This window comes from Herbaspirillum lusitanum, assembly GCF_026127345.1.
Classification (GTDB): domain Bacteria; phylum Pseudomonadota; class Gammaproteobacteria; order Burkholderiales; family Burkholderiaceae_D; genus Herbaspirillum; species Herbaspirillum lusitanum.
In genome coordinates this window covers 69,851-126,996 of sequence record NZ_QXFG01000003.1, presented here as the reverse complement: position 1 = coordinate 126,996, position 57,146 = coordinate 69,851, and the positions used below count along the sequence as shown (strand labels likewise).

The window sequence follows — 57,146 nt, the reverse complement described above, 5'->3', positions numbered from 1 at the left end:
TTTCACAGATATCACCGAGCTCGATCGCCTTATTGAACAGCATCTGACACAAAAAAATGATTACACTCATTCTTTTGGCATGATGCCGCTTGGAATCGGTGCAGAAATAATGACAGTTGATGCACTCCAAACCAGCGCTGTTGAAGGCATGGCGCCACATCACCGCGAGCACGTCAACGAATTCATCCAAGAAAATCCTGAACGTTTTCGTATTGGTGTTTTAGACGTTCCCGCCTCGAAGAAGGCTCCAGAGTTGCGCATGACTGTCGACACAATTGCCGATTTTGATCACGCGTGCCGTCTGGCCGATATCTGCGCACCGGAATGGTTAAGTACGGAACGAGCAATTTCTGCATGCTAGCGCTTTGCATTGAAAGTTCGCACGCTCGAGGAATGGGACATCTGTTTCGTGCTCTGGCATTGGCCGATGGCCTGCGAGAGCACAACGTCGACTTGATTTTTCTTCTTAATCAGCACCAACCTGCTTTGAAATTGATTGCTTCACGTGGGTACGACAGTGAGATCGTACCGCTCGAGCGCCCGGGAGAGTGGGAAAAAGACATTGTCAGAAAGAGAAATATTCGCCTGTGGGTCAATGATCGGCTTAATACGGACGCGCGCCATGCAGCATGTGTCACGGAAGCCGGAATTCCATTGGTTACCTTTGATGATCGTGGAAGTGGCGCCCCGTATGCAGACATTAATGTCGCCGCGTTGATTTTTGATGAAGCGGGCGCGCTTAAGGGAAAGCGGGTATTGCAGGGACCGGACTATCTGGTCATCAATCCGGAAATCCGAGATTTTCAACGTGTTCGCACCAATCAAACCTCGTTGCTGGTGACCTTAGGTGGAAGCGATACTTATGGCGTGACGCTATCAGTGATCCGTCACCTGGTGAAGATCGGAAAGGCAGCTACCGTTGTAGTCGGCCCCGGATTTGCACATATGGATGAATTGAAAGAGCTGCTCACTCCTGAGTTTCCCTTAAAACAAGGGGTTCCCTCTTTAATTAAAGAGTTCAGCCTCCATGATCTTGCTGTCACAGGAGGTGGTGTGACACCTTTTGAAGCTGCAGCATCCGGGCTTCCGACAATTGTTATCGCAAACGAAAGATTTGAAGTAGCCGTCGGGCAAGCACTGGAAAATTTTGGGGTATCACGCTATGCAGGCCATCATGACGACATCGATTGGTCATTGTTCGACATCATATTGCCAATAGAAACGATGAGCCGACGGGGTATAGAGAAAATTGGCCTCCATGGCCGTCAGCGCGTTATCACGGCAATTATGGAGCTGCGTTGCCAATCATGAACAAGACCGTCGTTATCCATCAGCCGGACTTTATTCCTTATCTCGGCTTCTTCCATCGATTCCTATCTAGTGAACTGTATTTGGTTCTGGATCATGTGCAGTTCGTCAACGGCACCTCCAGAGCATGGACTCATCGCGATAAGATCAAGACGCCCAAAGGAGCACAATGGCTGAGTGTCAGCGTACAAAAGGCACCGCGAGACACGCCTATAAATCAAATCGAAATCTCGACTGTCGTTAACTGGCGTGCAGAAAATCTCAGATTGCTTGAAGCAAACTATCGGACGGCGCCATATTACGAAGAGATCATGCCTTATCTTCGCGAACTGTACGGCACCTCTGATACCATGCTTGCAGATTTCAACCTGCGTTCGATTCAGATGCTGATGTCGCTGCTCGACGTCGTTCGCCCGATGATTTTTTCCAGCGCGCTATCCCCCCAAGGTACAAAAAATGAACTGCTGATCGACTTGCTGAAGAAAGTTGATGCAACTCGTTATCTGTCCGGAGTTGGAGCACGCGATTACATGGACGAAACACTGTTTCATCAGGCGGGTATCGAAGTTGTTTGGCAGAACTTTCAACATCCTGTCTATCCTCAGCTGCATGGTGACTTCGAACCCTATCTCAGTTCGGTGGATGCGCTGTTTAATTGCGGAATAGATGGTTCCCGCCGGCTCCTAAGAGGAAAACAATGAATATTTTGGCGATTGGCGCGCATTTCGATGATGTCGAATTGGGCTGCGGAGGAGCACTGGCTCGTCATGTGGCGCAGGGCGATGATGTTTACGTCTTTGTAGCTACCGTATCGGGATTCACCAATCAATACGACCAATCGGTTCGTAGCAATGAAGTAGCCCGTGTAGAAGCCGAAGCAGCCATGAAAATTATTGGCGTCAAAGAAATGATTTGCGGTGATTTCAAAACGCTGGAAGTTGAGTTCGTCGACAGCTTGAATATACAAATACTTAAACTGGTTGAATCACTAAAAATAGATACGGTGTACGCACACTGGACAGGCGATATTCACCACGACCATCAGGCAGTGGCGCGCGCTACGCTCCATAGTTGCCGCCATGTCCCGCGTCTCGTCATGTACCGAAGCAATTGGTATCATTCAACAACAGATTTTCGCGGAAATTTTTACAGCGATATTACTGATTTCTGGGATGTCAAAGAACAGGCGATACGAGCACATGTATCTGAGATGGATCGTACAGGAGCCAAGTGGATCAATTTTTTCCGCAATGAGGCGGAAAATGCCGGCCAACGTATTGGCGTGAAATACGCAGAAGTTTTTGAGGTTGTTAAATGGCTTCAGCCTTAAGCAAAGTGCGCCGTTTCGTTTCGTGGTTTATTCCATATGGAGTGGTGTTACTCCGAAAGAAACTTGGCTCGACCAATAAATTGGCGCTGCCGCCCTATGAGCTGCTGGCATCAAACAAGGCATTGCAAGGCAAACATGAAGGCCGGCGTTGCGTTATTTTAGCAAACGGCCCCAGCGCTAAAAATTTGGAATTGATCCATTTGAAGGGAGAAATCGTGCTCTCAGTTTCAAACGGATATCTTCACCCGAACTTTGCAGAATTCGCGCCCAAATACCACTGCGTCCCACAAATTACATACGGTCGCATGTCCGTTGATGATGTGGTTCGCTGGTTTTCCGAGATGCACGAGCAACTGGGAGATGCCGAGCTCTTCTTGAATGAAACGGAAGCGGACTTAGTACGCGATCACAACCTATTCCCTGGTCGTAAACTGCATTTCCTAGCGATGCGAGAAAATTTTGATGACATGACCGCCGATGATCGCATCGATCTAGCAACCATTGTCCCGCGCGTGCAGTCGGTCCCCGTCATGGCAATCATGATCGCCATGTACATGGGCTTTTCGGAAATCGTACTATTAGGCGCAGATCATGATCATTTCAAAGATGGGAAGTATGTCTATGCCTTTGATTTAGGCGTACAAAAGGACAAAGACTTCTCTGTTGCGCAAGATGGGCAGGTCACGACCGCTTGGTATGACGATTTTCATTCTTTGGCTCGCCTATGGCGGCAATATCGTGTACTGGGTGATATGGCCAAAACGCAAGATGTGAAAATCGTTAATGCCACTCCCGGCGGTGAATTAGACGAATTTCCGCGAGTCCCATACGGGAGCCTGTTTCCAAGGTCCTCCCAATGAAATCCATTGTTCGCAGGATCGGTGCAAAACTGGCCCGCCTAGTCGCGAAGGATACCCCAGTGAAATACGGTTATTCCGGAAGCTTCGACAGCTGGGCTGAAGCGAAATCTCACTATGATGGCTACCAAGATCCGCTGATAGCGGAAAAAGTCGCGGCAGGGGCTCGCGCAGTTCAGCAGGGAACGGCTGCCTATGAACGCGACTCGATTACCTTCTCAAGCCGGCAGTATGCCCTGCCTATCGCAGCTGCCCTTATGTGGGCAGGCTTAAAAAATGAAAATAAACTCAAGGTGCTGGATTTTGGCGGCGGACTTGGGACCAGTTTCATACAAAATCAGCCCTTCGTTCGAACCCTGCAGGATATAAACTGGACTATTGTCGAACAACCGAGCTTCGTAGAACAAGGGAAACGCCTATTTAAAGATTCTATCCTGGAATTTGACGACGACATCGGCGCCTGTCTGCAACGATGCACGCCTGACCTGGTATTGATATCAAGCTCACTGCAGTACGTCGAAAAACCTTTCGAAATTCTGCAGCTTGTGGCCGATGCCCGGGTAGAAATGATCGTTTTTGATCGCACACTGTTTTCTACTGCTACAAATGATTTTGCGACCCGACAAACGGTCCCTGACAACATATTCCCCGCTACAATACCGGCCTGGATATTCAGCGAAAAAAAATTCTGTTCTTTCATGGAGAGCAGCTACAAGCTGGTATCCCGTTTTACTTCTTCACAAACTACTGTGGACTGGGACAGCGAGGACCGTAAGCTTGAAGAACTGGGCTTTATATTTGTGCTGAAGGGATCGACTTACGACTTGCTAGTTGAATCGCCCTCATCTTTGCTTGAGAAAAAAAATGACTACATTGCCCCCATGCCCTGACGCTTGCTCTCTTTGCAACTCCCCACGTCTGGTTCTTCATCGCTGGTTCGACGTCAGGGAACTTGAGCAAGATTGGAAAACCGGCTTAGGCTTCAATCCTTTTGAGAAACTCGATGCTGGCGAAACGCTATATCAGTATCGTTGTCTTGACTGCGATCTGCGATTTTATTCTCCAGCGATATGTGGTGACGGAAAATTTTATGAAGAGTTATCCGGTCGTTTCGCGTGGTACTACGAAAAAGACAAATGGGAGTTTGATACCGCGATCGATCTGCTTGGCGATTTGCCAGGAGTTGTTGATGTATTGGAGGTCGGGTGCGGACAAGGACACTTTCTCAAGCGGATTCGCCACGCCTTCAATGCGGAAGGCGTTGAACTCAATCAGGGAGCAGTCGCTGAGTGCCGGCAACAGGGTCTTAACGTCTCCGGCGTGGCTCTGGGCGAATTAGACAAGGAATTTGACATGGTCGTTGCGTTCGAGGTACTCGAACATGTTGATGTACCGAGCACGTTTATGCTGCAAGCAATTGAAAAACTCAGACCAGGTGGCTACCTGATGATCGCCGTACCCGATCCTGACGGCTACTTTTCCGAAACAGAGAAGGTATTGCTCGATATGCCACCACACCATGTACTGTCTTTTTCCAAAAGGACGCTTGAGAAAATGGCCGAAGTCTTGAATCTGACGCATATAGTCACGAAGCAGGAACCTCTGCGATTTGCTCATTATCGTTCCTATGCAAGCAATTTTATCAGTGCTAAACGTATTGAATCTGCTCACGAAACGTTCGTGCAAAAGCTGATCCGAAAAACTATCGGACGGCCTTTGCACGCGTTGACTCGCGCAGTTGATCGGCGTCTTGACAATCTTGACGACCGATTGGCCGAGCTCGCATTAGCTGTCACGTATCAGTCAGCAAAAGATAAGATGCTTGGGCAAACGCATCTCGCGCTCTATCGAAAATTTTAGGCCAAGGCAGCTATCTCCGATGATCTTTGTGCTTATACCGGTTTTCAACCGATTGCCTCATACCAAACGCGTCGTGGAGGCACTGCGCCATCAAACTCTCGCTGACGAAATTCGTATTGTCATTATTGACGATGGCTCTACCGATGGCACCGCAAGCTATCTGGAGCAACAACATGACGTCATTGGACTGCGCGGAAATGGAAATCTGTGGTGGGGAGGAGCTATCCAGAAGGGCCTTAAATATGCAATGGCTCATCATCAATCTGGCGACTATGTCCTGTTTCTCAATAACGATACATGGTTTGATAGCGATTATGTCGAAACTTTGATTCAAGTTAGCCGCGATGCGGGAGGCGCCGCTGTCGGCAGCGTCATTCATGAAGACGATAAAGATCCACCATTGACCAGTATTGGCCCCCGCGTCAACTTAAATCGTATTGCGGTGTGGGATCTGTTCAACGAACTTTCGCCTGAACAAATCCGGAATCCCGATCCGACATATCAGGTAGATGCGTTGTCCGGCCGTGGCACCTTGTATCCAATTGAAATGTTCGAACGTTACGGACACATGCGCACTTTTTGGCTTCCACACTATTTGGCCGACTACGAGATCGCAATGCGATTCAAACGCGCTGGTGTTCCGTTACTTGTGAGCAGCCATGCAGCAGTTCACTCGCCGCCAGTGTATGGCAACGACGTATCCAACATGACTTGGCGAGCACGACTGTTTAGCCGTCGTTCGTCCAGCAATATCGTACGCCGCTTGGCATTTTATATGCTTGTAGGTTCTCCGCTACAGCGCATTACCGCGCCAGCCCGCATGGCCTGCTTTGCGTTTTTACGCTCGATTCACCAACTTAAAATCAGCATAAAAGGGAATTCTTTAAAATGAATGCAGCCGCCTCCTCCATTTGTATCGTCTGCGGTAGCGGCATGAGCGTCTTCATTGACAAAATCTGGGACGATCGCTATGGATGTCCTGGTATGTTTTCAATCCAGCGTTGCCCCGTATGCACGCAAATGGCAACGACTCCGCCGTTGAAAGAATCAGATCTCCCCGCGCTGTATAGCACTTATTACCCGCGCCGCAGCGTCGAATTTGAAAATCTCGAGAAAGAGGCTTCGAAAGTCCTTGAGCCTTATGCCAAGACACGACGCTGGCTTGCGGGAACAGACAATCAAGGCCATTACCTAGCGAAGCCTGGTCAAAAAGTTTTGGACATTGGTAGCGGCTCTTGCCTCTCTCTTCTGGAACAACGCAATCTCGGTGTAGAAGGATATGGCGTCGAAGCCGATCCGAATGTTCGTCGAATAGCCGATCATTTTAATTTGCGGGTGCATGTCGGAAGCATTCACAATCAACCGTTCCCCGGAGAGACTTTCGATATGATCGTATTGAATCAGGTGATCGAACATGTACCGGACCCTGAGGCATTGATGCTGAACATCCGTGATCGTTTGAAACCTGGTGGCCGGGCAGTGATGTCCTTTCCGAATGCAGCGTCGCTGCAACGCAAGCTATCTGGACACAAATGGATCAATTGGCATGTACCGTACCATCAGCACCACTTTAATCGACAGTCGTTCCGTAAACTCGCAGAAAAGGCCGGCTACGAAGTGGTCAGAGCTCGGACTATTACACCCAATCTTTGGTCGGTTCTTCAACTCCGTGCGATGGCGGAAAACACAACAGAAGGCCAGGCCTCCGGCGGATGGTCGTCCGGAAGTGTTGCGGCACAGCGCATCAGTTTCGTTACACGCGTCAAAAAAGGCCTGGCGCGCCGTATGAGTAAGCTACTCACGTTTGCAATGATCGTCGTCAATCGTACAGTGGATATGCTGGGACAAGGTGATAGTCTGCTGATTGAATTGCGTGCACGCCGGGATACCAATAGATAACACATTATGCGTATCGCTATATTAGACACCTATTACGCCAAGTTTCTGAAGGCGCACTATCAGCGCAATAAAGGCCTCAAATATCAAAGTGCAGACGCCCAGAGAGCCTCACTGCTAGAGGCCGCTTTCGGCACTTCGGATTTTTATTCTCGGCACCTTAACGAGATGGGGCATGAAGTAATCGATGTAATCGCAAATTGCGTACCTCTGCAAGATACCTGGGCCCGGGAGAACGCGGTGCCATTTAGCGCTTTCGCCCTTAAGCTGCCACACCGCACTTTTCGGCTGCCGGTCATTGGCAGGCGATTGGCAGCACTCCCGGGTCTGATGGAAGTCGCGATTGCTCAAATACGGGCATTCAAACCTGACGTTCTATACTGTCAGGATCTGAGTTTTTTTCCCGGCGACGTTTTACGTGAATTGAAAAAAGACGTCGGTCTCATCGTGGGCCAGATTGCCTGCCCGCTTCCTCCCCAATCATTTCTCGATGGCTACGATCTGATTCTGACCTCATTCCCTCATTTTGTAGACCGGCTCAAGGGCTTGGGAATTGACTCAGAATATTTCAAGATCGGTTTCGATACACGCGTACTTGATTTGTTGGGTAATGTAGACAAAGACGTGGATATAAGTTTTGTTGGCGGCATCAGTCGACATCATGGGAAAGCAATCCCTCTGCTGGAACATCTTGCAGAAACAACGCCGATCGAGTTTTTTGGCTACGGTGCAAAAACGTTGCCCCGCAATTCGCTAATTCGCAAACGTCACAACGGTGAAGTCTGGGGTCTGAACATGTATAAGGCTTTGGCACGCAGCAGAATCACGTTGAACCGCCATATCAATGTCGCCGAAAACAATGCCAATAATATGCGGCTGTTTGAAGCAACAGGGGTAGGTACGCTGCTCCTTACTGACCGCAAGGACAATTTGAGCGAGCTGTTCGAAGTCGGGAAAGAAGTTGTCGCCTACTCTAGTCAAGAAGAGGCTGCAGAATTAATTCGTTATTACATCGACCATCCTGCCGAAGCCAAGGCTATCGCCCTTGCAGGTCAGAAACGTACACTGTCCGAGCATACCTACACCCATCGAATGAAAGAGCTGGCCCCCATTCTCGAGCGCCACTACCGGAGTAAACGATGACGGCATCGCTTCGAAAAATACTTAGCCGCTTCCCTCGGCTAAAGCAATTTTTGCGTAAAGTGCATCAGCGTTTCTTTTCTAGGAGTTCAGTATCTTCGTCGTATGAACAGATTCAAGTGAGTCGCGTCGACGAGGAAACCAGTCGCTTACGTTCTTCTTGGCAGTCTGAATTATTGCCAGCGCGGCAACGAGAACTGGTGGAGCGACAGCTAGCGGAATATCGCCGGGGTAAGTCCATCGACGTATTCGACGTGATGGTTTTTGCCCTACAGAAAATCACTACGCAATCCGGCCGCAGAAGCCTACTGGAGGTTGGATGTTCGAGTGCTTTTTATTCAGAAGTACTCAAAATCAAGCAACTACCCTTCGTGTATAGTGGATGCGATTATTCTCCTGCGTTTATTGATCTCGGGAGAAAATACCATCCCGATATTCCGCTGTCGGTACAGGATGCGACAGCCTTGAATTTCGGCGACGAGGTCTTTGACGTTGTAGTTTCAGGTTGCTGCCTGCTTCATATTCCAGAATTTGAAAAAGCAATCGCGGAAACCGCACGGGTAGCAAAAGAATTTGCGATATTTCACCGAACACCTGTAGTCGAAGGCCTTCCCCATCAATATTTTCGAAAACAAGCTTATGGGGTGGAGACAGTGGAGATACATTTTAACGAGATGGAGTTGTTAGATATGTTCCGGCGTTATAGCTTGGAATGCATCGACACATTTACACTCTCTCGTGAGCCAGATCCTGCCACTGCCGGCGCATGGCACGCCAACCGAACCTATGTCTGTAGGAAAACGAATAATGCAAGTTAAGCCTCATTATTTTTGCACTTTGTTTGACAGTGGCTATCTGTTCAAAGGGGTTGCGATGTTGCGCAGCCTAGCTCAGCATTGCCCGAATGCCAATGTCTTTGTGCTGTGCATGGACGAACAAACCCAGCGCATTTTGGAACGGCTTAACCTAACATTCATTACATGTATCCCGCTGCGAGACATCGAAAACGATGACCTCCGCAAAGCAAAGGCCGACCGGGGCGTGGCCGAGTATTGCTGGACGCTCTCGCCTTGTCTGCCACACTATGTGTTGGAAAAGAATCCAGATATTGACTTCATTACTTATCTTGATGCAGATCTTCTTTTTTATTCTTCCATTGCACCTCTTTTCGAAGAAATAGGCAGTGCATCGATCGCCATCATCGAGCATCGTTTTTCGCCTCGTTTGCAGGACCGGGAAGTCAATGGTCGCTTTTGTGTCGAATGGGTTAGTTTCCGCCGAGACGAACAAGGTATGGCGTGCTTAAACCGCTGGCGCGAGCAGTGTATCGAATGGTGTTATTACCGCCTCGAAGAAGGCAGGATGGGAGATCAAAAGTATCTTGATGAGTGGCCTGAACGCTATTCATCGTGCCATATCTTACTGCACCCAGGCGCAGGAATAGCTCCTTGGAATTATTCGCAATATTATTTTGATCTCGACGGAGCCGGGCATATCACCGTAGATGGCAGCCCACTGATTTTTTATCACTTTCACCAATTTCAGTTGCTGGAGAGTCATAAGTTTGACCGGCTGTCGAGCTTCTACACCTCAGAGTGCAAAGAACCTGAGTTGATCTACGATGCCTACGAACAAGAGCTTACAACCATCATTGGCGAAGTAACTATGCTGTTTCCCTCCTTCAAGGCTGGCCTAAAACCTATATCGACAGTTACCACCCGCCGCTGGATACAGCAATTCGTTCCGATGTGGTTCAAGGAAATCGCACGAAAATTCATCCGCTATTGAAAACGCCAATGACGCCAGTTGCACAAAAACCTCTCACCATCTCTGTCATCACGGTTTGCTTCAACAGCGCACAAACTCTTGAAACAGCTCTTCAGTCAGTCGTCGGCCAGACTTGGCCTCACATTGAACATATCGTCATCGACGGCGGCTCCAAGGATGGCACGCCAGAAATCCTTGAACGGTTTCGTCCTCATCTGGCGCAGATCGTCAGTGAACGGGACAAAGGGATCTACGATGCCATGAACAAGGGCCTTGCTCGCGCCAGCGGCGACGTCATTTGTTTTCTGAATGCAGACGATCAATACGCATCTCCGGAGGTATTGTCTGACGTGGTCCAACTGATGGGGCAGAGCTCATTGGACGCAGTGATGGGAGACGTTTCCTTCTTTCATGCCGAGAACCCCAATAAGATTGTCAGACGCTACAGATCGGATCGCTTCCATCCCGATCATCTCGCCTACGGCTGGATGCCGGCGCATCCAGCATTGTTCCTGCGACGCAGTGTGACTGAACGCGTCGGGAAATTTAAAGACGACTATAAAATCGCTGGTGATTTCGAGTTCATCGTACGCGCCTTCACGGGTACAAATCTATCCTATCGCCACGTTCCCGAAGTAATGGTGAAAATGCAGACAGGCGGAGTCAGCACCGCGGGCTTGCGAGCAAAAATTCAGTTAAATAAGGAAGTGCTGCGCGCATGTCGGGAAAATGGCATCCGCACTAATATGCTGAAGATTCTGTCCAAATATCCAGCCAAGCTTCTTGAACTTGTAATGAAGTAATCCAAGATGCGTCTATCGACGCTCTCCACCGCCTGCTCTCGCTTAAATGCAGCCGCCAGGCAACCAACGATCTGATGTCGTTGGTGCCATCAGATTCCTCCATTGCACTGCGTAGTTACTGCGGTTCGCAAACCATACCCTCACACAACCGGCATCCATTCAAGGCGCTCACAGCCGTCCTGAAAGGGCGTCGTCGTGTCGCGATGGAGCGTCGTACCAGCAAGCATTTGCTACCGGAACAGCGAGCGGGAAATTCCGAGGAAATAAATAACACGCGCGCGAAAAACCTTAGGCAAGCTGCGACGGCGTGGGGGTGTCAAGTTGCGGCCGTGGATTCGATGAAGAAGCCCGACTTCTTTCACGTGGATAATACGCCCGTGGATACATGCGTTAAGTGCAATCCAGACATCATGTGCGTCCATGGCTGCGGGAATCGGCAAGATATATCTTTTGAAATCGCTGCGAAACATGAAGGTGCAGCCAAAATAACGCACGCGCCCCAGGAAAACCAAAAACAGTTGCTTGAACATCCATGAAGGCGACGGCCCCATTGCATGTACGGGTCCGGTCAACTCGCCGGCGTTATTGATTTCCGCGAAATCACCGACGACGAGGGAGAACGTCGGCGATGCCTCCAGTGTTTCCACCATCCGGTTCAGTCGGTTCTCGACCCAGATGTCATCCTGATCGCTCAGGGCGATATATTTGCCGCGCGCCAAAGACATCAGCTTGGCGAAATTCTGCACATGTCCCAGCGTGGAAGGATTCCGGATAAACACGATCCGGTCGTCCGAATAGGACTCGATAATTCCGCAGGTCTCGTCCGTCGATCCGTCATCGGCTATGATGAGCTCATCGTTCGGGCCGATCTGCGCCAGAATCGAGTTAAGTTGCTCTTTGATATACAAGGCACCATTGTATGTTGCCATGCATACGCTAGTTCTGATCGCCATAGGTCAACATAAGTAGGTATTTGGTTTCAAGACAGACAAAGATAATAAAAAATGTCCCAAAGAAACTGAAAATGGAAGGATTGAAAAAATTAGCAGCGATAATCGCACAATAAAGTGCGTAGGGGCCGGCTGCAACCGCCATTCGGCGAGGTTCGAGCTTGACCGCCGCAGCGCGGACATATGAAAAAAGCAAATACGTTAGCGCAATCAGTCCGCCTACGCCCATTTTCATGATCAACGCGATGACAGCCAGTTCATAGGCAAACGGGGCCAACGGATCTCTGATATAGACAGCATGAGCTCCGAATCCGGTTCCCAAAAATGGAAACATACCAATATTTTGAAACAGTGATCGTAACTGATCCGCCCGGATATTATCGGTCTCGCCACGCGAAAAGACGTGCAAGAAGGAGCTATTCAGGTCGATCGTCGGCAAGAACACAAAAACCAATACAAACGGCGCGGCAATGAGCAGCCACAAATGAAAGTCATTCTTTATGCCGATCGGTTTATGTCGCTTGAACAGGTATGTTACGAAAAGAAATACGCCTGCCGCAATAAGCAGGCTGCGGGTCTGCGTAACGCCAATCGCAACGAGGCATACCAATAACAGTGCATTACGTAGGAATTTGTTCCATCCCGACAGGCAAAAGAGCGAGAGATACAAGCTTATCAGCATCAGAAACGAAGAGGCGAAATTCACTCTGGGTCCCCATGGCTTGGCGCCGATCAGAACAAACTTGTCGCCGAAAGTTGGCCAGGTCGGATCCCAGAAATTTCTGAGCCTGTTCGACTTGGTCCACAATGTTTCAGAATCCATCACTCCGTCGACATACAGAAAGATGTGAAACAGCGCACACAGCAGCAGCAGGAAAAACAAATACCCACGGATTCTTTTCCAGAATTCAAGAAGCACAGCGTCGTCGAACAACGCAACCACGAGAGCGGCGCCGATCAGTGGTCCCGCATCGCGTATGGCCAGACCGATTCCCTGCCCATAGAACAGAGGAATCAGGACTACCCAGCCGGCAACGATCAAGGCGCCAGTCAAGCTCGCCTTCCAGTTGCCAATCTTGAACTGGTATTCTTTCGCTGCCAGTCGTGCAACACCCAGCAACACGAACGACGCCACAGTCAGCAGGAACAGGAAACGGCGAATACCGACCCCTGAAATCATGATCATTTCCCCTGCACCACCTAGCATGATTTCGGTTGTAAACAGCAAAAAACATACTACAGACAGCCATTCCAGGCTGCGCCGCATAACCTTCATTTACCTTCCTCCACATACTTGCCCATGCGCCCCCGGATTGCGTGAGCACAACCTATTGCGATATTTTTAATACTGCTGATTTTTCGTTCATCCGAGACGATAGCCGATGCAGCTGAAAACAGGAATGATTTCACGAGAAAAGCTCTCTGCGCGCGGCTCCAATGCCTGTGAAACAGCAAATAGGTCGTGTTTCTGGCAATATAGAATCGTCGTATGGGGTCATACGTATTGAATCTGAACTTCCCCAAGAATATTTTCATGCCCTTCGACAAGCGATGCGCCATCACCGCATCCTTCGAAACGTAAACCTGATACTTTTTTGAACCAAGTCGCCAGCACCATTCTATGTCGACCAAGTCGATAAACAGCTTCTCGTCAAAACCTCCGGACTCTCGCCACGCAAGAACACTTGCCAGGCAACCTGAAGTGATGATGTACGAACGAGCCGTTCGCTCCGAACCGCCGGCGCCGCTCATATCTTGCATCGTCTCCTCGCCTTTCGTCGCCGCGCCTCTGGGGTCGTAGAACCGAGGTCCTATTGCGGCAAGCTTGATGCCGGCGTACTCCAGCACATTGAAGTCATTGATGAGGATCTCGAGTGTCTCCGCTTCAAGATTACTATCCTGATCAAAGCTGATCAAATGAGAGAACCCGGACTCTTCCGCCAGTTGAAAACTGAGATTCAGCGCCCTTGCCATTCCGACGTTGGCTTGAGGATTGACGATTCTTATCTTGTTGGAGAATGGTTTCAATTCTTCCGTATAGGCATCAAGCCCGCCATTATCGACGAGGATGACCATGCCGCACGTCCTCGCAAGAACTTGCAACAAGCGCGTCATTCCCGTGATGTCCGGAAAATAACAAATAATCACGGCAGCCAAATTCATGAATTGAGATTCTCAGTTATTCGATGATGCGCATCACATGGCTGTCAAACCAGCCGGGCATGTCACGGTTGAGACAGAACTCATCGTTCCGCACTACCGAGTCCATAAATTGATCTGGTATACCAATGCAACGCCAACGCATCAATCGTCACCCTGACAGTCCATGCAGCAGCAGCGCCGGCAATACCAAACATTTTGACGGACACCCATAGCAATGGCAGATAGACGATGACTTCAGCGAGGTGCAATTTCGCCGTAATATCGGAGCGTCCCCCTCCCTGCAGAAAGGCGAACGGTATTTGCGCAACGCCGTTGATCAAGACGCCGATAGTGAGAATCTGAAACACAAGCGTGCTCTCTGCCGAAAATTTTCCACCCAACCAGAGATGTAGTATGTCGCTCGCAAACAGTTCAAAAACAAGAACCGCAGGCAACATCAGGATGACGGCATATTTACAGCTGCGGCCATATAGATTGCTCGCCTCACCATGCGCCTGGCGCCCCAGCATATTGGCGACGGCAGGAAAACATACTCCGGCGATTGCGGCGGGAATGATCAGCAGTTTGGTGACCATCTCATAGGGCGTCGCGTAGTAGGCAACTGCTGCGACCGACATCATCGCGCCAATCAAAAACCGGTCCATCTGCACCATGATCGGACTCACGATGTTACTGACCGTCATCCAGCCGCCGAACCTGAGCAACTCCGGCAACACCGACTTTGAAAATGCAAACCGGGTAAAGCCGGGTACCGCGCGCCGGCAGAGCCAGAAGAACGCTATCGTCGTCAGCAGGCGCACCAGCAACAGCGAAAAAAAGACCATGCCGAGGTCCTGGCTGTAAGGCAATACACAGACCGGTGCGGCAAACATCAATACGCCCAGAGGAATGCGCACCAGATTGACCGCTTTGAACTCTTGTGTAGCTTCCAGCACGCCGCGCAGGCCCGAAGCGATCACAACCACAGGAATGGTCGGGGCCAGCACATAGAGCGCCTGCCGGGTTTCGAATTGCAAAGCGACCGGAATATTGAGTGCGACATCAACAATCCAGCGACTGGCGCCGACAATGAGCAGACTGGTGACAATTCCCAGTACCAGCATCACTAAAAGGCCGGTCCAGATAAACAAAGGGATGTCGCGACGCGCGCTAGAATCGGCAGACAGTTTTGCGGCGATGATCTGCGTCAGCGCGCGGCCGATACCCAGATCGAACAGACTGAAGTAACCGATCAGCATCCAGCCAATCGTCAATATGCCGAACCGATCAATCCCAAGTCCTTTGACAAGAAGCGGGATCGAAATCAATGCGGCCAACAACGGCGCGCCCTGACCTATCAAATTCCATCCGATATTACGAACAAACTTTTGATATGGCCAGTTATTCCATTTCAACTTAATTCTCTGCAATTGGTCACCGTTTTGCTCTAAATTCCACTTTATACCGAAGACACAGAGACATTTTCCGCCATGCGCACGTTCAAAGCTTATCTTCATCGAAAATCAATCGACAAATCTGGGTAAGATACGTTATCTCTCTGTTAAATAAGTGTTTTGATAACCATCGGGCATTTTATTCGCATTAAGATCTCATGCGCACTATGTTGTCATTAAAGACGCACTTTTTCTCTGACCGCATTGTCCATTGCTGCACCAAAACCTCATAAATACAAACAAATTTCAGCTCATGCCAACCTACGCAATAGGAGACATTCAGGGTTGCGACGGCCAATTGACGTCTCTTCTTTCACGGATTGATGCAAGTTCTGCGGACGCACAACTGCGCTTCGTCGGCGACCTCGTCAATCGCGGACCACAATCTCTGTCAACACTCCGCCACATCCGCTCCCTCGGAGACCGCGCCCAAGCCGTCCTCGGTAACCACGACCTTCATTTACTGGCAGTCTCACAAGGCATACGCCCGCTGCACGCCACCGATACCCTGCAAGACATCCTCATCGCGCCTGACCGCGACGAACTGATCGACTGGTTGCGCCATCGTCCTTTGGCCATATTAGAACAAGGCCACCTGCTATTTCATGCCGGCGTGCTGCCGGAATGGGATGCCGAAAAAGTCATGTCGCTGGCGCATGAAGTTGAAACCATGCTGCGCGGTCCCGCCTGGGTCGATTTCCTGCGTCAGATGTACGGCAATGAGCCTTCCGTGTGGAGTGACGACTTGCAAGGTCACGACCGGCTGCGTTGCATCATCAATACGCTCACGCGCATCCGTTTCTGCCGACCCGACGGCGGCATCGATTTCACGATCAAGGAAGGTGCCGGCGCTGCGCCTGAAGGTTACCTGCCGTGGTTCGATATGCCGGGTCGCAAGACCGCCGACGTCACTTGCGTGTTCGGACATTGGTCCGCATTGGGACTGACGCTGCGCCCCAACCTGATCGGCCTCGATACAGGCTGCGTCTGGGGCGGCAAGCTTACTGCGGTGCGGCTTGAGGATCGGGCGCTGTTCCAGGTTGACTGCCCGCGGGCGGAGCAGTTTGCATGAGGTCTTCGGGGACATAACCCAGTCCGTCGGCAACCACCTTGCGCGCCGTCACGGCGAGTTCGCGGCGATGCACGCCGTCGGTCGGAATGCTCGGCAACTGCGTCAGCTCCGCCGTGATCGCGCCGGCCTGCAACACCGCCAGGATGCTTTCCACAATGGTGGTGTCGCCGATGAAGTCGGCGGCGGCATGGTAATTCCCCTGTGCATCAAGGTAGCGCAACGCGTAAGGCTGCACCGGCACCCTGGCGTCCAGCGCCGCCTCAAACAGGTTGGCGTGGAACGGTAGCAGCTTGCCTTGTGCTGCAGTCGTACCCTCCGGGAAGAACGCCACGCGGTCGCCCGCTTCGATGCTTTCCACGATGCCCTTGAAGATGCGGCGCACGTCGCTGGCCTTGCCGCGTGAGATGAAGATCGTGCCGGTCTTGGCGCACAGCCAGCCGATGAAGGGCCAACTGCGGATGTCCGATTTCGCCACGAAACGACACGGCTGCATCGAATTCACCACGAAAATGTCGAGCCAGGAAATGTGGTTGGCGACGATCAGCGCGCGCGGCGGCGCCGGCGTGCCGGGCAACGCGCGCACCACCAGCTTGATGCCGCAAATCCCCAGCAGCTGATGCGACCAGCGCCGGATATGGCCTTCCCGGCGCGCCGGACCGACCAGGGGGAAGATGAAGGCGCAGATCGCCATGCCGACGAACAGATGCACCACCATGCGCAACACGCGGAAAACAAGCATGGGACTTCCGTGTTTAACGTTCGAACGCAACGTGACCCGACACGATGGTCGCCTTGACCTGTCCGCTCAGTTCATAGCCGAGGAAAGGCGTGTGCTTGCCCTGGCTGGCGAGTGCTTTGGCTTCGACGGTCCAGCGCGTCTTCGGATCGAAGATGCAGACGTCGGCGATGTCGCCCACCTTCAGGCTGCCGGCCGGCAAACCTGCTATGCGCGCAGCGTCGGTAGTGACTTTGGCGACTGCCTTGCTGATGGCGTCAAACGCGCCGGCGTCTTCCGCCCACTTGAGCGACAGCGACAGCAGCAATTCCAGGCCGGTTGCGCCCGGCGAAGCCTCACCGAACGGCAGCAGCTTCTCATCGTCGTCGACCGGCGTGTGGTCGGAGCAGATCGCATCGACCGTGCCGTCCAGCAGCGCTGCGCGGATCGCATCGCGATCGCGTTGCGAACGGAACGGCGGGTTGACGCGCGCATTGGAATCGAAGAAGCCGATGTCCATGTCGGACAAATGAATGTGATGAGCGCCGACGTCGCAGGTGACCGGCAGGCCTTCACGCTTGGCCGCGCGCACCAGCTCAAGTCCGGCCGCCGACGACATGCGGCACAGGTGGACGCGTGCGCCGGTGGCGCGCACCAGTTCGAAGATGGTGTAGAGCGCAATCGTTTCCGACATCACCGGCACACCCGACAAACCCAGGCGCGACGCCGCCGGACCGCTGTGCGCGATGCCGTGGCGACCGAGGTGCGGATCCTGCGGACGCAGCCACACGGTGTAGTCGAAGGTCTTGGCGTATTGCAGCGCGGACAGCAGCACCGTGGTGTCCAGCACCGGCTCATCGGCCTGCGAGAATCCGACGCAGCCGGCTTCGGTCAGCTCGGCCATTTCGGTCAGGGCCTTGCCCTTGAGGCCCATGGTCAATGCGCCCAGCGGATAGACATGCGCCTGGTTGAGCGACTTGGCGCGATGCTTGAGCATCTCGACCAGGCCGGGCTCATCGAGCACCGGATCCGTGTCGGGCGGGCATAGCAGGCTGGTCACGCCGCCTTGCATCGCCGCCTGCATTTCGGATTCCAGCGTGGCCTTGTATTCGTAACCTGGCTCGCGCAGGCGCGCGCTCAGGTCGACCAGGCCGGGAGCGACCACCAGGCCGCTCGCATCGATGGTCTTGTCGGCCGTGAAGCCGGCCGGCGCCTGGCCGATGCCGGCAACTTTACCGTCGGCCACGAAGACGTCCTGTTGCGCGTCGATGTTGTTGGCAGGATCGATCAGCCGGCCGTTCTTGATATGCAGTTTCATGCGCTCTGTTCCACTCTTGTCCGCGTTGAATTCGTTGTTGCTTAGTTGCCTGCGACGATGCTCATCACCGCCATGCGCACCGCGATGCCGAAGGTCACCTGCGGCAGGATCACGGCTTGCGATCCGTCCGCCACGGCGGAGTCGATCTCGACGCCGCGGTTCATCGGGCCCGGGTGCATCACGATGGCGTCCGGCTTGGCCAGCGCCAGGCGTTCCGGCGTGAGGCCGTAGCTCTTGAAGAACTCCTGCGCCGATGGCAGCAAGGCGCCGCTCATGCGTTCGTTCTGCAGGCGCAGCATGATGATGACGTCGACGTCCTTCAAGCCTTCTTCCATGTTGTGGAAGACGCGCACGCCCATCTGTTCGAGACCGCTCGGCAGCAGGGTGCGCGGGCCGATGGCGCGCACTTCCGGCACGCCCAGCGTGGTCAGGCCGTGGATGTCGGAACGCGCCACGCGGCTGTGCAGGATGTCGCCGACGATGGCCACGCGCAGGTTGGTGAAATCCTTCTTGTAGTGACGGATCGTGTACATGTCCAGCAAGCCCTGCGTCGGATGCGCATGGCGGCCGTCGCCGGCGTTGACCACGTGCACGTGCGACTGCTTTGTATCGATCAAGTGCTTGGCGATCAGGTAAGGCGCGCCCGATTGCGAATGGCGCACCACGAACATGTCGGCGTGCATCGCCGCCAGGTTGTCGATGGTGTCGAGCAGCGACTCGCCCTTGCTGGCGCTCGAAGCAGAAATGTTGAGGTTGATCACGTCAGCCGACAGGCGCTTGGAGGCGATCTCGAAGGTGGTGCGGGTGCGCGTGGAGTTTTCGAAGAACAGGTTGAACACGCTCTTGCCGCGCATCAGCGGCACCTTTTTCACTTCGCGGTCGCCGATACTGACGAAGGACGACGCAGTGTCGAGGATGTTGGTGATGATCGCTTTGGGCAGACCTTCGATGGTCAGCAGATGTTGCAGTTCGCCGTTCTTGTTCAGTTGTGGATTAAGCATGGACCACCGTCAGGGAAAATCGGCCGTCGTCGGCGCGTTGCAGTTGCAGGGATTGATCGTCGGCGAGCGCAATCGTCTCGGCCAGGAAGTCGGCGGCGATCGGCAGCTCGCGGCCGCCGCGGTCGACCAGCGCCGCCAGCAGGATGCGCGCCGGACGGCCGTAGTCGAACAGTTCATTGATCGCGGCGCGCGTGGTGCGGCCGGTGTAGAGCACGTCGTCGACCAGCACGATGGTGGCGCCTTCAACGTCGAAACCGATCTGGCTGGGCTTGACGTCGGCGCGCAGGCCCTTCTCGGCGAAGTCGTCGCGATAGAACGAAACGTCGATGAAGCCGAGCCGGTCGTCCAGTTGCAGCTCTTTGGCGAGGCGTTCTGCCAGCCAGGCGCCGCCGGAATGGATGCCGACGATGGCGACCTGTTCGGCGCCTTGCAAACCGGCTTTGACCTGCTGCGCCAGCCTGGCGTACAGCGCTTCCGCATCGAGCGGTAAGGAAAGGTTAGTTGTGCTCATGGGTATCGTCAAAATATTGCTGCAAAATGATGGCGGCGGCCTCGGCGTCGATATGCTCGCCGCGGCGCTGTTCGATGACGGCCGACGAATAGCGTTCGTCCACCAGCACCGTTTCGACGCCGAAGCGTCCGTGCAATTGATTGGCGAAGCGGCGGCAGCGTACCGTCATTTCATGCTCGGCGCCGTCCGGATGGCTGGGCAGGCCGACGATGCAGCGTGCCGGCGTCCACTCGCTGATCAGCTTGCCGAGCTCGGCGAACTTGGCGTCGTTGGTGGCGGCGCTGATGATGGTGAGCGGCTGGGCTTGCTTGATCAGGGTATTGCCGATTGCCACGCCGATGCGCTTTAAGCCGAAGTCGAAGGCCAGGAGCGTTTCCACGACGTCCCGTTCAGGCGCGGCCGAAATCGCCGCTGAGCATGACCGGGTCGATGCCCAGCAAGGCCAGCGCAGCAGTGAAGCGCTGCTCCACCGGCAAGTCGAAAATGATGGCGGGGTCGGCCTTGACCGTGAGCCAGCCGTTGCGACCGAGTTCTTCTTCCAGCTGGCCGGCGCTCCAGCCCGAACAACCGAGGCTGACCAGCACCTGTTCCGGGCCGTCGCCATGCGCGACCGCTTCCAGCACGTCCTTGGAGGTGGTCAGAGAAATGCCCTCGGTCACCTGCAGGGTCGACGAAAACTGGTCCATCGCGCTATGCAGCACGAAGCCGCGCTCGACCTGCACCGGGCCGCCGAACATGACCTGGCTGCGGTACAGCCCGGGCTTGGCTTCGGGCGTGTCGTGGATGATTTCCAGCTTGAGATTGATGCGGTCGAACAGGACATCCATGGTCATGTCGGTCGGCTTGTTGATGACCACGCCGAGCGCGCCGTTCTGGTTGTGTTCGCACAGATAGACGACGGTGCCGCCAAAAACCGGGTCCAGCATTGACGGCATTGCTATCAGGAAATGATCGGTCAGGTCGAGCTCGGCCTTGAGCGGTGCGGCTTTTTCCTGACTGGCAATGATATCGGAGGATTCCGGCGCCAGGGCTGCAGCGTCGGAAGGGGTGGCGGGAGGGGCATTGCGTCGCTTGATCATGCCCGCCATTTTAGCAGTTTTAGCGCTGCACCCCAAGGCGTCGGGTGGCGGCGCGCGCCTCGCGGCCCAGCGCCTCCAGATCGACGCCCGCGATGATGTCGTCCTCGACCACCGCCCTGCCGGCCACGTACAAGGCCTTCAGGAAGGGACGGCCGCCTGCCACCACGGGCCCCAGAGCCGGATCGTGCAAGCCGAAATAGCGCGGGTCGTCGAGGCGGTACAAGGCGATGTCGGCCTGTTGCCCCACCCGCAAGCCATCGAGGTCGCCAAGGCCGAGCACCCGCGCGCCGCCGGTGCTGCCCCAGCGCACCACGTCTTCCACCGTCGCCGCATCGGCGCCGCCTTCGAACTTGCCGCCCGCATACGACGGCGTCGCTTCCTGGCCGCGCCGCGCACGTTGCATCAGCCAGGCCGCATGGGTCTCCGACAGCATGTCGGCCGCCTCGTTGGAGGCCGCGCCGTCGACGCCGATGGAGACCGGCACGCCGGCCTCCTCGAGTTGTCGGATCGGCGCGATGCCGCTGCCAAGCCGGCCATTGCTTTGCGGGCAATGGGCGATACCGGTGCCGGTCTTGCCGAGCAAAGCGATTTCCGAGGCATCGAGTTTGACCAGATGAGCGAACCAGACATCGCTGCCGAGCCAGTCGCAGCGCTCGGCGAATTCCACCGGCGTGCATCCGTGCTTGCCGTGCGCGGTGTCCTGGTAACCCACGGTTTCCGAAAGATGGCTGTGCAGACGCACGCCGGCCCGGCGCGCGAATCCTGCCATGGTGCGCAGCTCTTCCGGCGTCGCCGAATACAGCGGCGTGGTCGGCGCCATCACGACGCGGCGCATCGCCGCCGGGGATGGATCGTGGTAGAGCTTGATCAGACGCTCCATGTCGCCCAGATAGCCGTCCAGCGTCTCGGGACGCAATGCCGCCGGCAATTCAGCCTCCAGCTGACGCGTCTGCGTCGCGCCGCCGCGGCACAGCACGAAGCGCAAGCCGAGCGCTTCAGCTTCTTCGAACAGAATCGCCGAGGTGTCGTAGGGCATGCCGGGGTAGTACAGGTAATTGTGATCGGCCACGGTGCCGCAACCGGAACGCATCAGCTCCACCAGCCCGATGCGCGCCGCCAGGCGGAACAGCTTCTCATCGAACCTGGCGCGATAGCGATACGGCGTTGCCGCCAGCCACGGCGTCAGTGAGGCGTTGATGCCCGCCGGGTCGCCCTTGAGCATGGACTGGAACAAATGGTGATGCGTATTCACCCACGACGGATACGCGATGCAATCCGTGGCGTCGACTATCGCCTCACCCGGCAGCGGCGACAGCTTGCCGATGGCGCCGATGACGCCGTCAACCACGCGGATGTCCGGTCCGGCATGACGGGCCGCCGCGCCGGGCAATCCGGTCATGATGGCGTCGATGTTGCTGATCAAGAAAGAAGTCGTCATTGTCTGCATATTCGTCTGCATATTCATTTAACCCATTTCGCTTTCATGCCATCCGGCCAGCGCCACGCGCGACAAAGCCATCATGGCGAGGAACAACACGATCCCGGTCACGGTAATCAGGAACAGCGCTGCAAACAAGCGCGGAATATTCAGCTGAAAACCCGCCTGCAGAATCTGATACGCCAACCCTGACCCGGTGCCGCCGGTGCCGGCGACGAACTCCGCCACTACCGCACCGATCAGCGCCAACCCGCTGGAAATCCGCAAGCCGCCGAAAAAGTACGGCAAAGCGCTCGGGATGCGCAGCCGGCGCAGGGTCTGCCAGCGCGACGCCTTGTTCAGCTTGAACAGGTTGAGCAATCCGGGATTGACGCTGCGCAGTCCCAGCGTGGTATTCGAGATGATCGGGAACAGCGCCATGATCGTCGCACAAATCACCAGTGCGAAGGTCGGTTCCTTGACCCAGATGATGATCAGCGGCGCGATGGCGACAATCGGCGTCACCTGCAGGATGATTGCATACGGGAAGAAACTGACCTCGATGAAACGGCTCTGCACGAACACAAATGCAATCGCCACGCCCAGCAGCACCGACAGCACGAAGGCCATGAAGGTGATCTTCAGCGTTACCAGCAGCGAGTCGGACAACAAACCCCAATCCGCCGCCAGCGTCTTGGCAATCACCAATGGCGTCGGCACCAGATAGACCGGCACCTCCAGCACCGTGCAGATCAGCTGCCACGCCAGCAGCAACACCACGCCGATCATCAACGGCGCAGCAACGCGCAAGAATCCGGGATTAGTGATGAGCGGAGTCATGCGCCCCTCCTTCTTGATTTTCTTGATTGGCCAGCGTCAGGTAATCGGACAGGATCTTGCAATAGCCCATGAATTCCGGCGAGATGCGAAAAGCATCGTCGCGCATGCCGCCGGCTCCCGGCGCCTCGATCGGTACATCGGCAATCACGCGTCCCGGCCGCGCCGCCATCACCACCACGCGGCTCGACAGATATACGGCCTCGTAAATGCTGTGCGTGACGAACACCACGGTCAGGTCTTGCTGGCTCCAGATCTTGCGCAGGTCGGCGTCGAGCTTGTTGCGCGTGAACTCGTCGAGCGCGCCGAAGGGTTCATCCATCAGCAACAGGTTCGGCCGCGTCGCCAGCGCGCGCGCAATCGAAGCACGCATCTGCATGCCGCCCGACAACTCGCGCGGATAAGCATCATGAAAACGATCCAGTCCCACTAGCTTGAGGGAATCCTGTACACGCACGTCGCTGTCGGCGCGCGGCATATGCTTGAGATCGAGCGGCAGTCGCACGTTCTGTTCCACCGATGCCCAAGGCATCAGCGTCGCTTCCTGGAACACCATCGCCAGCGTGCGATCCGGCGTGCCCACCGTCGCCAGATTCTTGCCCCACCAACGGATGTGGCCGTGCGAAGGCTCTTCCAGCCCGGCGAACATTTTCAGCAGCGTACTCTTGCCGCAGCCGGACGGACCCAGCAGCGAGACGAACTCGCCACGCCGGATGTCCAGCCTCACCTCGTCCAGCGCGCGGGTGCCGTTGCGATAAGTCTTCTCTACCCGCTGTGCGCTCAGCACCGCATCAGTGACAGCTGCCGAATCGGCAACGCCCTGCTCCCAGGCCGCCAGTTGCGGCATTGCGTGATCGTCTCGTTTCATCATTGCTCCCGGCCTCTAGTCTTTGCTGCGGAAAACTTCGGATTCGCCATGCTCTTCCAGCAACTGCAACAGCATGCGACGCATGATCAGACCCGGTCGGTCGGACGCCATGTGGAATTCCTGCTTGCGGCGCACGTCGATGCAGGCGTCGGGATCGGTGGCCTCCAGGATCTCGCGGTCTTCCACCAGAATCGGCGCGTCCCAGGCAATCAGGTCGGCCTCGGCGCAGTCCTCTTCCGTGTCGTTGCGGTACAGCCATTGCGCCAGCATGATGGACCCGTCGTCGATCGGCGTGGCGCAGTTGTAGATGATGTGGTGGCGGCCCGAGCTCGGATACTGGCAACCGAAGCGGCGCGAGAACGGCAGATACCAGCGGTTGAACATGTGGCGCATGGTGGTGTCGTCGGTGGTGCCGGTGACGCGGTAGCTGGCTGGTACGTTCTTGATCGGCACCAGGGTTTCCGCCTCGAAGCCGTAATCGGTTTCGTTGATCTCGTACTTCTCCGGCTTGGGCTGGTCGTACAGGCCGAAGGTGCCGCGATGCACGTAGCTGAAATGGGAATTGTCGAAGGAGTTTTCCATCATGCGCAGCGCGCTGGTTTCCCACCGTTCATAGAACTGGAAGATGCGGCGGTAACCCGGCGTGGTTTCTTCCGGAAAGAACGGAATGTCGCGCAGCGGTTTCTCCAGCGCCACCCACACGTAGCCGTAGCGCTCTTCGCAGTAATACGACTGCACCATCGCGCCGGCCGGCACCGAGCCGTCGGCGTTTTGCGGCACGCGCACGCAGGCGCCGGCGCAGTCGAAGGTCCAGCCGTGATAGCCGCAGACGATGTTGCCGTTGTCGACAAAACCTTTCGACAGTTTCGCGGTGCGGTGGCAGCAACGATCCTGCAAGGCTGCCGGCTTGCCCGGCGACTTGAGCCAGACGACGATATTCTCGCCCAGCAGCGTGAAAGGTTTCGGGCCATCTTCCAGCATGGCAATCGGCATGACTGCGTACCAAAACTTGCGCAAGACTTTTTGTTTCGTAACCAGCATGATGCAACTCCTTTAAAACCAGCCCTGTCTTGCTCCTGCTACTGCTCCAGCAGAGACATGGCCGAGCAGCCGGCGCGCCATCATGGTCGCCTTCGCCGCGAATCCAATCAAATCACGACGCCGCAGCCAGTACGCTGGCGGCGCCGAAAGTTTCCCGCACTTTCTGCGCGAGGTAGTCGCCGATGGTGCACGGCGCATGGCGCGCCGGATGCTCGTCGGAACAGCAGGACGGCAGGCACGACACCGTCACCGCGTGGTCGCCGTCCATGAAAAACGGCAGCGAATAGCGCGGCGCGGGGTTGTCGTTGCGCACGCGATGCGCGTTGCTGTGATAGATGTCGTTGCTCCAGCGCTGCAGCAAGTCGCCGATGTTGACCACGAAGCTGCCGGGTATCGGCGTCGCACGCACCCAAGCGCCGTCGGCATTGCGCACTTCGAGGCCGCCGATGTCGTCTTGCGCGAGGATGGTGACGAGTCCCCAATCGGTATGCGCACCGGCGCCGATCTGGTTGTGCTGGGCGTCGGCGGGCTGCGGCGGATAGTGCAGCATGCGCTGTGTCGCGATCGGCGTGCCGAGTGCGAAATTGAAGAAGTCCTCGGGCAGTTGCAGCGACAGCGCAATGATCGCCAGCAACCGCTGGGACAGCGTGCTCATGGCGGCATGATATTGCTGCGCATGCGCGCGCATGCCGGGCAACTCCTGCGGCCAGAGATTGTGACCGTAGCGCAGCACGCCTTGCTGCACATAGGGATGATCAGACGGCAGGTCGGTGCCGAATTGGAAGCCTTCCTTGAGATCGGTCGGGCCGTCGTCAAGCGCCTGCGTGCCGATACGTTCATAGCCGAAACCGGCCGGCGACAGGGACATGTCGACCCCGCGCTTCACCGCATCCGGCGCCGCGAAGAAACGGCGCGCCCAGTCGAACTGTCCATCGACCAGGCTTTGCGGCACGCCGTGATTGACCAGGTAAAAGAAACCGACATCGCGGGCGATCTTGTGGATCTCCCAGGCGACGGCTTCACGCTTGCCTGGATCGTTTGAAAACGCATCGGCGAAATCGATGACCGGCAGGCGCTGCGCGGTCTTGGGTGGTGTGTAGAGAATCATGGCGTCCTCACGCATGAACTTCGGACATCCGGTCTGCATCAACAAGCGATGCAGGCCGCCAGGCAATGATCAAATCATCGGGACATCAAGGCATCACATGCATGTCTTTGACGAACTGCGTGGTGTACGCCTTGTGCCAGTCGACATCGGCCTTCAGCAAACCGGTGGCGACCATGGTTTCGTAGGTCTTCTTCCAGCGTTCGTCGGTCATGATGCCGATGCCTTGCTTGGCGGCATCGCCACCGGTGACGACTTTCAGTTCCTTGAGCTTCCTGACCGCGTATGCCAGTTGCTCGTCGCCCATTTCCTTGTTGTCTTTTTTGATCAGCGCGTTACCCGCAGACGGATCTTCCAGATAGCTCTTCCAGCCTTCGGCGGTGGCCTTGACGAAGCGCTTCACCAGATCAGGCTTGGTCGCCACCATCTTTTGCAGCGTGATGATGGTGGTGCCGTAAGGCGGATAACCTTCTTGCGCGAACAGGAAGAAATTGGCCTTGGCGCCGGACTTTTCCGCCTGGAACAATTCCGACGATGGATAAGCCTGCTGTACGGTGTTCGGATCGGCGAAGAACGGTTGCAGGTTGAAGGTATAGGCCTTCGATTGGGCGTCGGTGTAGCCGTACCTGGCTTTCAACCACGGCCACCAGCTCGATTGTCCGGAGCCGGCCACGAGAATCGTCTTGTCCTTCAGCGCACCGAGATTAGCTACGTCGGCGTGGGTCATCATGCCTTGCAGATCGGACTGAAAAGAGGTGCCGACCGTCACCAGCGGCAAGCCCTGCTCGATGCCCTTCAGTACGGTGAAGTCGTAGCCCATGCTGAAGTCGGCCTGGCCGGCCACCAGGATTTGCATGTTGTTGACCTGCGGACCGCCCATCTTGATGGTGACGTCCATGCCGTACTTCTTGTAGATGCCTTTGGCGACGGCCTGATAGAAGCCGCCGTGTTCGGCCTGCGCGTACCAGTTGCTCAGGACGGTGACCTTTTCCTGCGCCTGCACGCCGGCTGCTGCCTGCAACGCCAGTGCGCCTGCCAGTGCTGCGGCAATGCGGATGAGGGATGTTCGCTTGCTCATGGCCTTCCTTTCAGGTGGGTTGTTGTACTTCAATCGAAAATCAGATATCCAGCACGAGGCGTTCGCTGCGGCAGCGCGATACGCAAGGCATCAGGCATTGGTTGGAGGCCCGTTCCTTTTCCGTCAGCACGCTGTCGCGGTGATCAGGAACGCCTGCCAGCACCGCGGTTTGACAGCTGCCGCAAAATCCCTCGCCGCACGAAGTGCCGATCTGCACACCGGCTGCCGCAGCAACGGCAACAATGCTTTGCCCCGGCTGCACCATGCAGCGCACGCCGGCGCGTTGCAGCACGAGTTCGAATACGCGGTCTTGCGTTGCGGGCGCATCGCTTGCCGGCGTCGCGGCGGCGAACAGTTCGAAGTGCACGTCGGCGTCGCGCCAGCCAAGTTGCGCAGCCTGCTCGCGCACCTGTGCAATGAACGGCGCCGGACCGCAGATATACAAAGGAGTTATGCGCGGCAACAGGGCCAGCCTGGCGGCAACGACGACACCGACATCGTCCGCATTCAGGCCAAAACGGAAGTGGCAGAGTCCGGCCATGGCCGGCTGCGACAAGGGGGAGAGGAAGGCGGCGTGCTCCACGCTGCGCGCGAAGTAGTGCAGTTGCGCGGCCCGTCCGCGATACAGCAAGTCGGCTGCCATGGCGTAAATCGGCGTGATGCCGATGCCGGCCGCAAACAGCGCGACGGGATGTTCGCTGTCGTGCAAAGGAAAGGCGTTGACCGGCGCGCCGACGAGCAGTTGCGTGCCGACGCCGGCTTGTTCGTGCAGCCAGGCCGAGCCGCCGCGCGATGCCGCCTCGCGCTTGACCGCGATGCGATAGAAGCTGTCCTCGCCGGGCATGTTGCACAGGGAATAGCAACGCTCCAGCCCACCGGGCAGCGACAGCTTGATATGCGCGCCGGGCGTCCACGCCGGCAGGCGGCGCGCATCCTCTGCAGCGAGGTCGAAGACGCGGATATCGCGGCCATCTTCACGGATGGCCGCCACGCGCAAGTTCAGCAGCGCAGCGGTTTGCGCCGCCGTCATGAAAGCGTCGCGCACGGTCGTCATCGCGAGCCCCCGTGAAGAAGCAACGGCGCAGCACGGCGTGGAGAATATTCAGGAGAAAAGGAACTGCCGCAGAGCGCGGCGGGGGAAATATGGCTTGAGCAGCATGAGTGCGGAGAGGGGCGCAGCATTTCTCGTGTCCTATAAATTCACAGGTGCCACCGGTTCATTCCGATGGCGTCACGAGCAATGCCCCACAGTCGATGGTATTTGGATCGACGGCTAGCCGCTTCTACTCAATCTTCAAACTAGCAATCTGCGTGCCATGTCCGGCAGATAAGAGATACACGCTTTTTGTTGCCGGACAAATAAAAAGAGGACGGAAAAATCCGTCCTCAGTGCAAGCAGTTGATCCAAATCAGTGCGGGCATCCCCAAAAACTGGCGCAGGCATGGCGTGAACCCGTCGGGCCGCCCCTACTCGCTCGCACTGGCTCGTACTGGCTATACATACATATTGGGATCAGACCACGCCGTGCGACTTGAACCATTCCACCGCACGCTTCCAGCCTTCCTTGGCATCCGCCTCGACATAGCTCGGACGATAGTCGGCGTTGAAGGCGTGACCCGAATTCGGGAACACCACGAACTCCGACTTGTTGCCGGTCTTGGCCAGCGCTTCCTTCATCTGCTCTACGGTCGCCACCGGAATGCCGCCGTCCTTGCCGCCGTACAAGCCGAGCACCGGCGCTTTCAGGGTCGGCGCGATGTCGATCGGATGCTGCGGCTGCAGCGCCGATTTCTCCCCGACGATGCGGCCGTACCATGCGGCGCCGGCCTTGATCTTCGGGTTACGCGCGCTGTAGAGCCAGACGATGCGGCCGCCCCAGCAAAAGCCGTTGATGCCGATCTTGTCCGGATTGCCGCCATTCTGGCCGGCCCATGCCACATAAGCGTCAAGGTCGCCGAACACTTGCTCGTCGGGCACCTTGGAGATGATTTCCTTGTTCAGTTCGGCAATGGTCGGATACGCCGCCGGATTGCCCTGACGCACGAAGAAGTCCGGTGCAATCGCCAGGTAGCCGAGTTTGGCGAAGCGGCGCGCGATGTCGGCGATGTGCTCATGCACGCCGAAGATTTCGGAAATCACCAGGATCACCGGCAGGTTGGTCTTGCCTTCCGGCTGCGCGCGATAGGCCGGCACTTTCTGGCCGTTGACGGTCACGCTGACTTCGCCGGCGGTCAGGCCGACCGTGTCGGTCTTGATCATGGTCTGCGCGCAGACCGGCAACACGGCGGCGGCGAAGCCGGTGCCCAGTGCGGTCTTGATGAAAGTGCGGCGATTGCCGGCGTCGAGCAGGCCGGTCGTGCCCGCCAGGCTGTCTACATCGTTCTTCAGATCGTTCATGAGATTCTCCAGGAGTCGGAAGTGCGCAAAAAAGGGATGAAACCGGCTGAGACAAAAAACGCGGCCTGCCTGGCAATGAAGGCAGGCAGGCCGTGTCGATGGCGTCTTGGCTAAAAGATCAACTGAACTACCGAAAGCATTCTACAAGAGACAAGACTTGCACTACTTGTTACGCCGTCACCGCACCCGGCAATTCCGGATGCATGGGCGTGATATCGATGGTTCGCTGCGTTGGCGGCGGCGCGTTCAGTTGACGAGCATCCAGCTTGAACACGCTGACCAGCGCGGTCAGGTTGGCGGCCTGGTCCTGCAGCGACTGCGCCGCAGCGGCGGCTTGCTCGACCAGCGCGGCGTTCTGCTGGGTCATGTCGTCGATCTGGATGATTGCTTCGTTGACTTGTTCGATGCCGCTGCTCTGCTCGCTGTTGGCGCTGGTGATTTCGGACATGACGTCGGTGACGCGGCGGATGCTGGTGACGATGTCGTGCATGGTCACGCCGGCCTGCTCGACCAGCTTGCTGCCGTTCTCGACCTTGCCGACGGAGTCGCCGATGAGCACCTTGATTTCCTTGGCGGCGCTGGCCGAACGCTGGGCCAGGCTGCGCACTTCCGACGCCACCACGGCAAAGCCGCGACCTTGCTCGCCGGCGCGGGCGGCTTCGACCGCTGCGTTCAGCGCGAGGATATTGGTCTGGAAGGCGATGCCGTCGATCACGCTGATGATGTCGACCACCTTTTGCGACGAGGCATTGATTGATTCCATGGTCTGCACCACCTGCGACACGATGCTGCCGCCCTGCACCGCGACGTCGGACGCGGCGACAGCGAGCTGGTTGGCCTGCTGTGCATTTTCGGCGTTTTGCTTGACGGTGGAATTAAGTTGTTCCATCGACGAGGCGGTTTCTTCGAGCGAGCCGGCCTGCTGTTCGGTGCGCGACGACAGGTCGAGATTGCCGCGCGCGATTTCAGTGGAAGCGGTGCTGATGGTTTCGGAACCGACGCGCACCTGCGTGACGATGGCGGCGAGCTTGTCGCGCATGCCTTTCATCGCCATCAGCAGGCTGTCCTTGTCGCCCGGTTTGGTTTCGATGTGCACGGCGAGGTCGCCGTCGGCGATCTGGCCGGCGATCGCCACCGCGTAGTCAGGCTCGCCACCGAGTTTCTTCAGCAGGTTGCGCGTGATCCACGCCGCCGCAATCAGCGCAGTGATGATGCCGACGGCGCTGGTGATCAGCATCAGCCAGCGTGCGGCGGTGTAGGCGCTGGTGCTGGCCTGCGAGGCGTCGGTGTTGAGGCGGTCTTCGACTGCCACCAGTGCGGACAACTCGGTCTGCCATTTCTTTTGCACCGGCAGGTAGTCGTCCTTGAGGAATTGCGCCAGCTCATAGGCTTCGCGCTTGAGGCCGAGATCGACGGCCTGGTCGATCAGCTTGTGCGCGATGTCGCCCTGCGCCTTGATCTTCTGGATGGCCGCCTTCTTCTCGGCAACCGCACCGGCGTCCTTGTCGAACATGCTGCGCAGCTTCTGCTCCGAGGCCTGGTATTTTTGTGTTTGCGCCTTGATGTAATTGGCTTCTTTTTCGATGTCGTCGGCGCCGCCTTGCAGCATCAGGTTGCGCAGCGAGATGGAGCGTTCGGAAACGGTCCCCATCATTTCATTGACCAGTTTGGTCTCCGGGTTGTTGACCTCGACCACATCGAGGAACCGGCGCTGCATCTGGTCCATGTTGTACAGACCGAACGCCGTCACTGCGATCAGCAGCAACACCACCCACGCGAACCCCAGCCCCAGCCGTGTCCCCACCTTCATCCCTGCAACCATTGACGCCTCCTCGTTTCTGCTTGTCCGAGAAGCGGTCGCCCGCAAATGTCCGCCGAATCCGTCGTCTTGCCATGCTTGTGTTTCCGTCGACGCAACAGCCAACTTCACCGCAACAGCTTCGTGTCTCTACTACGTTTGTATTTGATCTCAAGCGACATCGGGCGATGCCGTTTTTGCAACTTTTATCTCAGCTTTTATCGTTATTCGTTTTGTCTTGTACTGTCTTGTATTTTCAGCAAGTGTGTCCCTTGCCTTCGAAAATGCATTTTGCATCAAACCGCGTTGTCGTGCATCAATATAAATTCATGCGAAAAATGACTGGTTGCAGCGTGGTCCGGCAATTAATGGCTTGGTGAAGCGTAGCGAGCGCGCCCGTGGGCGGCCGAGGAGCGGAGTCGTACGCGAGTACGTCGAGCACCGCAGGCCGCACACGGGCGCGCGCAGTAGCTTCAACAAGTCATTAATGGGCTTGGTCCCAGTTTTTGCCGGTACCTACTTCGGCGATCAGCGGCACCTTGAGCTCGGCAACATTTTTCATCAGTTCCGGCAGTTTTTCACGCACCAGCGCCAGCTCGGCATCGGGCACTTCCATGACCAGTTCATCGTGTACCTGCATGATCAGCTTGGATTGCAAACCATCCTGCTCGATCCAGCCCTGCACGGAAATCATCGCCAGCTTGATCAGGTCCGCTGCGGTGCCCTGCATCGGCGCATTGATCGCCGCCCGTTCGGCGCCCTGCCGGCGCGGGCCGTTGGGCGAGTTGATTTCGGGCAGCCACAGGCGACGGCCGAACACGGTTTCCACATAGCCCTGCGACTTGGCTTCGAGGCGCGTGTCGTCCATGTATTGCTTGACGCTGGAGAAACGCTGGAAATACTTGTCGATATACATCTGCGCGGCCGAACGCTCGATGCCCAAGTTGCCGGCCAGGCCGAAGGCGCTCATGCCGTAGATCAGGCCGAAGTTGATGACCTTGGCATAGCGGCGCTGCTCGCTGGTGACGTCGGCGAGGCCGACGCCGAAGATTTCGGAGGCGGTGGCGCGGTGAATGTCTTCGCCGTCGGCGAAGGCCTTGAGCATGTTCGCGTCTCCCGAGATGTGCGCCATGATGCGCAACTCGATCTGCGAATAGTCGGCGGAGACGATGGTGCTGCCCGGCGGCGCGATGAAGGCTTCGCGGATGCGGCGGCCTTCGGCGGTGCGGATCGGGATGTTTTGCAGATTCGGGTCATTGGACGCCAGCCGACCGGTGACGGCAACCGCCTGCGCGTAATTGGTGTGCACGCGGCCGGTGGTCGGATCGACCATCTTGGGCAGCTTGTCGGTGTAGGTCGACTTCAGCTTGGACAAGCCGCGATAGTCGAGCAGGATCTTCGGCAGCGGATAATCTTCAGCCAGCTTCGCCAGCACTTCTTCATCGGTGGATGGCGTGCCGGAGGGCGTCTTTTTCACGACCGGCAACTGCAGTTTTTCGAACAGGATTTCACCGAGCTGCTTGGGTGAATTCAGGTTGAACGGCTGACCGGCAAGCTCGTACGCCTGCTGTTCGATCTCAAGCATGCGCTTGCCGAGTTCATTCGATTGCGTGGCGAGGATGGCGGCGTCGACCAGCACGCCGTTGCGTTCGATCTTCTGCAGAACAACCGATGTCGGCACCTCGATCTTTTCGTAGATATAGCGCAGCTTGGCGTCGTTCTCGACTTGCGGCCACATGGCCTGGTGCAGCGCCAGCGTGACGTCGGCGTCTTCCGCCGCATATTCGGTGGCGCGTCCGATCTCGACCTGATCGAAGCAGATTTGCGATGCGCCCTTGCCGCAGACGTCGGTGTAGCTGATGGTGGTGCGGTTCAGATGGCGCAGCGCGAGGCTGTCCATGTCGTGCGTGCGGTGCGATTCGAATACATAGGACTCCAGCAGCGTGTCATGCACGATGCCGCGCAACTGGATGCCCTGGTTGGCGAAGATGTGGCTGTCGTATTTGAGGTTCTGTCCGAGCTTGGGCTTGCTGTCGTCTTCCAGCCAGGGCTTGAGCTTGGCCAGCACCAGTTCGCGCGGCAGTTGCGCGGGCATGTCCTGATAGTTGTGCGCGACCGGAATATAGGCCGCACGTCCCGCTTCGCAGCACAGCGAAATGCCGACCAGTTGCGCCTGCATGGGAACCAGCGAGGTGGTCTCGGTGTCCACTGCGGTCAGCTTTGCCGCATTGATGGTGGCGATCCAGGCGTCGAGTTGCGCTTCGGTCAGGACGGTTTCGTATTCCTTGGCGATGGCGGCGCTGGTGTCGAACAGGCCGACTTGCGCAGGACCTGCGGCGGCATCGGCGGCGACTGCGCCGGCAGCAGGTGATGTCGCCGCAGGCTTGGCGTCGGCAGAGGCGGCGGAGGCAGCGGAGGCAGCGGCGTCCAGTTCACGCAGCCAGGTGCGGAAGTTGTAGCGCGTGAAAATCTCGCGCAGCGCGTCGTTGTCGTTGGCTTGCACGGTCAGCGAATCGAGGATGGTGCCCATGTGCGCCGACAGATCGCAATCGGTTTTCACGGTCACCAGCACGCGCGCTTGCGGCAACCACGGCAAGGCCTTGCGCAGGTTCTCGCCGACCACGCCGGTGATCTTGTCGGCGTTGGCGATGATGCCGTCGAGCGAGTCGTATTGGGTGAGCCATTTGACGGCGGTTTTTGGTCCGCACTTTTCGACGCCGGGAACATTGTCGACGGTGTCGCCGATCAGGCTGAGGTAATCGACGATGCGTTCCGGCGGCACGCCGAATTTGCCGATCACGCCGGCGCGATCCATGGTTTCGTTGCTCATGGTGTTGACCAGCGTGACGTGATCGTTGACCAGTTGCGCCATGTCCTTATCGCCGGTGGAGACGACAGTCTTGAGTCCTTCTTCGGCCGCGCGTACACCGAGCGTGCCGATGACGTCGTCAGCCTCGATGCCTTCGACCATCAGGATGGGCCAGCCGAGCGCGCGCACGGCGGCGTGGATCGGCTCAATTTGCAACGCCAAATCTTCCGGCATCGATTTGCGTGTAGCCTTGTACTCGGCGTACAGGTCATCGCGGAATGTCTTGCCCTTGGCGTCGAATATACAAGCGATGTAACTTGCAGGATAATCATTACGCAGTCGGCGCAACATATTGATGATGCCGTACAACGCACCGGTCGGCGCGCCTTCCGCGTTACGCATGTCGGGCAGAGCATGGAATGCACGATAGAGGTAACTGGAACCATCAACTAACAACAAGGTTTTTTGCATATGGAACTTAGAGGAAAAAATGTCCCGCGACTGCGGGAAGTGGATGACATCGAGCGCGCCACCGCCAAGAAGGCGCGCGAGTCATGGCATGTACTCACGATTATGGCAGAATTTATCGAGTCCACCGAGCGCCTGTCCGAGCTGCGCCCGGCGGTTTCCATCTTCGGTTCCGCCCGCACAAAACCGGACGATCCGCATTATGCCTTGTGCGTCGACATCGCCCGGCGCCTGTCGGACGCCGGCTTTGCGGTGATCTCGGGCGGCGGCCCGGGCATCATGGAAGCTGCCAACAAGGGCGCCTTCGACGGCGCATCGCCGTCGGTCGGCCTCAACATCGAACTGCCGCATGAACAGCACGGCAACGGCTGGCAGGACATCTCGCTGTCGTTCCGCCATTTCTTCGCGCGCAAAGTGGCGTTTGTCAAATACGCCGACGCTTACGTGGTGCTGCCTGGCGGCTTCGGCACGCTCGACGAACTGACCGAAGCGCTGACCCTGATGCAGACCGGCAAGTCGCGCCTGATGCCGGTGATCCTGGTCGGCAGCAAATTCTGGGCGGGCCTGATGGAATGGATCCGCACGCGCCTGGTCGACGACGGCATGATTTCCGCCAAGGATCTCGACCTGCTGCAGGTCATCGACGATCCGGCTGAAGTCGTGGTGGCGGTGCAGAAGTTCTACGCAGCGCGCCAAAAACCGGCTGATCCGGAAGACACCGAACGCCAGACCGGCATGTATTTGTAGCCTGATCGCGATCTGCAGCTTGACCGCATGAAACGCCGGCCTGCAACAAGTTTGCCGGTCGGCGTTTGTACGAATGCAGCCCTGTAATTTTTCTACAATATCGCCGTAATCGTTGCATAATCAATGCGACGCCGAACAAATCTCCCTTGGGCCCGTCGAAGCCTGTTCCGCGCAACTTCCTGTTGCCTGTTGCTCTTTCTTCTCGACGGACCACACATGATTACCAGATACCTGCTGTGCTGCCTGTTTGCATTGCTTGCAATGCAGGCGACTCCGTTTACCCGGGCGCAATCGAATGGCGCCGGCATTGGCGGCGCACTGTCGCCCGCCGTGGCGAAAGTCGCCGACGCCGCCTCCGCCGGCGATGCCGAATCGCAATATGCGCTGGCGCAGATGTACGGCAGCGGCAGCGGTGTGCCGCGGGATCCGGCGGCCGCCGCGCTGTGGCTGCAAAAGGCCGCGCAGCAGGGCCATTCGAATGCGCAATTCAGCCTCGGCACCAGCTACCTGCTGGGCGATGGCGTGCCGAAAAGCACCGCGTCGGCTATCGAGTGGCTGAATAAATCGGCGCAACAGGGCAACACGCTGGCGCAGGCCAATCTCGGGGCGATCTACCTGAATGGCGACGGCGTCGCGCAGAATTTCCGCGTGGCGTTGTCCTGGTTCGAAAAGGCCGCAGCCCACGGCCTGCCGCTGGCGCAATACAGCCTCGGCAAGATGCATCAGAATGGCTACGGCGTGCGCACCGACGAAGCGATGGCGGCGCAATGGTATGGCCGCGCTGCGGCGCAGGACTATGCGCCGGCCCGACAGGCGCTGGCAGACCTCAAACGTCCGGCTGTCCCGGCCTCGCGCACGGCGAATGTCATCGCGGCTGCACCTCCCGCCGCCGCAACGGCTACGGCGGTCACTGCTGCCGCCGCGACCTCAGCCGCTCCGGAGCAGGCCGCCGTACTCGCTGCCGTCCGCGGCTGGGCGGCGGCATGGAGTCGCAAGGATGTCGATGCCTATCTGAGTTATTACGCCGACGACTTCCGCACCCCGAACGGCGAAAGCCGCAACGACTGGGCAGCGCAACGGCGATCGCGCATCGACAGCCGCAAACGCATCGCCGTCGAGATCGTCGCGCCGCGCCTCGCCATGAACGGCGACGGCAGCGAGGCGACGGTAGCCTTCACCCAAAATTATCTCTCCGACCAGCTTGTCGAAACCGGCGCAAAGACGCTGGTGCTGGTGCGTCGCGGCGACGCCTGGAAAATCCTGCAGGAAACTGCCCGGAAGACGGGAGCAAGCCGCAGATAATAGCCGCAGATAATGAAACGTCTTGTCAGGATTCAGTTGAGTCCCCGCAACACGCCCCCATCTATATGGCGGAGCGCATTCGCGAGGATGCAGGCTCCGGCTGATTCGTTTGTTACAATGAACCCCTACTGTCAACCTGTCCAGATTGCGAGTTCCCATGATTACCAGAAGCCGGTCCGTTGTGTCCGCCATGTCGCTTTGCTTCTCCCTGCTGATGCTGTCCTTGTCCTCGTCGGCCCACGCCCAGGCAATTTCGGACAAGCCGGCCCCGCCGCCGCCTGAGCTGCAAACCCTGGAAGAAGGCGAACCGCCCGCCGTGACCATCAAGAAACCGGGCGAAGAGCAAGGCAGCGGCAACAGCATCACCGAGCGCCGCGACCACGGCCAGACCAAGGAAGTCAAAGTCAAATCGGGCCCAAGCACCTATTACGTGAAGCCGACCCAGCAACTCGGCAGCTCGACGCCGGGCGATGTCCAAAGCGGTCCGCCGAGCGGCGCGCAATGGCAGATCAAGGAATTCGACTGGGGCGGCAAGAAAAAAGCCAAAGAAGGCGAAGCCGGCGACGCCAGCAAGTAACACATCGTATTCATCCTTTCCGGACGGCATCCCGTCCGGATTTTCCATCGTTCTTCATCATTTCCGCACATGGCAGTTTTTACTCCGGTCAGCCTGGACGACCTTTCAGGCTGGATCACCCAGTTTTCTCTCGGCAAAGCGCTGGCCGTCAAAGGCATTTCTTCCGGTATCGAGAACAGCAATTTCTTCATCACGACCGAAAGCGGCGAGTACGTCCTGACGCTGTTTGAAAAACTGAGTTTCGAGCAGCTGCCGTTTTATCTGGAACTGATGCGCCATCTGGCCCAGCGCGACGTGCTGGTGCCGGCGCCTATCCCCAACAAGAGCGGCAGCATCATCAATGCCCTCAACGGTAAGCCCGCCTCGATCGTGACCAAGCTGGAAGGCGCGTATCAGCCGAAGCCGGAGCCGGTGCATTGCGCTGAAGTCGGCGCAATGCTGGCAAAAATGCATTTGGCGGCGCAGGATTTCGGCATCCGCCAGCCGAATCTGCGCGGCCTGCCGTGGTGGCGCGAAACCGCGCCGGTGGTGCTGCCCTACCTCAACGCCGAGACGCAACAGGTGCTGCGTGCCGAAATGCAATTCCAGGAAGACTTCGCCGCCTCCGACATTTACGCGCAATTGCCCAACGGCCCGGTGCACGCCGACCTGTTCCGCGACAACGCGATGTTCGTCGGCACGCACCTGACCGGCTTCTTTGATTTCTATTTCGCCGGTTGCGACACGTGGCTGTTCGACCTGGCCGTCACCGTCAACGACTGGTGCATCGACCTGGCCAGCGGCGTGCTCGACGTCGCGCGCGTGCAGGCCATGCTGGATGCCTACCATGCGGTACGCCCGTTCGGCGCGGCCGAGCAACAAGCCTGGAGCGCGATGCTGCGCGCCGCCGCGCTGCGCTTCTGGCTGTCGCGCCTGTATGATTTCTACCTGCCGCGCGCCGCCGAAATGCTGACGCCGCACGATCCCACGCACTTCGAACGCATTCTGCGACAACGCGTGAACGGTGCCATCCCGCCCCTGCCCGGACCACATGACTGATATGGAAAAATTGCCTGCAAAAACCGGCTGGCTCTGGGTCAAGGAAGGCCTGGCGCTGTTCCGCAAACAACCTGCGGAAGTGTCGACGCTGTTCCTGAGCTACATGTTCCTGATGCTGGCGCTGGGCATCCTGCCCATCATCGGCCAGTTGCTGCCGCTGATCCTGGTGCCGGTGTTCGCCATGTCGTTCATGCAAGCCTGCCGCCAGATCGAGGAAGGCAAACGCGTCTATCCGAGCCTGCTGCTGGTCGGCTTCCGCTCGCCGGCGCTGCGCACGCTGCTGGCGCTGGGCGTGCTGTATCTGCTGGCCGCGTTTGCGGCGGTTGCGGTGTCGACGCTGGTCGACGGCGGCGCCTTCTGGAAAGCCATGACCGGCCCCGGCCTGGATCCCAAGGACATCGAAGGCAGCAACCTGCGCCTGGCCATGATCGTGGCCGCGCTGGTGTACATCCCGGCGGCAATGGCGTTCTGGTTCGCCGCACCTTTGATCGCCTGGCACAAGATGCCGCTGGGCAAGGCGCTGTTCTACAGCTTCTTCGCCGTGCGCCGCGCCGCCAAGGCCTTCACGGTCTACGGCCTGGCCTGGCTGGTGATCGGCGTGCTGCTGCCGGCCACCATCAGCACCATCGTTGCATTACTGTTCAACAACATGACGGTGATCGTATTTATTTTGCTGCCATTGTCGATAATATTGACCGTGGTCATGTATTGCTCTTTCTACCCCACTTACACTGCAGTCTTTGGCAAGCCCCCGCGCGACGAAGCACCCGCTCCAGAGAGCAACGACAGCGCAAGGTAACAACTTGCCGAAAAGGCAAGTACAACTACCACCACAATGCAGCTGTCACGGGGAAAAAAGATGCGCATGAACCTGCCGGTCACCAATGCCGAGTATGAATTACAAGACGGCAAATCGATCGTCTCCAAAACCGATCTGAAGGGCAATATCACCTACGTCAATCCCTACTTCATCGAAGTCAGCGGATTCCACGAAGAAGAATTGATGGGTGCGCCGCAGAACATCGTGCGCCATCCCGACATGCCGGCCGAAGCTTTCGCCGACATGTGGAAAACCGTCAAAAAAGGTATTCCCTGGACCGGCCTGGTCAAGAATCGCCGCAAGTGCGGCGACCACTACTGGGTACTCGCCAACATCACGCCGGTACGCGAAAAAGGCCAGGTCATCGGCTACATGTCGGTGCGCACCAAGCCCTCGCCACAGGACGTCGCGGGCGCCGAAAAGCTCTATGCCGACCTGCGCAAAGGCAAAGCCAAGGGCATCGCCATCGAGCAGGGCAACGTCGTCAGGACCGGCCTCAAGGGCTGGGTCGCCAAGCTCGGCAAGATCCAGCTGAACACCCGCATCAACTTGTCGATGATCACGCTGCTGGGCCTGCAACTGGTGGCCGCGAGCGTGAGCTTCCTGACCGATCACAGCATGCTCAACACGGGCATCTGCATCGCCACCATGCTGATCACGCTCTACATCTGGTACGCGCTGCACAGCGCGCTGGTGCGCCCGATCCAGGCAGCGCTGCTGGCGACTTACGCGATCACCGGCGGCGACTTGTCGAACCGCGCCGAATCCGGCCGCCACGATGAAATCGGCCGCCTGCTGCGTGCCCTGCGCCAGATGAACATCAATCTCACCGCGATCATCGGCGACGTGCGCTCCAACGTCGAGTCGATCAACGGCGCCACGCGCGAGATCGCCACCGGCAACATGGACTTGTCGCATCGCACCGAATCGCAGGCTTCCAATCTCGAGGAAACCGCATCAAGCATGGAACAGCTGGCGACCACCGTGCGCCAGAACGCCGACAGCGCGCTGCAAGCCAATCAACTGGCGGCATCGGCCTCGGCGATTGCGGTCAAGGGCGGCGACGTGGTCGCCAAGACCGGCAGCACGATGAGCGAGATCAGCGCATCGTCGAAGAAAATCGTCGACATCATCAGCCTGATCGACAGCATCGCCTTCCAGACCAATATCCTGGCGCTGAACGCCGCGGTCGAAGCGGCGCGTGCCGGCGAACAGGGCCGGGGTTTTGCGGTTGTGGCCTCCGAGGTGCGCAGCCTGGCGCAGCGCTCGGCCGGCGCCGCCAAGGAAATCAAGACGCTGATCGAAGACTCGGTGGAAAAGGTCGACATCGGCAACCGGCTGGTCGACGACGCGCGCAACACCATGACCGAGATCGTCGAATCGGTAAAACGCGTGACCGGCATCATGAATGAAATCACCGTGGCCACCCAGCAGCAAAGCGTCGGCATCACGCAGGTGCATCAGGCCGTCACCGACATGGATGAAAGCACTCAGCAGAACGCCGCGCTGGTGGAACAGGCCGCAGCAGCAGCGGGCAGCCTGGAAGAACAGACCGGCCGCCTGTTGCAGGCAATCTCGGTGTTCAAGTTCCAGCATCAATAAACCTTGCGGCAGCGTGAAGCTGCGAGAAAAAGAAAAGGCAGTCGGAATTTTCTCCGCCTGCCTTTTTTCATGCTCGCCGCAGTCGTTTCAATACTTGATGTAGCGGCCCTGCTGCATCAGGCGCATCGTGATGGTCTGCGAAGTCTTCAACGCGGCTTCCACGCTGCTGCGGCCCGCCAGCGCACGCGCGATGGCCTGGCCGGTGAAGGTGCCGATGCTCGGAAACTCCGGGATCGTCACCAGCTGGATACCCACATAAGGAACCGGTTTGAGCGTGGGACTGTCGGGGTCGGCACTCCGAATCGCGTCCAGAACGAAATCCGCATATGGCGAGGCCCTCAGGTAACCGGCCGAGGCGTAGGTCGACTCGCGTGTGCCGGGCGGCGCCAGGCCCCAGCCATCCTTCTCCGCGACCAGCCGGATGTATTCTTTGGAGGTTGCCCATACGGCGAATTTCTTGGCCGCCTCTTTTGAATTTGAGGAATGAGGAACCGCCAGCGCCCACACCCATAGCCACTGCGCTCCCTTCGCCGTGGTCGCGGTCGGGGCCGCCACGAAAGCGGTCTTGTCGAACACCTTGGAATTCTTGCCGTGATAGAGCGTTCCGGCCGCGACGGTGGCGTCGATCCACATGGCGCACTTGCCCGCGGCGAACAGCGCCAGGTTCTCGTTGAAGCCGTTCTGCACCGCATCGGCCGGACCGTATTTGCGCAGCAGGTCGACATACAGGCCGACCGCCTGCGCCCACTCCGGCGTATCGAGCTGCGGTTGCCATTTCTCGTCGAACCAGCGGCCGCCATACGCATTGACCATGGTGCCGATCAGGGCCATGTTCTCGCCCCAGCCGGGGCGTCCGCGCAGGCAAATGCCGGCGACGCCGCCGGCAGGATCATGCAACTGCGCGGCGAAGGTCGCGATCTCTTCCCAGGTCGGCCTGGTCGGCATGACCAGCTTCTTTTGCGCGAACAGATCCTTCCGGTAATACGTCATCGAACTTTCCGCATAGAACGGCAGGGCGTACAACTTGCCTTTACTGCTCAGGCCGGCCCGCACCGGCTTGAGCAAGTCGTCCACGTCATAGCCGGATGGCAAGTCATCCATCGGCAGCAGCCATCCCTGTTCCGCCCACAGCGGCGTCGACATCAGGCCGATGGTCATCAGGTCGAACTGCCCGCCGCTGGTCGTGATGTCGGTCGTCACGCGCTCGCGCAACACGCCTTCGTCCATGACGTGCCAGTTGAGCCGGATATCGGGATGGGATTTTTCAAACACCGACGACAGCCGTTGCAGCACCAGCATGTCGGGGTTGTTGGTAGTGGCGATGTTGACGACGCTGACCGCATCGGCGCCGGCAAAGCCCGGGCAAAGCAGGCTAAAAAGAATGGCAAGCAGGGGCAGCCGCCGCGCGAACGCGCCGCAGTGGGCGTGAGCGTAAAGTTTCATGCAGTTTCCCCCTGGGCGTTGGAATGGTTTCCGGCCTGTTCAGGGGATCATCAGACAAGGCCTGCGGCAAGTCAAGCGAGTGTCTTTTTAATGAAAAACGGCTTGATTGCCGCAGCGCAAGGAGCGCATGCAGCCTCAGGCAGAGCCGGACGGCAACGGCTCCCACGGCTGGTAAATATGCCGGTAGCGCTGCAAACGCGGTTGCAGTTGCGCGTGGCGCGCGCGTCGCGGTTCGTAGCAATCCTGCTGCGGCGGTTTGCGGCACACCATCTCTTCGCTGCCGCCGTCAGCCAGCCACGCCAGCCGGGCCGCACCCAACGCGCCACCGGCTTCGCTGCCAACGTGGGTGACGATGCGCACGTCGAGCGCGTCGCTGAGCAACTGCGCCCAGTAAGCGCTGCGTGCGCCGCCGCCGACCAGCGACAGTTGCTGCACATCGGTGCCGGCGGCACGCAAGGCATCGAGGCCGTCGACCATGCCGAAACTCACGCCTTCCAATACCGCATAGGCCAGCGCGGCGCGCTGATGTTCGTGCGAGAGGCCGTGGAATACGCCGAGCGCATAGGGATCATTGTGCGGCGTGCGTTCGCCGGACAGATAGGGTAAAAACAGCGGCGCATTTGCCAAGGCTTCGTCATCGAGCGCCGCGACTTCCTGCAGCAGCGTTTTCTCGTCGACGCTGCACAGGCGGCAGAACCAGCGCAGGCAACTCGCCGCCGACAGCATCACGCTCATCTGGTGCCAGCGCTGCGGCAACGTATGGCAAAAAGCGTGAATCGCACGCGCCGGATTGGGCCGGAATTTGTCATTGACCACGAACAGCACGCCCGAGGTGCCGAGCGACAGGAAGCCATCGCCCGGCCGCACCGCACCGATGCCGACCGCGCTCGCCGCGCCGTCGCCGGCGCCGCCCGCCACCACCACGTCATCCGCCAATCCCCAGTCCCGCGCCACTTCCGGCAGCAGGAAACCGGCGGCGGCGCTGCCATCGGCCAGGTCCGGCATCTGTCCGCGGCGCATGCCGCCCGCGGCCAGCAAAGCATCCGACCAGTCGCGTTGCGCCACGTCGAGCCAAAGCGTGCCGGCGGCGTCGGAAGGATCCGATATCTTGCGTCCCGTCATCTGCAACCGCAACCAATCCTTGGGCAGCAACACACAGGCGACCTCGGCGAAAAGTTGCGGCTCGTGACGCGCCACCCACAGCAGCTTGGGTGCGGTGAATCCGGGCATCGCCAGATTGCCGGCGCGCTGATGCAAGTCGCCGGACTCATTCCAACGCCGGGTCAGTTCTGCGCATTCATCGGTGCTGCGCGAGTCGCTCCACAGGATCGCCGGACGCAGCACGCGGTCTTGCGCATCCAGCAGGACGGCGCCGTGCATCTGCCCGGACAGGCCGATGGCGCGGATGCCGGCGAAACGTTCGGCGCCCAATTGTTCGCGCAGGCTGGCGACAGTGTCGCCAGCGGCGCGCCACCAATGCTGCGGATCCTGCTCCGACCAACGCGGATGCGGACGCGACACCGTCAGCGGCGAACCCGCCAGCGCCAGCAGTTTTCCTTCGGCGTCGATGACGACCGCTTTGACTTCCGACGTACCAAGGTCTATCCCCAGATACATGGTGCTCCCTGTCTTGTGATTGTTGTCCATCCCCGGCTGCGCCGACGCCCTTTCCTGAGGCGCGGCGAGGTCTTTTCAGCAGTGCTAAACGGGCATTTTAGTCGAGGCGGCGAGCCAGGCGTTCACAACGACTATTCCTTCGCGCAACAGCCGCTCGAGCTGGATGCTGCCGGCCAGTTCACCCCACAGCAACGGATCGTGGCAATAGGCGCGCACCGGATCGGGACTTTCCAGCATCGCCCGGACCGCCGTCGGATCGAACACGCCGTCCTGGTATTCATACGCCAGCTCGCCGCGCCGCCAGCGCTGCAGAAAGGCAAAGAACAGCGCCGCCACTTGCGCGGTGGCGTGCGGCTGGTGGCCACGCCCCAGGCTATCCGCAATGGTAGGAAGAATGAAGCCGGGGATCTTCGAGAAGCCATCCGCCGCCACACGCTGGTTGGTGTCCTGGATCGCGGGGTTGGCGAAACGCGCCAAGGTCATGTCGCGATACGCCTCGAGATCCAGCGGGCTCGGCGTCAGGCATGGAATCACGTCTTGCGTGATGTAGTCGTAAGCCATGCGGCGGATGTCTTCGTGCACCGTGCCTTCGTGGATATAGTCGAGGCCGATCATGGTGCCCGCCCAGGCGATACAGCTGTGACTGGCGTTGAGGATGCGGATCTTGGCTTCTTCGTAGGGCAGTACGGACGCCACCATTTCGACGCCGACTTTTTCCAGCGCCGGCCGGCCGGCCTTGAAATCATCCTCGATCACCCATTGGATGAACGACTCGGCCATCAGCGCACACGGATCGTCGACGCCGGTGGCTTCCTTCACGCGCTGCCGCACGGCATCGGTCGGACGCGGCGTGATGCGATCGACCATGGAGTTGGGGCTGGCGACGTTGGCGCGCGTCCATTCCAGCAACTGGTGATGGCCGCGCAAGGCCAGGAATTGCTGCAGACCGTAGAAGAAGCGCTCGCCGTTGTGGCGCAGGTTGTCGCAATTGAGCAGCGTCACGCCGCCGGCATTGTCGTCCTGGCGTGCTTGCAGGATCGCCGTCACGGCGCCGTAGATGGTGCGACGGTCGCCGCAGATATCGGCCGCCAAATCCGGATTGTGCACATCCAGCAGATGCTCGTGGTCGAGATAGTAGCCGCCCTCGGTCACGGTAAACGAGATCACGCGCGTGCGCGGCTCGGCGCCGGTCCTGACCAGGCTTTTCAGCTGCGCGTCCCAGGGTACGATGTCGCGGATGGCGCGGATCGTCTCATAGGCGCGCTGCCCCTGCGGCGTCACCGTTTCCAGCGTGTAGCGGCCTTCGCTTTGCTCCAGCTCTTTCAGCAGCGGCGTCATGTCGGCGCGGATGTTGCCGAGCGCCAGCTGCCAGCGGCGATCGTCGTCATTGCCGCGCTCGCGCAGGCGATGCAGGTAGACCGCCTGATGGGCGCGATGGAACGATCCGGCGCCGATGTGCAGCCAGACCAGGTCATTTTTTGAATCATGGTTCGTCATGTTGTCCTCTGTCTTCCTGCTTCTCAATGCACCGCCATGGCCGGATCGCGCAGCAGGCGCGTCACGGCGCTGCCGTCCTCACGAAACAGATGGCAGCGATGCGCCTCGGCGCCCACGCCGATGACGCTGCGGGAAGCCAGCTGCAAGGTGTCCGGCACGCGCAGGATCAGCGGTTCGTCGGACGCATCCGCGGCGGCGTACAGATAAGAAAAATCGCCCAGCAGTTCCAGCGCCGTGTAATGCGCCTGCAGCATCGGCTGTTCAGTGACGATGGCGAGATGCTCGGGACGGATACCCAGCGTCACCTTGTCGCCGACCTTGAGCGTGCCGGCCTCGACCGCAGCCAGTTGACGTCCGCCGCCCGGCAGGTGCACCAGCACACCGTCCGGACCGATGCCGGCAATGATGCCGTCGATGAAATTCATCTTGGGCGAACCGATGAAGCCCGCCACAAAGCGATTGGCCGGGTGGTGATACAGCTGCTGCGGCGTACCGACCTGCTCGATCCGTCCCTCCGACAGCACGACGATCTTGTCGGCCAGCGTCATGGCTTCGATCTGGTCATGCGTGACGTAGATCATGGTGGTCTTGAGATCCTCATGCAGTTTGGAAAACTCCAAACGCATCTTCACGCGCAAGGCGGCATCCAGATTCGATAGCGGCTCATCGAACAGGAACACGCTGGGCTGGCGCGTGATCGCGCGGCCGATGGCGACGCGCTGGCGTTGTCCGCCGGACAAGGCGCGCGGCTTGCGGTCGAGCAGATGATCGATGTGCAGGATCTTGGCCGCGTGCTGCACGGCGCTGTCGATCTCGGTCTTTGACTTGCCGGCGATCTTGAGGCCGAAAGCCATGTTGTCGTACAGCGTCATGTGCGGATACAGCGCATACGACTGGAACACCATGGCGATGCCGCGCTTGGCGGCCGGCACATCGTTCATGCGCCGCTCGCCGATGTTGAGTTCCCCGGCGCTGATGTCTTCGAGGCCGGCGATCATGCGCAGCAAGGTCGACTTGCCGCAACCGGACGGACCGACGAAGACGACGAATTCACCGTCGTCGATGTCGAGGTTGATGTCGCGCATCACTTCATTGTCGTCGTAGCGCTTGGCGAGGTTTCTGATGGTGACGGCTGCCATGGTGATCTCCTTGTTTCGTGGTTTTTTGCTTGCTTATGCAGCCTGTTCGGTCAATAAGGCCTCGATCAGCGCCGGCAATTCCTGCATATCTTCAAATACCAGTTCGGCGCCGGCGTCGAGCAGCTTCTGGCGCATGCCGTGACGGTCGTGCGCCACGCCGGTAAAACCAAGCACGCGCATGCCGGCGCTGCTGGCGGCACGCACGCCGGTGACGCTGTCGTCAACCGCGACGCAGTGCTGCGGCGCGACGCCGTAGCCCGCCGCTGCCGCAAGATAAACATGCGGCGCCGGTTTGGGCCGGCCGACGTCGTGCGCGCTGTGAATGTGGCCGTCGAACAGCGCCAGCAAATCGCAGCGCTGCAAGCCTTTGACGATGCGATCGGTGCTGCTGTTGCTGGCGACCGCCTTGGGCAGATCGATTTTCTGCAAGGCCTCGGCGATGCCCGGCACCAGCTGCACTTCATCGCCGCAGGCAATGCCGACGGCGGTGTTGATGTCGGCATATTGCGCAGCGTTCAGGCCGAAGCCGAACTCGACGTCGAGTTCGTCGAGCAATAATTCCGTGAACATGCCGAGGCGGGAAGCAATCGCGCGATGCAGCTTGTCGCCATTGGCGGGATTCTCCAGCAGCGGCAGCAGATGTTCATGCAGCACGCGCAGGGCGATGCTCTCGCTGTCAAGCAGCACACCGTCGCAATCGCAGACGAGATGGGTGATGGCCGGCTTCATGTTTCCTTTCATTTACTTCACGGCGCCGAAGGTCAGGCCGCGCACCAGTTGCTTCTGCGCCAGCCAGCCGAGCGCCATGATAGGCGCGATCGCCAGCAAGGACGCGGCCGACAGCTTGGCCCAGAACAGGCCTTCCGGATTCGAGTAAGAGGCGATGAACACCGTCAGCGGGGCGGCGTCGACGCTGGTCAGGTTGAGGCTCCAGAAGGCTTCGTTCCAGGACAGGATGATCAGCAGCAACGCGGTCGATGCCAGTCCCGGCATGGCGGTCGGCAGCAGCAGGTACAGCATTTCCTGCCAGGCGTTAGCGCCGTCGATGCGCGCCGCCTCGAGGATTTCTTTCGGCACGTCGTTGAAATAGGTGAACGCCATCCACACCGCAATCGGCAGATTGATCAGCGTATAGATCAGTGTCAGGCCGGTCACCGAATCGAGCATGCCGCTGTTCTTGGCCAGCAGGTAGATCGGCACCAGCACGCCGACCGCCGGCATCATCTTGGTGGATAGCATCCACAGCAACAACTTCTGCGTGCGGCCGGTCGGGAAGAAGGCCATCGAATACGCCGCCGGCACCGCGATCAGCAACGACAGCAAGGTCGAACCTAGCGAGACGATCATCGAGTTCTTCACGAAGGCCAGGTAGTTGCTGCGCTCGAAGACTTCACGGAAGGTATCCAGCGTCGGCATGAAGATCAGGCTCGGCATATAAGCCTGGTGCTCGGTCTTGAACGCCGTCACGGCGACCCAGAAAATCGGGAAGAACAGGATGATGGCGCAGGTCCAGGCCAGCAAGCCGACCCAGAGCGGACTTTTCTTTTGATCGTTCATTTTTCGTTCGCTCCTTTCAGGTTCTTCGCCAGCATGCGCACCAGGAAGAACGAGACGATATTCGCCAGCACCACGGCGAAGATGCCGCCCGCCGACGCGATGCCGATGTCGAATTGCTGCAGGCCGATCGAGTACACCAGGTAAGTCAGATTTGTGGTTTCCGTGCCGGGACCTCCAGCCGTGGTGGTGAAGATTTCTGCGAATACCGACAGCAGGAAAATGGTTTCGATCATGATCACCACGGTGATCGCGCGCTTCAGGTGCGGCAGCACGATGTAGAAGAAAATGCGGACCGGTCCGGCGCCGTCAAGCTGGGCGGCCTCCTTCTGGTCGCCATCAAGGGATTGCAGCGCGGTCAGCAAGATCAGGAAAGCGAACGGTATCCATTGCCACGACACGATGATGATTACCGACAGCATCGGATATTCGGCGAGCCAGTCGATCGGCGCCATTCCCAGATGACGCATGACGAAGGCCAGCATGCCGTAGACCGGATGCATGATCATGTTCTTCCAGATCAGCGCGGCCACGGTCGGCATCACGAAGAACGGTCCGATCACCAGCAGGCGCGCAATGCCGCGACCGCGGAACGGTTGATCAAAGAGCACCGCCAGCAAGGTGCCGCCGATCACGCTGATGCACAACACCGAGCCGATCAGCAAGGCGGTGTTGGCGATCGACGGCCAGAAGGCGGGATCCTCCAGCAGGAACTGGTAATTCTCCAACCCGACGAAACCGGTCTGGTCCGGCGACATCAGGTTGTAGCGATTGAAGGAGAAATACACCGTCATCGCCAGCGGCACGATCATCCACAGGAACAGCAGCGCCACCGCCGGCGTCTGCAACAGGCGAATCGGCAGGAAGCGTTTTTCGCCCGTGTGTTTTCCGCCCGCGCGTTTGCCGCGCCGGGATTTTTTCGTGGATGGCGTTGAAGCGCCGGCTTCGGAAGGCATGGGAGAAGTATTCGATATCGACGACATGGCGGCCTCGATGCAATCAGGTTCGGGCCGGCGTCATGCTGCAGACGATCCGGCGGAATTCGGCAAGGCAGGTTTCATGCGCCGCCCGGCGTCAAGCCGGGCGAACGCACAACGATACGGGCAATTACTTGATGTAACGTCCCTGCTTCATCATGCGCACAGTCTGCGCCTGCGCGGTCTTCAACGCTGCGTCGGCGGTGCCCTTCCCTGCCAGCGCGCCGGCAATCGCCTGGCCGGTGATGGTGCCGATCGACTGGAACTCAGGAATCGTCGCGAACTGGATGCCGGTGTAAGGCACCGGCTTGACGGTCGGGTTGTTGGCGTCGGCCTTCTGGATCGCATCGAGGACGAAGTCGGAGAACGGCGAGGCCTTCTTGTACTCGGCGGAAGCGTAAGTCGAAGTGCGCGTGCCTGGCGGCACCAATGCCCAGCCGCTATCCTTGGCGACCAGCTTGATGTAGTCCTTGGAAGTGGCCCAGGCGGCGAACTTCCTGGCGGCGTCCTGCGACTTGGACGACTTCGGCACGGCCAGCGACCAGATCCACAACCAATGCGATCCCTTGTCGGTGGTCGCCATCGGCGCCGGCGCGAACGCGACCTTGTCGGACACCTTGGAATCCTTGCCGTGGTACAGCATGCCGGCGGCAACGGTGGCGTCTACCCACATGCCGCATTTGCCGCCCGAGAACAGCACCAGGTTTTCATTGAAACCGTTGGAGCTGGCGCCCGGCGGACCGGACTTGCGCATCAGGTCGACGTAGAAATTGACGGCCTGTTTCCACTCCGGCGTGTCGAGCTGCGGCTGCCATTTCTCATCGAACCAGCGGCCGCCGTAAGCATTGACCATGGTGCCGACCAGCGCCATGTTTTCACCCCAGCCGGCGCGTCCGCGCAGGCAGATGCCGTAGACGCCCTTGGCCGGGTCATGCAGTTGCGCAGCCAGTTTGCCGATCTCTTCCCAGGTCGGTTTCTCCGGCATCTTCAGGTTCTTTTGCGCGAACAGATCCTTGCGGTAATAGGTCATCGAGCTTTCCGCATAAAACGGCAGCGCGTACAGCTTGCCGTCGCTGGTCAGGCCTTCGCGCACGGTCTTGATCAGGTCGGCTTCGTCGTAGTCGGCGGGCAGGCCCGTCATCGGCGCCAGCCAGCCTTTCTTGGCCCAGATCGGCGCCTCGTACGCACCGATGGTCATCAGGTCGAACTGGCCGCTGTTGGTGGCAATGTCGGTGGTCAGGCGTTGACGCAGCACGCTTTCTTCCATCGTGACCCAGCGCAGCTTGATGTCGGGATTGGCTTTTTCAAACTGCGGCGACAGCTTTTGCAGTTCGATCATGTCGGGGTTGTTGATGGACGCGATGTTCAGTGTGACGGGTTCTGCGAAGGCCAAACCGGCCGTGCCGAGGATTGCTATCGCGGCAGCAAGGCGTGCCGACGGAAGTGCGGGGGCGCGAAGTTTCATGCTTGTCTCCATTGTGTGCGGGCTGAGGATTAGCGTTGCCGCCCTCCTCGCCTCGATGTAGTTTTATGAGCAAAAAATCTGTTTGCGAGCAAATAATCAAACATTGAGAAAAAATTGTCAAGCATTTGCTTTTTTGTTGAGCAAATGTTCAATTTTGATAATAATGGCGTCTGACCTGCCGTCAAAACAGGCGCTCAAAGTCCGTACAATGCCGGATCGACCGCCGCAGGACGCAAGGCAATATTCAAAGGGAATACCCAAGGGGACGCGGCAGGTTCACAACAAGGAAAATCGATGTCATCCAGCTCATCCAAACTCGACCTGGCGGCACGCGCCGCGTGGATGTATTACGTCGCCGGCAATACCCAGAATGAAATCGCCGAACGCCTTGGCATCTCGCGCCAGATGGCGCAGCGCATGGTGGCTTATGCCGGCGCCTCGAACCTGGTCAAGGTGCAGATCACCCATCCCATTTCGTCCTGCCTGGAGCTGGCGCAAGGTCTGCAGCAGCGTTACGGCCTGGAGGTCTGCCGCGTGGTGCCGAGTAATGCCGGCGCCAGCGGTGACGATGACGCCCAAGGCGTGCAGCAGATGCTGGCCGTCGCCGGCGCCGAACTGATGGAGCAATTCCTGCGACAGGAAGCGCCGTTGATCGTCAACGTCGGCTCGGGCCGCACCCTCAAGGCGGCGATCGAAAAAATCACCGACATGGAGCGGCCGCAACATCAGATCGTCTCGATGATCGGCGCCTTCGCTTCCGACGGATCGGCCAATCGCTACGACGTTGCCCTGCTCGCCGCCGAAAAAATGCAGAGCCGCTTTTATCTTCTGCCGGCGCCGCGCGTGGCGGAGAACGAAGCCGATCGCAAGCAATGGTGCAACCATCGCGCCTACCAGATCGTCACCGGCCTGGCGCAACGCGCCGACGTCACCTTCCTCGGCATCGGCACGATTGCGCTGCAGGGTGCGATGCATGAAGACGGCTTTATCGACGACGAGGAAGTGGCGCAATTGCAAAAGCAGGGCGCGGTCGGAGAACTGATCTGCCACGCCTTCGACGTCGCCGGAAAAATGCTGCGCTCGCCGCTGGCCGCACGCATCACCACGCCGCCGCTCAGTTCACCGCCGGCCAAGCCCGTCATCGCACTGGCCGGCGGGCGCAAGAAAGCCGAAGCGGTGCGCGGCGCCTTGCGCGGCGGCTGGCTGACGGGCCTCGTCACCGACGAGTACTGCGCCCAGTTTGCATTGCAGGACTGAATCTCAGGCAGCACCAGAACAACAATTTCAGCGTCAGCATTACGGAGACATCCATGCCACACCCTATCGAATTCGTCGTCTTCGGCGAAGCCCTGACCGACTTCATCCGCCAGCCCGGCGGCGAGTGGCGCGCCCTGCCCGGCGGCGCCTGCTGGAACGTCGCGCGCGTCGGCGCCCGCCTGGGCGTTGCGACCGGCTATGCCGGCAGCGTCAGCAGCGACGTCTTCGGCGAAGAGTTGCGCGTGCTCACGCAAGAGGCAGGACTCGACATGCGCTATCTGCAGCAGGTCGACAAATCGCCGCTGCTGGCGATGGTGACCTCGACCACGCCGCCCAATTATTTCTTCGTCGGCAACGACAGCGCCGACCTGCATTTCGATCCGAGAAAATTGCCTGCCGGTTGGATGGATGAAGCGCGCGTATTGCACTTCGGCTGCATCAGCCTGACCCGTGAACCGCTGGCTTCGCGCCTGCTGGCGATTGCCACGGAAGGTGCGCAACGCGGCAAGCGCATCGCCTTCGATCCGAACTGGCGCAAGCTGATGGATCAGCCCGGCTATCACGTGCTGATGCGCAAGCTGCTGGCTTTGTCGCATTACGTGAAGGTGTCGGATGAAGACCTGGAGAAATTATTCCCCGGCGATGCGCAGCCAATGGCGACCTTGAAGTCGCTGGCGCCGCAGGCGGAAATCCTGTTCACGCGCGGGGCGGACGGACTGTCCTGGATCAAGGGAGAGAGTGTTATCGACCAACCGGCTTACCGGGTTGAGGTGATCGATACCGTTGGTTGCGGCGATGCGTCGATGGGCGGCTGGATTGCCAGCATTTTGCGTCAGGCGGATGCGCCGGTGATCCAGCATTTGCAGTGTGCTGCTGCTGCTGCTGCGTTGTCGGCGGCGCGGGCGGGGGCTTATGCGGCGACTTGGGATGAGGTGCAGGAGCTGGTTAAGCGCTGAGCGCGATGGCTGGTTTTTGTTTTGTTCCGACTTGCTTGCAGTGCGTTGATGAATGCTGTTCTTTCTTCGGACAACCCTGCCGGGGGTAGCCCGGCGGCTACTCACTTTCTTTGCTTCGCCAAAGAAAGTAAGCAAAGAAAGGCGACCGCAGTTCGTAGCCCCCTTCGGGGGTTCCCGGCGTCGGCAGGCACAAATCGGGAGGGGAAACAAACTCGCTGCGCTCAGACAAGTTTCCCCTCTTTATCCGATTTGCACCTGCCGCCACCGGCTACTCTCAAGCGGGAATTCGAGACTGGCTCGCTGCGCATCGCCAGGGTACGGTGATGAAGCTACGGTCGCAGTTCTCCGCTACCAATAAAACCAAGAATGAGAATCACGATGCCGCAGGCGAGCCGAAGAAGAATTCCGCTTATGAGTCGCCGTTGGTGACGTGCTCAAATCGGATAAAGAAGGGAAACTTGTCTGAGCGTAGCGAGTTTGTTTCCCTTCCCGATTTGAGTGCGGCACCAACGGGTACCCCGAAGGGGCGGCGAATCGCGGTCGCCTTTCTTTGCTTACTTTCTTTGGCGAAGCAAAGAAAGTGAGCGGCTGCCGGGCCGCACCCGGCAAAGGTTGATCGAAGAGAAAACAGAATCAGCTACAGGCAAAGGCAAGTCGGAACAACCGACAAAAACTCACCCCACCTTATCCAACTTAGCCACACTCAAATCCAGCAACTTCATCCCAAACTTCCCGAAGTTGATATGCGCCCGGGTACTCCCGCCGCCGCCTTCGATATTGACGATCACGCCTTCGCCAAACTTGGCATGCGCCACATTCTGGCCAATCCGCCATCCCGAATCCGGTCGTGAAAAATTCTGTGCAATCTTGTTGTTGCCCGATTCCGGCGCTGCGTCCCAGGCCGACTTGGGCTGCGCGAACCAGCTGTGCTGTTGCGGCTGGATCTTCGGCGACAACCACTTGATCGACTCGTCCGGCAACTCATCAAAGAACCGTGAGCGCATGTTGTAACGCGTCTGGCCATGCAGCATGCGGGTCTGCGAAAAACTCATGTACAAACGCTTGCGCGCGCGCGTGATGGCGACGTACATGAGGCGGCGCTCTTCCTCCACCCCGCCCTCTTCCTTGGCGCTGTTCTCGTGCGGGAACAAACCTTCTTCCAGGCCAGTGATGAACACCGCATCGAACTCCAGCCCCTTGGCCGAGTGCACCGTCATCAGTTGCAAGGCATCCTGACCGGCCTGCGCCTGGTTGTCGCCGGCTTCCAGCGATGCGTGCGAGAGGAAAGCCGACAGCGGCGACATGATTGTCGTCAGCGCGGCATCGGCGTCGATGATCTCGATACCGTCCGCAGTCGTGATCGACGTGCCCGCGACGGCTTGCGCCTGCGGTCCGAGGAAGGCCGGCGCATCGAGGCCATAGCCTTCTTCCGAGACGAACAGGGTCGCGGCGCTGACCAGTTGCTCCAGATTCTCGATGCGGTCGGCGCCTTCTTTTTCATTGCGGTAATGCGTGAGCAGACCGCTGCTGTCGAGCACCACCTGCACCATTTCCTGCAAGGGCAAATTCTGCGTTTCAAAACGCGCGGCTTCGATCAGCTTGATGAAACCGTTCAGCGTCGAACCGGCCTTGCCCGCCACATAAGGCACCGCCGCATACAGCGAGCAGTTGTACTGGCGCGCAGCGTCCTGCAATTGCTCCAGCGCCTTGGCGCCGATGCCGCGCGTCGGGAAGTTCACCACGCGCAGGAACGCCGAGTCGTTGTGCAGGTTGTCCATCAACTGCAGATAGGCGATCGCATGCTTGACCTCGGCGCGCTCGAAGAAGCGCTGGCCGCCATACACGCGATACGGAATCGCCGACGAGAACAAGGCATGCTCGAGCACGCGCGACTGCGCATTGGAGCGATACAGCAAGGCGATCTCGCTGCGCGCCCAGCCTTCGGCGATCAGGTTCTTGACCTGCTCGATGATCCACTGCGCTTCCTGCAGATCGCTGCTGGCTTCGAACACGCGCACCTGCTCGCCGTGGCCGGCGTCGGTGCGCAGGTTCTTGCCGAGGCGCTTGCTGTTGTTGGCAATGAGGATATTGGCGGCGTCGAGGATGTGACCGTGCGAACGGTAGTTCTGCTCCAGCTTGATCAGGTTCTGCACGCGGAACTCACGCTCGAACGACGTCATGTTGCCGACGTTGGCGCCGCGGAATGCGTAGATGCTCTGGTCGTCGTCGCCGACGGCGAAGACCGCGCTGGCGTCGACCTGCCCCTGGCCGGACATGATCTTCAGCCATTTGTATTGCAAGTCGTTGGTGTCCTGGAACTCGTCCACCAGCACATGGCGGAAGCGGCGCTGGTAATGCTCGCGCAAGGGCTGGTTGCGCGACAGCAGTTCATACGTGCGCAGCAGCAGCTCGGCAAAATCGACCACGCCTTCGCGCTGGCATTGCTGGTCATACAAGTCGTAGAGCTCGACGAACTTGCGGTTGTAGTCGTCATGCGCCTCGACGTCCTTGGCGCGCAGGCCCTGGTCCTTGGCGCCGTTGATGAAGTACATCAGGTTGCGCGGCGGATACTTCTCGTCGTCGACGTTCATCTGCTTGAGCAGGCGCTTGATGGCCGACAGCTGATCCTGCGAATCGAGGATCTGGAAAGTCTGCGGCAAGGCCGCATCGCGGTGATGCGCGCGCAGCAGGCGATTGCACAAGCCATGGAACGTGCCGATCCACATGCCGCGCGTATTGATCGGCATCATCGCCGACAGGCGTGCAGTCATTTCCTTGGCCGCCTTGTTGGTGAACGTCACCGCCAGGATGCCCGACGGCGACACTTGCCCGGTCTGGATCAGCCACGCGATGCGCGTCGTCAGCACCCGCGTCTTGCCCGAGCCGGCGCCGGCCAGGATCAGTGCGGATTGTGCGGGAAGGGTGACGGCGGCGAGCTGCTCGGCGTTGAGATTGTGAAGAAGGTTTTGCATCGCGCCATTATAAGACGGAAGCGGTGCATGCCCGTTGATGGCGCCGACAACCGCCGCCCTGACCGATCACCGGTAGATCAATTCCAGCGTGGCCGAACCGTCCAGCGGGATCTCTCCCGTGGCAGGCAGATTGGACAATTTGTCGATCGTTGCCTGAATGGCCAACGTCGCTGAAAACGTTTCATAGCCCTCGTCTCTCATCGTCCCGTTCGCCCAGTTGTCCACGACATAGAGGGACGCCTCCGGCCTGAAATACAAACCCACAGGCATGCTCGACCAGCCGCCAATCGGCCCGTTGCCAGCCGCCCCCTCTACGGCGATAACGTATTGCCGCTTCCCGTCGCCCGTCGCGTCGCGCAGTTGCGCGGTAAAAGCGCCTACATTGCTGCCCCTGACGGTGCCGAGACCGTAGATGTACCTATCGTGACCCGACCCCGGTGTTCCCTGCCAGTATTCGGTCGTGGCTATACCTTTCACCGCCGAGGCCGGACGATTATCGGCCAGTCTCAGCGCAACTTTCGCTTTGTCGTCGCAAGCGACCGTCACGCTTGCTGTTTTCTTTTCCAGGGCCGTTGCCTTGGTCTGCGATAACCGCGAGACGGGAATCACTCCATAGTCGAAAATACCGCCGCCCGAAATGGACAATGTGCAGGCCGCCGGCCGGACGGTGCCTGCGACTTTCAATTCGGCAGTGTCTGCGGCCCGGGCTGCAACCGACGTCAACAGGAGGACTGTCAAAAAGATATGTTTTTTCATTTTCAATTACCCCAAAGAAATTCTGATCGGATAGACCTCTTGCTGAGCCGGCTGCGAGGCCGGCTTGAACGATGGAGTCATTATGGTCTGTCGAACATGAAATACATATGAGAATAGTCTCAAAAGAGACGTATATAAAAAACAACTTTTTTACTGCATTTACATGGTATTTCAGCGATGGCTACAAGCCGACAGTCCGAAGATGAGAGCCCGGCAAGAACCTGATAGCAGCCCTGAATCGCGGTTCTTGATGCCGGCCTTGGTGGCGGACGCGCAGGAGATTCAATGTGATGCGACGCAGAATCTCCAGATTCTGTGTCGCCCTGGGGGAGTTCGCCAATGGATTCGCGTTTGAGATTTTTCCTATATGCCCACGGTTTCGTCTTGCTGTACTATCCAAAGCGC

At 58.4% G+C, this 57,146-nt stretch carries 51 protein-coding genes and 1 pseudogene (1 of these 52 cut by a window edge); 22 read left to right on the top strand and 30 right to left on the bottom strand.

What is annotated here, in order from left to right; genetic code table 11:
* The 13 genes in view from DXT88_RS01815 to DXT88_RS01755 are tightly spaced (at most 32 nt apart) and all read left to right on the top strand, a layout consistent with a single transcriptional unit that may run on beyond the window.
* Window positions 1–361: the 3' portion of a cytidylyltransferase domain-containing protein gene (locus tag DXT88_RS01815; RefSeq protein WP_265211300.1), read on the top strand. Its footprint begins 305 nt before the window's first position; the window shows 361 of its 666 coding nt (coding positions 306–666); its start codon lies off the left edge, out of view; the stop codon is at window positions 359–361.
* A 32-nt stretch (window positions 362–393) separates the two neighbouring features.
* Complete coding sequence (locus tag DXT88_RS01810; RefSeq protein ID WP_265211298.1) at window positions 394–1,311, top strand: hypothetical protein; 918 nt, start codon at window positions 394–396, stop codon at window positions 1,309–1,311.
* The gene (locus DXT88_RS01805) at window positions 1,308–2,009 is read left to right on the top strand and encodes a WbqC family protein (protein WP_265211296.1); all 702 of its coding nucleotides are present in this window, start codon (window positions 1,308–1,310) and stop codon (window positions 2,007–2,009) included. The genes DXT88_RS01810 and DXT88_RS01805 overlap by 4 nt, the downstream gene beginning before the upstream one ends.
* Window positions 2,006–2,638: a PIG-L deacetylase family protein gene (locus DXT88_RS01800; RefSeq protein ID WP_265211294.1), complete on the top strand. Its 633-nt coding sequence runs from the start codon at window positions 2,006–2,008 to the stop codon at window positions 2,636–2,638. The genes DXT88_RS01805 and DXT88_RS01800 overlap by 4 nt, the downstream gene beginning before the upstream one ends.
* Window positions 2,623–3,498 carry a hypothetical protein gene (locus DXT88_RS01795; RefSeq protein ID WP_265211292.1) on the top strand — a complete coding sequence of 292 codons (876 nt, stop codon included), beginning with the start codon at window positions 2,623–2,625 and terminating at the stop codon, window positions 3,496–3,498. Before DXT88_RS01800 ends, DXT88_RS01795 begins: the two co-directional genes overlap by 16 nt.
* The gene (locus DXT88_RS01790; RefSeq protein WP_265211290.1) at window positions 3,495–4,385 is read left to right on the top strand and encodes a methyltransferase, TIGR04325 family; all 891 of its coding nucleotides are present in this window, start codon (window positions 3,495–3,497) and stop codon (window positions 4,383–4,385) included. Before DXT88_RS01795 ends, DXT88_RS01790 begins: the two co-directional genes overlap by 4 nt.
* Complete coding sequence (locus DXT88_RS01785; RefSeq protein ID WP_265211288.1) at window positions 4,360–5,355, top strand: class I SAM-dependent methyltransferase; 996 nt, start codon at window positions 4,360–4,362, stop codon at window positions 5,353–5,355. The genes DXT88_RS01790 and DXT88_RS01785 overlap by 26 nt, the downstream gene beginning before the upstream one ends.
* The gene (locus tag DXT88_RS01780) at window positions 5,318–6,247 is read left to right on the top strand and encodes a glycosyltransferase family 2 protein (protein ID WP_265211286.1); all 930 of its coding nucleotides are present in this window, start codon (window positions 5,318–5,320) and stop codon (window positions 6,245–6,247) included. Before DXT88_RS01785 ends, DXT88_RS01780 begins: the two co-directional genes overlap by 38 nt.
* Window positions 6,244–7,254, top strand: a complete 1,011-nt coding sequence (locus DXT88_RS01775) for a class I SAM-dependent methyltransferase (protein WP_265211284.1) — start codon at window positions 6,244–6,246, stop codon at window positions 7,252–7,254. Before DXT88_RS01780 ends, DXT88_RS01775 begins: the two co-directional genes overlap by 4 nt.
* 6 nt (window positions 7,255–7,260) lie before the next feature.
* Window positions 7,261–8,394 (top strand): CgeB family protein, encoded by a 1,134-nt coding sequence (locus DXT88_RS01770; protein WP_265211282.1) that lies wholly within the window; start codon window positions 7,261–7,263, stop codon window positions 8,392–8,394.
* Window positions 8,391–9,209, top strand: a complete 819-nt coding sequence (locus tag DXT88_RS01765; protein WP_265211280.1) for a class I SAM-dependent methyltransferase — start codon at window positions 8,391–8,393, stop codon at window positions 9,207–9,209. Before DXT88_RS01770 ends, DXT88_RS01765 begins: the two co-directional genes overlap by 4 nt.
* The gene (locus DXT88_RS01760; protein ID WP_265211278.1) at window positions 9,199–10,179 is read left to right on the top strand and encodes a glycosyltransferase family protein; all 981 of its coding nucleotides are present in this window, start codon (window positions 9,199–9,201) and stop codon (window positions 10,177–10,179) included. Before DXT88_RS01765 ends, DXT88_RS01760 begins: the two co-directional genes overlap by 11 nt.
* A gap of 8 nt (window positions 10,180–10,187) precedes the next feature.
* Complete coding sequence (locus tag DXT88_RS01755; RefSeq protein WP_265211276.1) at window positions 10,188–10,961, top strand: glycosyltransferase family 2 protein; 774 nt, start codon at window positions 10,188–10,190, stop codon at window positions 10,959–10,961.
* A gap of 230 nt (window positions 10,962–11,191) precedes the next feature.
* Here DXT88_RS01755 and DXT88_RS01750 read toward each other — a convergent pair whose 3' ends face one another.
* From DXT88_RS01750 to DXT88_RS01735, 4 genes are all read right to left on the bottom strand, one after another.
* Complete coding sequence (locus DXT88_RS01750) at window positions 11,192–11,890, bottom strand: glycosyltransferase family 2 protein (RefSeq protein WP_265211275.1); 699 nt, start codon at window positions 11,888–11,890, stop codon at window positions 11,192–11,194.
* A gap of 7 nt (window positions 11,891–11,897) precedes the next feature.
* Window positions 11,898–13,187, bottom strand: coding sequence for an O-antigen ligase family protein (locus tag DXT88_RS01745; protein WP_265211273.1), 1,290 nt, complete (start codon window positions 13,185–13,187; stop codon window positions 11,898–11,900).
* On the bottom strand, window positions 13,184–14,074 hold the full coding sequence (locus tag DXT88_RS01740) for a glycosyltransferase (RefSeq protein ID WP_265211271.1): 891 nt from the start codon (window positions 14,072–14,074) through the stop codon (window positions 13,184–13,186). The genes DXT88_RS01745 and DXT88_RS01740 overlap by 4 nt, the downstream gene beginning before the upstream one ends.
* 80 nt (window positions 14,075–14,154) lie before the next feature.
* Window positions 14,155–15,570 (bottom strand): flippase, encoded by a 1,416-nt coding sequence (locus tag DXT88_RS01735; RefSeq protein ID WP_265211270.1) that lies wholly within the window; start codon window positions 15,568–15,570, stop codon window positions 14,155–14,157.
* Between the two features lie 190 nt (window positions 15,571–15,760).
* On the opposite strand from DXT88_RS01735, the gene DXT88_RS01730 reads away from it, so the two are divergent.
* On the top strand, window positions 15,761–16,579 hold the full coding sequence (locus DXT88_RS01730; protein WP_265211561.1) for a symmetrical bis(5'-nucleosyl)-tetraphosphatase: 819 nt from the start codon (window positions 15,761–15,763) through the stop codon (window positions 16,577–16,579).
* Here the strand turns inward: DXT88_RS01730 and DXT88_RS01725 are convergent.
* From DXT88_RS01725 to polA, 16 genes are all read right to left on the bottom strand, one after another.
* Entirely contained in the window at window positions 16,509–17,318 is an 810-nt protein-coding gene (locus DXT88_RS01725; protein ID WP_265211268.1) for a lysophospholipid acyltransferase family protein, read from the bottom strand. The genes DXT88_RS01730 and DXT88_RS01725 overlap by 71 nt on opposite strands.
* 13 nt (window positions 17,319–17,331) lie before the next feature.
* Window positions 17,332–18,612, bottom strand: coding sequence for a dihydroorotase (locus DXT88_RS01720; RefSeq protein ID WP_265211266.1), 1,281 nt, complete (start codon window positions 18,610–18,612; stop codon window positions 17,332–17,334).
* Window positions 18,613–18,653: 41 nt separating this feature from the next.
* Window positions 18,654–19,613 carry an aspartate carbamoyltransferase catalytic subunit gene (locus DXT88_RS01715; RefSeq protein ID WP_265211264.1) on the bottom strand — a complete coding sequence of 320 codons (960 nt, stop codon included), beginning with the start codon at window positions 19,611–19,613 and terminating at the stop codon, window positions 18,654–18,656.
* Window positions 19,606–20,124, bottom strand: coding sequence for a bifunctional pyr operon transcriptional regulator/uracil phosphoribosyltransferase PyrR (gene pyrR / locus DXT88_RS01710; RefSeq protein ID WP_265211261.1), 519 nt, complete (start codon window positions 20,122–20,124; stop codon window positions 19,606–19,608). The genes DXT88_RS01715 and pyrR overlap by 8 nt, the downstream gene beginning before the upstream one ends.
* Complete coding sequence (gene ruvX / locus DXT88_RS01705) at window positions 20,111–20,503, bottom strand: Holliday junction resolvase RuvX (RefSeq protein WP_016834336.1); 393 nt, start codon at window positions 20,501–20,503, stop codon at window positions 20,111–20,113. Before ruvX ends, pyrR begins: the two co-directional genes overlap by 14 nt.
* 10 nt (window positions 20,504–20,513) lie before the next feature.
* Window positions 20,514–21,212: a YqgE/AlgH family protein gene (locus tag DXT88_RS01700; protein WP_016834335.1), complete on the bottom strand. Its 699-nt coding sequence runs from the start codon at window positions 21,210–21,212 to the stop codon at window positions 20,514–20,516.
* Window positions 21,213–21,222: 10 nt separating this feature from the next.
* Window positions 21,223–22,641, bottom strand: coding sequence for an amidohydrolase family protein (locus DXT88_RS01695; protein WP_265211259.1), 1,419 nt, complete (start codon window positions 22,639–22,641; stop codon window positions 21,223–21,225).
* A gap of 27 nt (window positions 22,642–22,668) precedes the next feature.
* The gene (locus tag DXT88_RS01690) at window positions 22,669–23,460 is read right to left on the bottom strand and encodes an ABC transporter permease (protein WP_265211258.1); all 792 of its coding nucleotides are present in this window, start codon (window positions 23,458–23,460) and stop codon (window positions 22,669–22,671) included.
* Window positions 23,441–24,325 (bottom strand): ABC transporter ATP-binding protein, encoded by an 885-nt coding sequence (locus DXT88_RS01685; RefSeq protein WP_265211257.1) that lies wholly within the window; start codon window positions 24,323–24,325, stop codon window positions 23,441–23,443. The genes DXT88_RS01690 and DXT88_RS01685 overlap by 20 nt, the downstream gene beginning before the upstream one ends.
* A gap of 15 nt (window positions 24,326–24,340) precedes the next feature.
* A complete protein-coding gene (locus DXT88_RS01680; protein ID WP_016834331.1) occupies window positions 24,341–25,366 on the bottom strand; it encodes an aromatic ring-hydroxylating dioxygenase subunit alpha in 1,026 nt (341 codons plus the stop codon).
* Window positions 25,367–25,478: 112 nt separating this feature from the next.
* Entirely contained in the window at window positions 25,479–26,474 is a 996-nt protein-coding gene (locus DXT88_RS01675) for an isopenicillin N synthase family dioxygenase (protein WP_265211256.1), read from the bottom strand.
* Window positions 26,475–26,559: 85 nt separating this feature from the next.
* Window positions 26,560–27,549 (bottom strand): ABC transporter substrate-binding protein, encoded by a 990-nt coding sequence (locus DXT88_RS01670; protein ID WP_016834329.1) that lies wholly within the window; start codon window positions 27,547–27,549, stop codon window positions 26,560–26,562.
* A 40-nt stretch (window positions 27,550–27,589) separates the two neighbouring features.
* Window positions 27,590–28,603, bottom strand: coding sequence for a PDR/VanB family oxidoreductase (locus DXT88_RS01665; RefSeq protein ID WP_265211254.1), 1,014 nt, complete (start codon window positions 28,601–28,603; stop codon window positions 27,590–27,592).
* A 459-nt stretch (window positions 28,604–29,062) separates the two neighbouring features.
* Window positions 29,063–29,947, bottom strand: coding sequence for a dienelactone hydrolase family protein (locus DXT88_RS01660; RefSeq protein WP_265211253.1), 885 nt, complete (start codon window positions 29,945–29,947; stop codon window positions 29,063–29,065).
* A gap of 169 nt (window positions 29,948–30,116) precedes the next feature.
* Window positions 30,117–31,769 (bottom strand): methyl-accepting chemotaxis protein, encoded by a 1,653-nt coding sequence (locus DXT88_RS01655; protein WP_265211252.1) that lies wholly within the window; start codon window positions 31,767–31,769, stop codon window positions 30,117–30,119.
* 460 nt (window positions 31,770–32,229) lie between these two features.
* Complete coding sequence (gene polA / locus DXT88_RS01650; protein ID WP_265211251.1) at window positions 32,230–35,025, bottom strand: DNA polymerase I; 2,796 nt, start codon at window positions 35,023–35,025, stop codon at window positions 32,230–32,232.
* On the opposite strand from polA, the gene DXT88_RS01645 reads away from it, so the two are divergent.
* The 6 genes from DXT88_RS01645 (at window position 35,026) to DXT88_RS01620 (ending at window position 41,108) form a co-directional block, all read left to right on the top strand.
* Window positions 35,026–35,769, top strand: a complete 744-nt coding sequence (locus DXT88_RS01645; RefSeq protein ID WP_029363459.1) for an LOG family protein — start codon at window positions 35,026–35,028, stop codon at window positions 35,767–35,769.
* Window positions 35,770–35,985: 216 nt separating this feature from the next.
* Entirely contained in the window at window positions 35,986–37,071 is a 1,086-nt protein-coding gene (locus DXT88_RS01640; protein WP_265211250.1) for a L,D-transpeptidase Cds6 family protein, read from the top strand.
* A 190-nt stretch (window positions 37,072–37,261) separates the two neighbouring features.
* Window positions 37,262–37,648, top strand: coding sequence for a hypothetical protein (locus tag DXT88_RS01635; protein WP_016834321.1), 387 nt, complete (start codon window positions 37,262–37,264; stop codon window positions 37,646–37,648).
* A gap of 69 nt (window positions 37,649–37,717) precedes the next feature.
* Window positions 37,718–38,686 carry a homoserine kinase gene (locus DXT88_RS01630; RefSeq protein WP_265211246.1) on the top strand — a complete coding sequence of 323 codons (969 nt, stop codon included), beginning with the start codon at window positions 37,718–37,720 and terminating at the stop codon, window positions 38,684–38,686.
* Window position 38,687: 1 nt separating this feature from the next.
* Window positions 38,688–39,485 (top strand): BPSS1780 family membrane protein, encoded by a 798-nt coding sequence (locus tag DXT88_RS01625; protein WP_265211560.1) that lies wholly within the window; start codon window positions 38,688–38,690, stop codon window positions 39,483–39,485.
* Between the two features lie 60 nt (window positions 39,486–39,545).
* Window positions 39,546–41,108 carry a methyl-accepting chemotaxis protein gene (locus DXT88_RS01620; RefSeq protein ID WP_265211245.1) on the top strand — a complete coding sequence of 521 codons (1,563 nt, stop codon included), beginning with the start codon at window positions 39,546–39,548 and terminating at the stop codon, window positions 41,106–41,108.
* Between the two features lie 87 nt (window positions 41,109–41,195).
* On the opposite strand, the gene DXT88_RS01615 is transcribed toward DXT88_RS01620, so the two are convergent.
* The 8 genes and pseudogenes from DXT88_RS01615 to DXT88_RS01580 form a co-directional block, all read right to left on the bottom strand.
* Complete coding sequence (locus DXT88_RS01615; RefSeq protein ID WP_407649259.1) at window positions 41,196–42,551, bottom strand: ABC transporter substrate-binding protein; 1,356 nt, start codon at window positions 42,549–42,551, stop codon at window positions 41,196–41,198.
* A gap of 135 nt (window positions 42,552–42,686) precedes the next feature.
* Window positions 42,687–44,168 (bottom strand): xylulokinase, encoded by a 1,482-nt coding sequence (xylB, locus tag DXT88_RS01610; protein ID WP_029363457.1) that lies wholly within the window; start codon window positions 44,166–44,168, stop codon window positions 42,687–42,689.
* Between the two features lie 84 nt (window positions 44,169–44,252).
* Window positions 44,253–45,665 carry a D-arabinitol 4-dehydrogenase gene (gene dalD, locus DXT88_RS01605; protein ID WP_265211243.1) on the bottom strand — a complete coding sequence of 471 codons (1,413 nt, stop codon included), beginning with the start codon at window positions 45,663–45,665 and terminating at the stop codon, window positions 44,253–44,255.
* A 23-nt stretch (window positions 45,666–45,688) separates the two neighbouring features.
* Complete coding sequence (gene ugpC / locus DXT88_RS01600; RefSeq protein ID WP_265211242.1) at window positions 45,689–46,804, bottom strand: sn-glycerol-3-phosphate ABC transporter ATP-binding protein UgpC; 1,116 nt, start codon at window positions 46,802–46,804, stop codon at window positions 45,689–45,691.
* A gap of 33 nt (window positions 46,805–46,837) precedes the next feature.
* A complete protein-coding gene (locus tag DXT88_RS01595; protein WP_265211240.1) occupies window positions 46,838–47,533 on the bottom strand; it encodes an HAD-IA family hydrolase in 696 nt (231 codons plus the stop codon).
* A 12-nt stretch (window positions 47,534–47,545) separates the two neighbouring features.
* A pseudogene (locus tag DXT88_RS01590) lies at window positions 47,546–48,328 on the bottom strand (carbohydrate ABC transporter permease); the annotation flags it as partial.
* A gap of 29 nt (window positions 48,329–48,357) precedes the next feature.
* On the bottom strand, window positions 48,358–49,341 hold the full coding sequence (locus DXT88_RS01585; RefSeq protein WP_265211239.1) for a carbohydrate ABC transporter permease: 984 nt from the start codon (window positions 49,339–49,341) through the stop codon (window positions 48,358–48,360).
* Window positions 49,342–49,465: 124 nt separating this feature from the next.
* Window positions 49,466–50,800, bottom strand: a complete 1,335-nt coding sequence (locus DXT88_RS01580) for an ABC transporter substrate-binding protein (RefSeq protein ID WP_407649258.1) — start codon at window positions 50,798–50,800, stop codon at window positions 49,466–49,468.
* Between the two features lie 294 nt (window positions 50,801–51,094).
* Here DXT88_RS01580 and DXT88_RS01575 point away from each other — a divergent pair, with 294 nt between their 5' ends.
* Entirely contained in the window at window positions 51,095–52,057 is a 963-nt protein-coding gene (locus tag DXT88_RS01575) for a sugar-binding transcriptional regulator (RefSeq protein WP_016834310.1), read from the top strand.
* Between the two features lie 53 nt (window positions 52,058–52,110).
* Window positions 52,111–53,013 (top strand): carbohydrate kinase family protein, encoded by a 903-nt coding sequence (locus DXT88_RS01570; RefSeq protein WP_265211235.1) that lies wholly within the window; start codon window positions 52,111–52,113, stop codon window positions 53,011–53,013.
* Window positions 53,014–53,687: 674 nt separating this feature from the next.
* On the opposite strand, the gene DXT88_RS01565 is transcribed toward DXT88_RS01570, so the two are convergent.
* Window positions 53,688–55,985, bottom strand: a complete 2,298-nt coding sequence (locus DXT88_RS01565; protein WP_016834308.1) for a UvrD-helicase domain-containing protein — start codon at window positions 55,983–55,985, stop codon at window positions 53,688–53,690.
* 66 nt (window positions 55,986–56,051) lie between these two features.
* The gene (locus DXT88_RS01560) at window positions 56,052–56,741 is read right to left on the bottom strand and encodes a DUF1120 domain-containing protein (protein ID WP_265211234.1); all 690 of its coding nucleotides are present in this window, start codon (window positions 56,739–56,741) and stop codon (window positions 56,052–56,054) included.
* Window positions 56,742–57,146 lie beyond the last annotated feature (405 nt).

What these genes read in the sequence shown, in the direction of transcription:
- DXT88_RS01810 (WP_265211298.1), top strand. Translation starts at nt 394, where the DNA reads ATGGGACATCTGTTTCGTGCTCTGGCATTGGCCGATGGCCTGCGAGAG.
- DXT88_RS01715 (WP_265211264.1), bottom strand. Translation starts at nt 19,613, where the DNA reads ATGCTTAATCCACAACTGAACAAGAACGGCGAACTGCAACATCTGCTG.
- DXT88_RS01675 (WP_265211256.1), bottom strand. Translation starts at nt 26,474, where the DNA reads ATGATTCTCTACACACCACCCAAGACCGCGCAGCGCCTGCCGGTCATC.
- DXT88_RS01575 (WP_016834310.1), top strand. Translation starts at nt 51,095, where the DNA reads ATGTCATCCAGCTCATCCAAACTCGACCTGGCGGCACGCGCCGCGTGG.
- polA (WP_265211251.1), bottom strand. Translation starts at nt 35,025, where the DNA reads ATGCAAAAAACCTTGTTGTTAGTTGATGGTTCCAGTTACCTCTATCGT.
- DXT88_RS01660 (WP_265211253.1), bottom strand. Translation starts at nt 29,947, where the DNA reads ATGAACGATCTGAAGAACGATGTAGACAGCCTGGCGGGCACGACCGGC.
- DXT88_RS01735 (WP_265211270.1), bottom strand. Translation starts at nt 15,570, where the DNA reads ATGAAGATAAGCTTTGAACGTGCGCATGGCGGAAAATGTCTCTGTGTC.
- DXT88_RS01805 (WP_265211296.1), top strand. Translation starts at nt 1,308, where the DNA reads ATGAACAAGACCGTCGTTATCCATCAGCCGGACTTTATTCCTTATCTC.
- DXT88_RS01725 (WP_265211268.1), bottom strand. Translation starts at nt 17,318, where the DNA reads ATGCTTGTTTTCCGCGTGTTGCGCATGGTGGTGCATCTGTTCGTCGGC.
- DXT88_RS01700 (WP_016834335.1), bottom strand. Translation starts at nt 21,212, where the DNA reads ATGGCGGGCATGATCAAGCGACGCAATGCCCCTCCCGCCACCCCTTCC.
- xylB (WP_029363457.1), bottom strand. Translation starts at nt 44,168, where the DNA reads ATGTATCTGGGGATAGACCTTGGTACGTCGGAAGTCAAAGCGGTCGTC.
- DXT88_RS01760 (WP_265211278.1), top strand. Translation starts at nt 9,199, where the DNA reads ATGCAAGTTAAGCCTCATTATTTTTGCACTTTGTTTGACAGTGGCTAT.
- DXT88_RS01690 (WP_265211258.1), bottom strand. Translation starts at nt 23,460, where the DNA reads ATGACTCCGCTCATCACTAATCCCGGATTCTTGCGCGTTGCTGCGCCG.
- DXT88_RS01680 (WP_016834331.1), bottom strand. Translation starts at nt 25,366, where the DNA reads ATGCTGGTTACGAAACAAAAAGTCTTGCGCAAGTTTTGGTACGCAGTC.
- DXT88_RS01630 (WP_265211246.1), top strand. Translation starts at nt 37,718, where the DNA reads ATGGCAGTTTTTACTCCGGTCAGCCTGGACGACCTTTCAGGCTGGATC.
- DXT88_RS01775 (WP_265211284.1), top strand. Translation starts at nt 6,244, where the DNA reads ATGAATGCAGCCGCCTCCTCCATTTGTATCGTCTGCGGTAGCGGCATG.
- DXT88_RS01745 (WP_265211273.1), bottom strand. Translation starts at nt 13,187, where the DNA reads ATGAAGGTTATGCGGCGCAGCCTGGAATGGCTGTCTGTAGTATGTTTT.
- DXT88_RS01795 (WP_265211292.1), top strand. Translation starts at nt 2,623, where the DNA reads ATGGCTTCAGCCTTAAGCAAAGTGCGCCGTTTCGTTTCGTGGTTTATT.
- DXT88_RS01720 (WP_265211266.1), bottom strand. Translation starts at nt 18,612, where the DNA reads ATGAAACTGCATATCAAGAACGGCCGGCTGATCGATCCTGCCAACAAC.
- DXT88_RS01580 (WP_407649258.1), bottom strand. Translation starts at nt 50,800, where the DNA reads ATGAAACTTCGCGCCCCCGCACTTCCGTCGGCACGCCTTGCTGCCGCG.
- DXT88_RS01585 (WP_265211239.1), bottom strand. Translation starts at nt 49,341, where the DNA reads ATGTCGTCGATATCGAATACTTCTCCCATGCCTTCCGAAGCCGGCGCT.
- DXT88_RS01595 (WP_265211240.1), bottom strand. Translation starts at nt 47,533, where the DNA reads ATGAAGCCGGCCATCACCCATCTCGTCTGCGATTGCGACGGTGTGCTG.
- DXT88_RS01625 (WP_265211560.1), top strand. Translation starts at nt 38,688, where the DNA reads ATGGAAAAATTGCCTGCAAAAACCGGCTGGCTCTGGGTCAAGGAAGGC.
- ugpC (WP_265211242.1), bottom strand. Translation starts at nt 46,804, where the DNA reads ATGGCAGCCGTCACCATCAGAAACCTCGCCAAGCGCTACGACGACAAT.
- DXT88_RS01565 (WP_016834308.1), bottom strand. Translation starts at nt 55,985, where the DNA reads ATGCAAAACCTTCTTCACAATCTCAACGCCGAGCAGCTCGCCGCCGTC.
- dalD (WP_265211243.1), bottom strand. Translation starts at nt 45,665, where the DNA reads ATGACGAACCATGATTCAAAAAATGACCTGGTCTGGCTGCACATCGGC.
- DXT88_RS01655 (WP_265211252.1), bottom strand. Translation starts at nt 31,769, where the DNA reads ATGGTTGCAGGGATGAAGGTGGGGACACGGCTGGGGCTGGGGTTCGCG.
- DXT88_RS01750 (WP_265211275.1), bottom strand. Translation starts at nt 11,890, where the DNA reads ATGGCAACATACAATGGTGCCTTGTATATCAAAGAGCAACTTAACTCG.
- DXT88_RS01800 (WP_265211294.1), top strand. Translation starts at nt 2,006, where the DNA reads ATGAATATTTTGGCGATTGGCGCGCATTTCGATGATGTCGAATTGGGC.
- DXT88_RS01755 (WP_265211276.1), top strand. Translation starts at nt 10,188, where the DNA reads ATGACGCCAGTTGCACAAAAACCTCTCACCATCTCTGTCATCACGGTT.
- DXT88_RS01740 (WP_265211271.1), bottom strand. Translation starts at nt 14,074, where the DNA reads ATGAATTTGGCTGCCGTGATTATTTGTTATTTTCCGGACATCACGGGA.
- DXT88_RS01765 (WP_265211280.1), top strand. Translation starts at nt 8,391, where the DNA reads ATGACGGCATCGCTTCGAAAAATACTTAGCCGCTTCCCTCGGCTAAAG.
- DXT88_RS01620 (WP_265211245.1), top strand. Translation starts at nt 39,546, where the DNA reads ATGCGCATGAACCTGCCGGTCACCAATGCCGAGTATGAATTACAAGAC.
- DXT88_RS01640 (WP_265211250.1), top strand. Translation starts at nt 35,986, where the DNA reads ATGATTACCAGATACCTGCTGTGCTGCCTGTTTGCATTGCTTGCAATG.
- DXT88_RS01685 (WP_265211257.1), bottom strand. Translation starts at nt 24,325, where the DNA reads ATGAAACGAGACGATCACGCAATGCCGCAACTGGCGGCCTGGGAGCAG.
- DXT88_RS01615 (WP_407649259.1), bottom strand. Translation starts at nt 42,551, where the DNA reads ATGAAACTTTACGCTCACGCCCACTGCGGCGCGTTCGCGCGGCGGCTG.
- DXT88_RS01790 (WP_265211290.1), top strand. Translation starts at nt 3,495, where the DNA reads ATGAAATCCATTGTTCGCAGGATCGGTGCAAAACTGGCCCGCCTAGTC.
- DXT88_RS01785 (WP_265211288.1), top strand. Translation starts at nt 4,360, where the DNA reads ATGACTACATTGCCCCCATGCCCTGACGCTTGCTCTCTTTGCAACTCC.
- DXT88_RS01635 (WP_016834321.1), top strand. Translation starts at nt 37,262, where the DNA reads ATGTCGCTTTGCTTCTCCCTGCTGATGCTGTCCTTGTCCTCGTCGGCC.
- DXT88_RS01570 (WP_265211235.1), top strand. Translation starts at nt 52,111, where the DNA reads ATGCCACACCCTATCGAATTCGTCGTCTTCGGCGAAGCCCTGACCGAC.
- DXT88_RS01695 (WP_265211259.1), bottom strand. Translation starts at nt 22,641, where the DNA reads ATGACGACTTCTTTCTTGATCAGCAACATCGACGCCATCATGACCGGA.
- DXT88_RS01560 (WP_265211234.1), bottom strand. Translation starts at nt 56,741, where the DNA reads ATGAAAAAACATATCTTTTTGACAGTCCTCCTGTTGACGTCGGTTGCA.
- DXT88_RS01665 (WP_265211254.1), bottom strand. Translation starts at nt 28,603, where the DNA reads ATGACGACCGTGCGCGACGCTTTCATGACGGCGGCGCAAACCGCTGCG.
- DXT88_RS01645 (WP_029363459.1), top strand. Translation starts at nt 35,026, where the DNA reads ATGGAACTTAGAGGAAAAAATGTCCCGCGACTGCGGGAAGTGGATGAC.
- DXT88_RS01670 (WP_016834329.1), bottom strand. Translation starts at nt 27,549, where the DNA reads ATGAGCAAGCGAACATCCCTCATCCGCATTGCCGCAGCACTGGCAGGC.
- DXT88_RS01770 (WP_265211282.1), top strand. Translation starts at nt 7,261, where the DNA reads ATGCGTATCGCTATATTAGACACCTATTACGCCAAGTTTCTGAAGGCG.
- pyrR (WP_265211261.1), bottom strand. Translation starts at nt 20,124, where the DNA reads ATGAGCACAACTAACCTTTCCTTACCGCTCGATGCGGAAGCGCTGTAC.
- DXT88_RS01730 (WP_265211561.1), top strand. Translation starts at nt 15,761, where the DNA reads ATGCCAACCTACGCAATAGGAGACATTCAGGGTTGCGACGGCCAATTG.